The organism is Streptomyces sp. NPDC013157, from assembly GCF_042899865.1.
In the GTDB taxonomy this organism is placed as follows: Bacteria; Actinomycetota; Actinomycetes; order Streptomycetales; family Streptomycetaceae; genus Streptomyces.
Window position 1 is genome coordinate 227481 of the sequence record NZ_JBIBAK010000014.1, and the last position, 56067, is coordinate 283547.

Annotated in this window: 55 protein-coding genes (2 of these 55 running past the window's edge); 33 read left to right on the forward strand and 22 right to left on the reverse strand. The window is 72.1% G+C overall.

The window, feature by feature from the left end; translation table 11 throughout:
• Nucleotides 1-238: the 3' portion of a hypothetical protein gene (locus ACFY6U_RS35310; RefSeq protein ID WP_390044807.1), read on the forward strand. It extends 77 nt beyond the left edge of the window; the window shows 238 of its 315 coding nt (coding positions 78-315); the start codon falls outside the window, past its left edge; it ends in the stop codon at nt 236-238.
• Between the two features lie 123 nt (nt 239-361).
• On the opposite strand, the gene ACFY6U_RS35315 is transcribed toward ACFY6U_RS35310, so the two are convergent.
• The gene (locus ACFY6U_RS35315; RefSeq protein ID WP_390044808.1) at nt 362-991 is read right to left on the reverse strand and encodes a LysE family translocator; all 630 of its coding nucleotides are present in this window, start codon (nt 989-991) and stop codon (nt 362-364) included.
• A 111-nt stretch (nt 992-1102) separates the two neighbouring features.
• On the opposite strand from ACFY6U_RS35315, the gene ACFY6U_RS35320 reads away from it, so the two are divergent.
• Nucleotides 1103-2038, forward strand: coding sequence for a LysR family transcriptional regulator (locus ACFY6U_RS35320; RefSeq protein ID WP_390044809.1), 936 nt, complete (start codon nt 1103-1105; stop codon nt 2036-2038).
• Here the strand turns inward: ACFY6U_RS35320 and ACFY6U_RS35325 are convergent.
• Complete coding sequence (locus ACFY6U_RS35325; protein WP_390044811.1) at nt 2027-3220, reverse strand: hypothetical protein; 1194 nt, start codon at nt 3218-3220, stop codon at nt 2027-2029. The two genes, ACFY6U_RS35320 and ACFY6U_RS35325, sit on opposite strands and share 12 nt — an antisense overlap.
• 176 nt (nt 3221-3396) lie before the next feature.
• On the opposite strand from ACFY6U_RS35325, the gene ACFY6U_RS35330 reads away from it, so the two are divergent.
• From ACFY6U_RS35330 to ACFY6U_RS35345, 4 genes are all read left to right on the forward strand, one after another.
• On the forward strand, nt 3397-4842 hold the full coding sequence (locus ACFY6U_RS35330; RefSeq protein ID WP_390044813.1) for a glyceraldehyde-3-phosphate dehydrogenase: 1446 nt from the start codon (nt 3397-3399) through the stop codon (nt 4840-4842).
• Nucleotides 4843-5022: 180 nt separating this feature from the next.
• The gene (locus ACFY6U_RS35335) at nt 5023-6546 is read left to right on the forward strand and encodes an alpha-N-arabinofuranosidase (RefSeq protein ID WP_390044815.1); all 1524 of its coding nucleotides are present in this window, start codon (nt 5023-5025) and stop codon (nt 6544-6546) included.
• Nucleotides 6547-6563: 17 nt separating this feature from the next.
• Nucleotides 6564-7865 (forward strand): glycoside hydrolase family 27 protein, encoded by a 1302-nt coding sequence (locus ACFY6U_RS35340; protein ID WP_390044817.1) that lies wholly within the window; start codon nt 6564-6566, stop codon nt 7863-7865.
• A 2-nt stretch (nt 7866-7867) separates the two neighbouring features.
• The gene (locus tag ACFY6U_RS35345) at nt 7868-8875 is read left to right on the forward strand and encodes a LacI family DNA-binding transcriptional regulator (protein ID WP_390044819.1); all 1008 of its coding nucleotides are present in this window, start codon (nt 7868-7870) and stop codon (nt 8873-8875) included.
• A gap of 21 nt (nt 8876-8896) precedes the next feature.
• Here ACFY6U_RS35345 and ACFY6U_RS35350 read toward each other — a convergent pair whose 3' ends face one another.
• The 3 genes from ACFY6U_RS35350 to ACFY6U_RS35360 form a co-directional block, all read right to left on the reverse strand.
• Nucleotides 8897-9592: a class F sortase gene (locus ACFY6U_RS35350; RefSeq protein ID WP_390044821.1), complete on the reverse strand. Its 696-nt coding sequence runs from the start codon at nt 9590-9592 to the stop codon at nt 8897-8899.
• Between the two features lie 110 nt (nt 9593-9702).
• Nucleotides 9703-10131 carry a hypothetical protein gene (locus ACFY6U_RS35355; protein WP_390044823.1) on the reverse strand — a complete coding sequence of 143 codons (429 nt, stop codon included), beginning with the start codon at nt 10129-10131 and terminating at the stop codon, nt 9703-9705.
• A gap of 235 nt (nt 10132-10366) precedes the next feature.
• A complete protein-coding gene (locus ACFY6U_RS35360; RefSeq protein WP_390044825.1) occupies nt 10367-11755 on the reverse strand; it encodes a glycoside hydrolase family 43 protein in 1389 nt (462 codons plus the stop codon).
• A gap of 300 nt (nt 11756-12055) precedes the next feature.
• On the opposite strand from ACFY6U_RS35360, the gene ACFY6U_RS35365 reads away from it, so the two are divergent.
• From ACFY6U_RS35365 to ACFY6U_RS35385, 5 genes are all read left to right on the forward strand, one after another.
• Entirely contained in the window at nt 12056-12535 is a 480-nt protein-coding gene (locus tag ACFY6U_RS35365) for a hypothetical protein (protein WP_390044827.1), read from the forward strand.
• A gap of 27 nt (nt 12536-12562) precedes the next feature.
• On the forward strand, nt 12563-13429 hold the full coding sequence (locus tag ACFY6U_RS35370; RefSeq protein ID WP_390044829.1) for a fructosamine kinase family protein: 867 nt from the start codon (nt 12563-12565) through the stop codon (nt 13427-13429).
• Between the two features lie 165 nt (nt 13430-13594).
• A complete protein-coding gene (gene tgmA, locus ACFY6U_RS35375) occupies nt 13595-13786 on the forward strand; it encodes a putative ATP-grasp-modified RiPP (RefSeq protein WP_089102565.1) in 192 nt (63 codons plus the stop codon).
• Nucleotides 13787-13801: 15 nt separating this feature from the next.
• Nucleotides 13802-14785, forward strand: coding sequence for an ATP-grasp ribosomal peptide maturase (tgmB, locus tag ACFY6U_RS35380; protein WP_390044831.1), 984 nt, complete (start codon nt 13802-13804; stop codon nt 14783-14785).
• Nucleotides 14786-14832: 47 nt separating this feature from the next.
• On the forward strand, nt 14833-15720 hold the full coding sequence (locus tag ACFY6U_RS35385; protein ID WP_390044833.1) for a Gfo/Idh/MocA family protein: 888 nt from the start codon (nt 14833-14835) through the stop codon (nt 15718-15720).
• A gap of 12 nt (nt 15721-15732) precedes the next feature.
• On the opposite strand, the gene ACFY6U_RS35390 is transcribed toward ACFY6U_RS35385, so the two are convergent.
• Together ACFY6U_RS35390 and ACFY6U_RS35395 are read right to left on the reverse strand one after the other, a co-directional pair.
• Nucleotides 15733-16053, reverse strand: a complete 321-nt coding sequence (locus ACFY6U_RS35390; protein ID WP_390044835.1) for a hypothetical protein — start codon at nt 16051-16053, stop codon at nt 15733-15735.
• A 44-nt stretch (nt 16054-16097) separates the two neighbouring features.
• A complete protein-coding gene (locus ACFY6U_RS35395) occupies nt 16098-17006 on the reverse strand; it encodes a GNAT family N-acetyltransferase (RefSeq protein ID WP_390044837.1) in 909 nt (302 codons plus the stop codon).
• A 243-nt stretch (nt 17007-17249) separates the two neighbouring features.
• On the opposite strand from ACFY6U_RS35395, the gene ACFY6U_RS35400 reads away from it, so the two are divergent.
• Nucleotides 17250-18347, forward strand: coding sequence for a PP2C family protein-serine/threonine phosphatase (locus ACFY6U_RS35400; protein WP_390044838.1), 1098 nt, complete (start codon nt 17250-17252; stop codon nt 18345-18347).
• Between the two features lie 28 nt (nt 18348-18375).
• Here ACFY6U_RS35400 and ACFY6U_RS35405 read toward each other — a convergent pair whose 3' ends face one another.
• Nucleotides 18376-18816, reverse strand: coding sequence for an Lrp/AsnC family transcriptional regulator (locus ACFY6U_RS35405; RefSeq protein WP_293995112.1), 441 nt, complete (start codon nt 18814-18816; stop codon nt 18376-18378).
• Nucleotides 18817-18858: 42 nt separating this feature from the next.
• Complete coding sequence (locus ACFY6U_RS35410) at nt 18859-20208, reverse strand: transaminase (protein WP_390044840.1); 1350 nt, start codon at nt 20206-20208, stop codon at nt 18859-18861.
• Nucleotides 20209-20541: 333 nt separating this feature from the next.
• Between ACFY6U_RS35410 and ACFY6U_RS35415 the strand changes: the two genes are divergently transcribed.
• On the forward strand, nt 20542-21012 hold the full coding sequence (locus ACFY6U_RS35415; protein WP_351502333.1) for a hypothetical protein: 471 nt from the start codon (nt 20542-20544) through the stop codon (nt 21010-21012).
• A 2-nt stretch (nt 21013-21014) separates the two neighbouring features.
• On the opposite strand, the gene ACFY6U_RS35420 is transcribed toward ACFY6U_RS35415, so the two are convergent.
• Nucleotides 21015-21188 carry a hypothetical protein gene (locus tag ACFY6U_RS35420; RefSeq protein WP_390044842.1) on the reverse strand — a complete coding sequence of 58 codons (174 nt, stop codon included), beginning with the start codon at nt 21186-21188 and terminating at the stop codon, nt 21015-21017.
• Between the two features lie 236 nt (nt 21189-21424).
• Here ACFY6U_RS35420 and ACFY6U_RS35425 point away from each other — a divergent pair, with 236 nt between their 5' ends.
• From ACFY6U_RS35425 to ACFY6U_RS35455, 7 genes are all read left to right on the forward strand, one after another.
• Entirely contained in the window at nt 21425-22672 is a 1248-nt protein-coding gene (locus tag ACFY6U_RS35425) for a serine hydrolase domain-containing protein (RefSeq protein ID WP_390044844.1), read from the forward strand.
• 216 nt (nt 22673-22888) lie between these two features.
• Nucleotides 22889-24370, forward strand: coding sequence for an ATP-binding protein (locus ACFY6U_RS35430; protein ID WP_390044846.1), 1482 nt, complete (start codon nt 22889-22891; stop codon nt 24368-24370).
• Nucleotides 24367-24789 carry a roadblock/LC7 domain-containing protein gene (locus ACFY6U_RS35435; protein ID WP_390044848.1) on the forward strand — a complete coding sequence of 141 codons (423 nt, stop codon included), beginning with the start codon at nt 24367-24369 and terminating at the stop codon, nt 24787-24789. Before ACFY6U_RS35430 ends, ACFY6U_RS35435 begins: the two co-directional genes overlap by 4 nt.
• Complete coding sequence (locus ACFY6U_RS35440) at nt 24786-25148, forward strand: DUF742 domain-containing protein (protein ID WP_351502559.1); 363 nt, start codon at nt 24786-24788, stop codon at nt 25146-25148. The genes ACFY6U_RS35435 and ACFY6U_RS35440 overlap by 4 nt, the downstream gene beginning before the upstream one ends.
• Complete coding sequence (locus ACFY6U_RS35445; protein WP_351502561.1) at nt 25120-25743, forward strand: ATP/GTP-binding protein; 624 nt, start codon at nt 25120-25122, stop codon at nt 25741-25743. Before ACFY6U_RS35440 ends, ACFY6U_RS35445 begins: the two co-directional genes overlap by 29 nt.
• The gene (locus ACFY6U_RS35450; RefSeq protein ID WP_390044851.1) at nt 25740-26966 is read left to right on the forward strand and encodes a cytochrome P450; all 1227 of its coding nucleotides are present in this window, start codon (nt 25740-25742) and stop codon (nt 26964-26966) included. Before ACFY6U_RS35445 ends, ACFY6U_RS35450 begins: the two co-directional genes overlap by 4 nt.
• Nucleotides 26963-28195, forward strand: a complete 1233-nt coding sequence (locus ACFY6U_RS35455) for a cytochrome P450 (RefSeq protein ID WP_390044852.1) — start codon at nt 26963-26965, stop codon at nt 28193-28195. The genes ACFY6U_RS35450 and ACFY6U_RS35455 overlap by 4 nt, the downstream gene beginning before the upstream one ends.
• A 123-nt stretch (nt 28196-28318) precedes the next feature.
• Here ACFY6U_RS35455 and ACFY6U_RS35460 read toward each other — a convergent pair whose 3' ends face one another.
• On the reverse strand, nt 28319-29848 hold the full coding sequence (locus tag ACFY6U_RS35460; RefSeq protein ID WP_390044853.1) for a helix-turn-helix domain-containing protein: 1530 nt from the start codon (nt 29846-29848) through the stop codon (nt 28319-28321).
• Nucleotides 29849-30319: 471 nt separating this feature from the next.
• Here ACFY6U_RS35460 and ACFY6U_RS35465 point away from each other — a divergent pair, with 471 nt between their 5' ends.
• The 3 genes from ACFY6U_RS35465 (at nt 30320) to ACFY6U_RS35475 (ending at nt 33171) form a co-directional block, all read left to right on the forward strand.
• Nucleotides 30320-30940, forward strand: a complete 621-nt coding sequence (locus tag ACFY6U_RS35465) for an L-threonylcarbamoyladenylate synthase (RefSeq protein WP_293995093.1) — start codon at nt 30320-30322, stop codon at nt 30938-30940.
• A 115-nt stretch (nt 30941-31055) separates the two neighbouring features.
• The gene (locus ACFY6U_RS35470) at nt 31056-31811 is read left to right on the forward strand and encodes a dienelactone hydrolase family protein (protein ID WP_390044855.1); all 756 of its coding nucleotides are present in this window, start codon (nt 31056-31058) and stop codon (nt 31809-31811) included.
• Nucleotides 31812-31998: 187 nt separating this feature from the next.
• Complete coding sequence (locus ACFY6U_RS35475; RefSeq protein ID WP_390045002.1) at nt 31999-33171, forward strand: glycoside hydrolase family 64 protein; 1173 nt, start codon at nt 31999-32001, stop codon at nt 33169-33171.
• Between the two features lie 65 nt (nt 33172-33236).
• Here ACFY6U_RS35475 and ACFY6U_RS35480 read toward each other — a convergent pair whose 3' ends face one another.
• Both ACFY6U_RS35480 and ACFY6U_RS35485 read right to left on the reverse strand, forming a co-directional pair.
• Nucleotides 33237-35639: a M4 family metallopeptidase gene (locus ACFY6U_RS35480; protein WP_390044857.1), complete on the reverse strand. Its 2403-nt coding sequence runs from the start codon at nt 35637-35639 to the stop codon at nt 33237-33239.
• A 260-nt stretch (nt 35640-35899) separates the two neighbouring features.
• On the reverse strand, nt 35900-36352 hold the full coding sequence (locus ACFY6U_RS35485) for a GNAT family N-acetyltransferase (RefSeq protein ID WP_390044859.1): 453 nt from the start codon (nt 36350-36352) through the stop codon (nt 35900-35902).
• Nucleotides 36353-36536: 184 nt separating this feature from the next.
• Here ACFY6U_RS35485 and ACFY6U_RS35490 point away from each other — a divergent pair, with 184 nt between their 5' ends.
• The 4 genes from ACFY6U_RS35490 to ACFY6U_RS35505 all read left to right on the forward strand — a co-directional run bounded on the left by ACFY6U_RS35490 (nt 36537) and on the right by ACFY6U_RS35505 (nt 40996).
• Nucleotides 36537-37187 (forward strand): NADPH-dependent F420 reductase, encoded by a 651-nt coding sequence (locus ACFY6U_RS35490; RefSeq protein WP_390044861.1) that lies wholly within the window; start codon nt 36537-36539, stop codon nt 37185-37187.
• Nucleotides 37188-37346: 159 nt separating this feature from the next.
• Nucleotides 37347-38333: an MHYT domain-containing protein gene (locus tag ACFY6U_RS35495; protein ID WP_390044863.1), complete on the forward strand. Its 987-nt coding sequence runs from the start codon at nt 37347-37349 to the stop codon at nt 38331-38333.
• 59 nt (nt 38334-38392) lie between these two features.
• Nucleotides 38393-39895 (forward strand): metallophosphoesterase family protein, encoded by a 1503-nt coding sequence (locus ACFY6U_RS35500; protein ID WP_390044865.1) that lies wholly within the window; start codon nt 38393-38395, stop codon nt 39893-39895.
• Nucleotides 39896-39961: 66 nt separating this feature from the next.
• On the forward strand, nt 39962-40996 hold the full coding sequence (locus tag ACFY6U_RS35505) for an LLM class flavin-dependent oxidoreductase (protein ID WP_390044867.1): 1035 nt from the start codon (nt 39962-39964) through the stop codon (nt 40994-40996).
• A gap of 1 nt (nt 40997) precedes the next feature.
• On the opposite strand, the gene ACFY6U_RS35510 is transcribed toward ACFY6U_RS35505, so the two are convergent.
• A complete protein-coding gene (locus ACFY6U_RS35510; RefSeq protein ID WP_390044869.1) occupies nt 40998-41957 on the reverse strand; it encodes a TauD/TfdA dioxygenase family protein in 960 nt (319 codons plus the stop codon).
• A gap of 221 nt (nt 41958-42178) precedes the next feature.
• On the opposite strand from ACFY6U_RS35510, the gene ACFY6U_RS35515 reads away from it, so the two are divergent.
• Nucleotides 42179-43465 carry a hypothetical protein gene (locus ACFY6U_RS35515; protein ID WP_390044871.1) on the forward strand — a complete coding sequence of 429 codons (1287 nt, stop codon included), beginning with the start codon at nt 42179-42181 and terminating at the stop codon, nt 43463-43465.
• Here the strand turns inward: ACFY6U_RS35515 and ACFY6U_RS35520 are convergent.
• Together ACFY6U_RS35520 and ACFY6U_RS35525 are read right to left on the reverse strand one after the other, a co-directional pair.
• The gene (locus ACFY6U_RS35520) at nt 43449-45248 is read right to left on the reverse strand and encodes an asparagine synthase-related protein (protein WP_390044873.1); all 1800 of its coding nucleotides are present in this window, start codon (nt 45246-45248) and stop codon (nt 43449-43451) included. The two genes, ACFY6U_RS35515 and ACFY6U_RS35520, sit on opposite strands and share 17 nt — an antisense overlap.
• Before the next feature lies 1 nt (nt 45249).
• The gene (locus ACFY6U_RS35525; RefSeq protein WP_390044875.1) at nt 45250-45873 is read right to left on the reverse strand and encodes a lasso peptide biosynthesis B2 protein; all 624 of its coding nucleotides are present in this window, start codon (nt 45871-45873) and stop codon (nt 45250-45252) included.
• Between the two features lie 339 nt (nt 45874-46212).
• Here ACFY6U_RS35525 and ACFY6U_RS35530 point away from each other — a divergent pair, with 339 nt between their 5' ends.
• From ACFY6U_RS35530 to ACFY6U_RS35545, 4 genes are all read left to right on the forward strand, one after another.
• Entirely contained in the window at nt 46213-47193 is a 981-nt protein-coding gene (locus tag ACFY6U_RS35530) for an aminoglycoside phosphotransferase family protein (protein ID WP_390044877.1), read from the forward strand.
• Between the two features lie 78 nt (nt 47194-47271).
• The gene (locus ACFY6U_RS35535; RefSeq protein ID WP_390044879.1) at nt 47272-48102 is read left to right on the forward strand and encodes an aldo/keto reductase; all 831 of its coding nucleotides are present in this window, start codon (nt 47272-47274) and stop codon (nt 48100-48102) included.
• A 48-nt stretch (nt 48103-48150) separates the two neighbouring features.
• The gene (locus tag ACFY6U_RS35540) at nt 48151-48759 is read left to right on the forward strand and encodes a DNA polymerase ligase N-terminal domain-containing protein (RefSeq protein ID WP_390044881.1); all 609 of its coding nucleotides are present in this window, start codon (nt 48151-48153) and stop codon (nt 48757-48759) included.
• A 133-nt stretch (nt 48760-48892) separates the two neighbouring features.
• The gene (locus ACFY6U_RS35545) at nt 48893-49327 is read left to right on the forward strand and encodes a cupin domain-containing protein (protein WP_390044883.1); all 435 of its coding nucleotides are present in this window, start codon (nt 48893-48895) and stop codon (nt 49325-49327) included.
• 42 nt (nt 49328-49369) lie between these two features.
• Here ACFY6U_RS35545 and ACFY6U_RS35550 read toward each other — a convergent pair whose 3' ends face one another.
• From ACFY6U_RS35550 to ACFY6U_RS35575, 6 genes are all read right to left on the reverse strand, one after another.
• Nucleotides 49370-51700 (reverse strand): SpoIIE family protein phosphatase, encoded by a 2331-nt coding sequence (locus ACFY6U_RS35550; RefSeq protein ID WP_390044885.1) that lies wholly within the window; start codon nt 51698-51700, stop codon nt 49370-49372.
• Between the two features lie 57 nt (nt 51701-51757).
• A complete protein-coding gene (locus ACFY6U_RS35555) occupies nt 51758-52225 on the reverse strand; it encodes a peroxiredoxin (RefSeq protein ID WP_390044887.1) in 468 nt (155 codons plus the stop codon).
• Nucleotides 52226-52603, reverse strand: a complete 378-nt coding sequence (locus ACFY6U_RS35560; RefSeq protein ID WP_390044889.1) for a DoxX family protein — start codon at nt 52601-52603, stop codon at nt 52226-52228. It lies immediately after the preceding gene.
• Nucleotides 52604-52700: 97 nt separating this feature from the next.
• Nucleotides 52701-53237 (reverse strand): MarR family winged helix-turn-helix transcriptional regulator, encoded by a 537-nt coding sequence (locus ACFY6U_RS35565; protein ID WP_390044891.1) that lies wholly within the window; start codon nt 53235-53237, stop codon nt 52701-52703.
• 89 nt (nt 53238-53326) lie between these two features.
• Entirely contained in the window at nt 53327-54052 is a 726-nt protein-coding gene (locus tag ACFY6U_RS35570; protein WP_390044893.1) for a polysaccharide deacetylase family protein, read from the reverse strand.
• Nucleotides 54049-55512: a UDP-N-acetylglucosamine--N-acetylglucosamine transferase gene (locus ACFY6U_RS35575; protein ID WP_390044895.1), complete on the reverse strand. Its 1464-nt coding sequence runs from the start codon at nt 55510-55512 to the stop codon at nt 54049-54051. The genes ACFY6U_RS35570 and ACFY6U_RS35575 overlap by 4 nt, the downstream gene beginning before the upstream one ends.
• A 484-nt stretch (nt 55513-55996) precedes the next feature.
• Between ACFY6U_RS35575 and ACFY6U_RS35580 the strand changes: the two genes are divergently transcribed.
• Nucleotides 55997-56067 carry the beginning of an alpha/beta hydrolase fold domain-containing protein gene (locus tag ACFY6U_RS35580; RefSeq protein ID WP_390044897.1) on the forward strand. 868 nt of this gene lie beyond the right edge of the window, so only the first 71 of its 939 coding nucleotides appear in the window; the start codon lies at nt 55997-55999; its stop codon lies beyond the right edge, outside the window.

A 56067-nucleotide genomic window follows, 5' to 3' on the forward strand; every position in this document is an offset into this window, starting at 1 on the left:
CGCCCCAGGGACGTTCGTCTGGGTGGGGCCGCAGGGCAAGGCGTACGCCATCCAGAACCCGCCGGACCGCAAGTGCCTCGACATGGCGCAGGAGGCGCGCGGGCCGCAGAACGCCACGAAGAAGGCGCTCGTCGTCTACAGCAAGCCCAAGTGCAAGGGCACCGCGCACCGGGTCGCCCCCGGGCACTCGGCCGCCGGCACCGTGCGTTTCGCCAGCGTGGTCTTCAACCCCCGCTAGACCGCGGCCCGTTCAGCCCTCCGGTGGCGCCGACCACGTCGTGGTGATCGGCGCCACCGGTTTGTGCGCCTCTCGGCGCCCGCGTCGGGCGGTGCTCTCCGGTACGACGCCCACCGGCTCCGGTCAGACTCCCCCGGCCACCGCCACACCGAGCCCGCACAGCACCACGCCGGTGACGAGGTCCAGGGCGCGTCGCACCGCCGGCCGGGAGACCAGGGCCCGGCCCCGGCCGACGGCCCAGGTGAAGAGCAGGTACCAGCAGGCGTTGACGACGGCCCACAGGACGCCGAGCGCGACGCTGCTCAGCAGGACGGGACCGTCGGCCGTGACGAACTGGGGCAGCACCGACACGGCGAACACCCCGGCCTTGGGATTGCCCAGCGTGGTGCCCAGGCCGGCACCGTACGCGCTCCGGAGCCCGCCGGGACCGGCGCTCCCGCCGTCCGGACCGATCGCCGCGGCGCCCTCCTTCGCCGCCGCCCTGAGGGTGCCGAGCCCCAGCGCGAACAGCACCGCCCCGCCGGCGACACGTACCACCAGATACGCGTGCGGGTTGGCCAGGAGCACCGCGAAGAGGCCCACGGCGGCGGCGGTCGACCAGACGAGCAGCCCGGTGGAGTTGCCCGCGATGGTGGCCCGGGCGGGCCGAGGGCCGAACGCGAGGATCTGCCGGATCATCAGCGCCTGCCCGGCGCCCGGGAGCATGGCCAGCAGCCAGGTGGTGAGCACGAAGAGGGGCAGATGGACGGGCACGTGTCGCGGCCTTCTCACGGGTAGGGGGCGGATGGTCCGTCACCAGGCTGACGCGACGGATGCGTGAAGAGAAGTAAGCACCGTGGCGGCCGGCGTTAAGTTAATTGAGTGATGAGCTCGGATCCGGGGCAGCTGCGCCTGCTCGCCATGATCGACCGGCACGGCTCGCTCACCGGTGCCGCCCACGCCCTCGGCGTGACACCGGCCGCGGTGACCCAGCAGGTGGCCCGGGCGGAGCGGGACTGGAAGGTGCCGCTGGTGGTGCGCGGGCCGCGCGGCGCGTCGCTCACGGCGGCCGGGGCGCTGCTCGCGGAGCACGGACGGGTCGTCGACGAGCAGACGGAACAGGCCGGCGAACGGCTCGCCGCGCTCCTCGGCCACCTGTCGCTGCGACTGCGGGTGGGCGCGTTCCTGGCCGCCGCCCTGCATCTGCTCCCGCCCGCCCTGACCGCGCTGCGCCACCGGTATCCGAACGCCGACGTGTCGGTGGAGGACCTGCTCTCCGACCGCGGCGTCGAGCGGGTCGCGGCGGGCGAACTCGACGTCGCGGTGATCGCCTCCTGGGCACTGCCCCCGGAGCCGCCCCCGCACATCACCGCGCACACGCTGCTGCGGGACCCCATGGTCATCGTCCTGCCCGACGACCACCCCCTGGTCACCGGGTCACCCGACGGCACACCGCTGCGGCTGGAGCAGCTCCGCGACGAGTCCTGGGTGACCATCCTGGCCGGACACGCCGGCCGCGAACAGCTCGACCGGGCGGCGATCGGGGCCGGCTTCACGCCGAGGATCCGGTTCCAGACGGCGTCGTACGACCTGGCCCAGGCACTCGTCGGCACCGGCTACGGCGTCGCGCTCGTCTCCCGGCTGGCCCTCACCCGGGTCCCGGGCACCACGCACCGCCCGCTGGCCGACCCGCCGCTCCACCGCGACCTGCACGCCGTGACCCGGTCCGACACCACGCTGACCCCGCTGGCGGGCGTCTTCCGGACCCTGCTCCTCGACGTGGCCACCGACCTGAGGGGGGCCTGGACCTCACAGGGGTGAGCGGGCGACCGTCATCACATAGGCCCCGAACAGCAGCGAGACCGCGGTGAGGGCGCCGACGACGAGAACCGCCTGGGCGGGACGCACGCGGCGGCTGCCGGCCAGGGCGCGGGCGAGCGGGATCAGGAGAGGGAAGGCCGGGAGCAGGAAGCGGGGCTTGGAGGAGAAGGAGCCCGAGCCGCCCACGACCACCAGGACCAGGACGCCCGCGAAGACCACCAGGACCAGCGGGGCCCGGTCCAGGCAGAGGAGGCAGAAGAGCAGCAGACCCCCGGCGACGATCACCAGGTCCGCCGCGTACACGAAGCCGCCGCCGTGCAGCAGCAGGCCCTTGAGGAAGCGCAGGGAACCCGCGCCGAAGTCGAAGCGCGAGCTCCAGGCGCGCTGCACCTCGAAGTAGCCGAGCAGAAGGTTGCCGGTGCGCCACCCGACCCACAGGACGTAGCCGAGCCAGCCGAGCGGGGCGAGCAGGCAGCCGGCCCACAGGGCGAGCGGCACGCGGCCTCGCCGCCGTACCGCTTCGTACGCGCCCGCGGCCAGGACGGCGGCCGCGACCGCGAAGCCGCTGGGGCGGGACAGCCCGGCGAGTGCGGCCAGGCAGCCGGCCCACAGCCAGCGGCCCTTGAGCACGCGGTACAGGGACCAGGCCGCGAGGGCCGAGAAGAGGGACTCGGTGTACGCGATGGTGAGTTCGACCGACTGGGGCAGTACGGCCCACAGGACGACGAGCGCGGCGGCGACGGCCCGGCCGTACAGGTGGCAGCCGATCCGGTGGATGCCCCACGCGGCCACGACGGCGGCGGTCCAGGCGACGGCCAGCGCGGCCTCGCCGGGGGTGAGGGGCAGGACCGTCGTCACGGCGCGGATGAGCCCCGGGTACAGCGGGAAGAACGCCCAGTCGGTCTGCACGGCTCCCCTGCGGGTGATCTCGATGAGGTCGCCGTAGCCGTGGGTGGCGATGTGCAGGTACCAGCGGGCGTCCCACGCGTGGGCCAGGTTCCTGACCAGGGGGCGCCCCATGGCGTGGTTCGCCGCGGCGACGGCGGCGACTCCGGCGAGCCGGACGGCCGTGAACAGGACGAGGACGGGCAGCAGGCCGGACGGGGTGCTGCGGGCGGGCGCGGGGCGGGCGGGACCGGTCTGCGCGGCGGACTCGGGCCGCGGGACGGAGGACGTGCTCACGCTCCGACCTTCGGCAGCGGCCCGCGACGGCGCAACACGACACGGAGGCTTCTTACGGTCTTCCGCCCGGGTTCAGAACTTCGCGACCCGCATCACACCCGGACCCCCTTGATCGATCATTCACCGGTCGGTTTAGCATATGAGCGCCACCCAGCTCGATCGAGAGATTCAGGTCTGTGACTGTCAACGAGGACTCGTTCACCAACTGGAAGAACCGCGAGGAGATCGCGGAGTCGATGATCCCGCTCATCGGGAAGCTGCACCGGGAGCGGGACGTGACGGTCCTCCTCCACAGCCGCTCCCTGGTGAACAAGTCGGTGGTCAGCATCCTCAAGACCCACCGCTTCGCCCGCCAGATCGACGGTGCCGAGCTGTCGGTCACCGAGACGATGCCGTTCCTGCGGGCGCTCACCGCCCTCGACCTCGGCCCCTCCCAGATCGACATCGGCATGCTCGCCGCGACCCACAAGGCCGACGACCGGGGTCTGAGCGTCGAGGCGTTCACCGCGGAGGCGGTCGCCGGGGCCACCGGGGCCAACAAGATCGAGCAGCGTGAGCCGCGGGACGTCGTCCTGTACGGCTTCGGCCGCATCGGCCGCCTGGTCGCCCGGCTGCTCATCGAGAAGGCCGGCTCGGGCAACGGCCTGCGCCTGCGGGCCGTCGTGGTGCGCGGCGCGGGCGGCGAGGACATCGTGAAGCGCGCCTCGCTGTTGCGCCGCGACTCCATCCACGGCCAGTTCCAGGGCACGATCACCGTGGACGAGGAGAGCAGCACGATCCTCGCCAACGGCAACGAGATCAAGGTGATCTACGCCGACGACCCGAGCGCCGTGGACTACACCGAGTACGGCATCCGGGACGCGATCCTCATCGACAACACGGGCAAGTGGCGGGACCGCGAGGGTCTGTCGAAGCACCTGCGCCCCGGTATCGGGAAGGTCGTCCTGACCGCGCCGGGCAAGGGCGACGTCCCGAACATCGTGCACGGCGTCAACCACGACACCATCAAGCCGGACGAGCAGATCCTGTCCTGCGCCTCCTGCACCACCAACGCGATCGTGCCGCCGCTGAAGGCCATGGCCGACGAGTACGGGGTGCTGCGCGGCCACGTGGAGACGGTCCACTCGTTCACCAACGACCAGAACCTGCTGGACAACTACCACAAGTCCGAGCGCCGCGGCCGGTCCGCGCCGCTCAACATGGTGATCACCGAGACCGGCGCCGCCTCCGCCGTGGCGAAGGCGCTGCCCGACCTCAAGGCACGGATCACCGGCAGCTCGATCCGGGTCCCGGTCCCGGACGTGTCGATCGCGATCCTCAACCTCCAGCTGGCCCGCGAGGCCTCCCGCGAGGAGGTCCTCGACTACCTCCGCGAGGTGTCGCTGACCTCACCGCTGAAGCGCCAGATCGACTTCATCACCGCCCCGGACGCGGTCTCCAGCGACTTCATCGGCTCGCGCCACGCGTCGATCGTCGACGCCGGCGCCCTGAAGGTGGAGGGCGACAACGCGATCCTCTACCTCTGGTACGACAACGAGTTCGGCTACTCCTGCCAGGTGGTCCGGGTCGTCCAGCACGTCTCGGGCGTGGAGTACCCGACGTTCCCGTCCCCGGCGGTCTGACACCCCTCGCCTCCGGCAGCCCGGTTCCCTGTGCCCACAGGGAACCGGGCTGTCCGCCCTCTTGACGCGATCACGGCCCGATGGCAGCTTTTTATCGATACAAAAGGCGTTCGCACGATCGACTCGACGAACGATGTTCCATATATCGAACAATTGGCTTCACGGACAGGAGTGCCCCGCGTGCCCACCGCCACCGCGATCATCAACCTCGACATCGAGGGCCCGACGATCAGCCGCCATCTCTACGGCCACTTCGCCGAACACCTCGGCCGCTGCGTCTACGGCGGCTTCTGGGTCGGCGAGGACTCCCCCGTCCCCAACGAGGGCGGCATCCGCCTCGACGTCGTGGCGGCCCTGCGCGCCCTGGACATCCCCAACCTGCGCTGGCCGGGCGGCTGCTTCGCCGACGAGTACCACTGGCGGGACGGCGTCGGACCGCGCCCGCAGCGGCCCCGGATGGTCAACACGCACTGGGGCAACGTCGAGGAGAACAACCACTTCGGCACCCACGAGTTCATGGCCCTGTGCGAACTCCTCGGCGCCGAGCCCTACATCAGCGGCAACGTCGGCTCCGGCACGGTCCGCGAGATGAGCGAGTGGGTGGAGTACCTGACCCGGGACGGCGACAGCCCGATGGTGCGGCTGCGCAAGGAGAACGGCCGCGAGGAACCCTGGCGGGTGAAGTACTGGGGCATCGGCAACGAGACCTGGGGCTGCGGCGGCAACATGCGCGCCGAGTACTCCGCCGACCTGGCCCGCCAGTACGCCACCTACTGCCGCGACCACGGCGACAACAAGCTGTACCGGATCGCCTCGGGCGCCTCCGACGCGGACTACAAGTGGACCGAGACCCTGATGCAGCAGATCAGCTGCTTCGGCTGCGAGGCCACCCCGAAGAACTTTTTCCAGGGCCTGTCCGTCCACTACTACACCCTCGCGGGCCCCTGGGAGGCCAAGGGCAGCGCCACGGAGTTCGACGCCGAGGACTACTACCGCACGATGCTGTCGGCCCACCGCATCGACCGCATCCTCACCGGCCACTCGACGGTCATGGACGTCTACGACCCGGGGCGTACCGTCGGCCTCGTCCTGGACGAGTGGGGCACCTGGTGGGACGTGGAACCCGGCACCAACCCCGGCTTCCTCTTCCAGCAGAACACCCTGCGCGACGCGCTGGTGGCGAGCACCCACTTCGACATCTTCCACAGGCACGCGGCCCGCCTGCACATGGCCAACATCGCCCAGACCGTCAACGTGCTCCAGGCCATGATCCTCACCGACGGCGACGCCCTGGTCCTGACCCCGACCTACCACGTCTTCGAGATGAACAAGGGCCACCAGGACGCCACCTCGCTCCCCGTGCACCTGCGCGGCGAGGGCACCCGGCGCACGGTCGGGGACGCGGAACTGGAGACGGTGTCCGCCTCGGCCAGCGTCAAGGACGGCACCGTCCTGATCTCGCTGAGCAACCTGGACGCCGCGGAACCGGCCGAGGTCACCCTCGACCTGCGCGGCGGCAGCCTCGGCGAGCCGGCCGCCCGGATCCTCACGGCCGACAAGCTCCAGGCCCACAACACCCCGGAGGCCTCGACGGCCGTCTCCCCCACCGCGTTCGACGGCGTGTCCGTGACCGCCGGCGGACTGCGGCTCACCCTCCCGCCCCACTCGTTCGTCACCGTCCAGGCTCCCCTGGACCGGCGCTGACCCGCAGGAGCGCGCACATGACCCGATCCGCACGCCCGCTGCCCGCCCGCCACCTGCGGCCGCCCATGGGCTGGAACAGCTGGGACTGCTACGGCACCACCGTCACCGAGGAGGAGGTCCTCGCCAACGCCGGGTTCATGCGCGAGCACCTGCTCCCGCACGGCTGGGACACCGTCGTCGTCGACATCCAGTGGTACGAGCCCACCGCCCGCGCCCACGGCTACAACCCGGACGCCCCGCTCGTCCTCGACGGCCACGGCCGCCAGCTGCCCGCCCCCAACAGGTTCCCCTCCGCCACGGACGGGGCGGGGTTCGGTCCGCTGGCCGCGCGGGTGCACGGCATGGGCCTGCGGTTCGGGCTGCACATCATGCGGGGCATCCCACGGCGCGCGGTGGAGGCCGCACTGCCCGTGCTCGGCACGGAGTTCACGGCCGCGGACGTGGCCGACACCGATTCCGTGTGTCCCTGGAACTCGGACAACTACGGCCTGAACCACGACCACCCCGGCGCCCAGGCCTACTACGACGCCCAGGTCGCCCAGTTCGCCGCCTGGGGCGTGGACTTCGTCAAGGCCGACGACATGCTCTTCCCGTACCACGAGCGGGAGATCGCCGCCTACGCACGAGCGATCGAGCGCAGCGGACGGCCGATCGAACTGAGCCTCTCCCCCGGTACCGACATGTCCCTCGCCCGCCTGGACCACCTGCGGGAGCACGCCACCATGTGGCGGGTCTGCGACGACCTCTGGGACCGCTGGGAGGACGTCGAGGCGCAGTTCGCGCGGATGGCCCGCTGGGCCCCCTGGCAGGGCGAGCGGGGCTGGGCGGACGCCGACATGCTGCCGCTCGGCCACATCGGGATCCGTGCCGAGCGCGGCGCGGACCGCCAGTGCGCCCTCACCCATCCCGAGCAGGTCAGCCTGCTCACCCTGTGGCTGATCTCGCGGTCGCCGCTGATGATGGGCGGCGACCTGCCCACCTCCCCGCCCGGCACCATCGCGCTGCTCACCAACGACGAGGCACTGGACGTGCTGTGGCACAGCACCGGCAACCAGGAGGTGCTGCGGGAGCGGGACCTGGTGCTGTGGACCGCCCGGGACACCGACGGGCACACCCGGTACGCGGCCGTGTTCTCGCTCGCGGACGAGGAGCGGCGCTTCGAGGTGCCGCTGGGCGCGGTCGGCGCCACCTCCCGCGACCGCGTCCGCGAGGTGTGGACCGGCACCGACACCGCCCACGACGGCCGGCAACTGGTCGCCGTGCTGCCCGCCCACGGCGCCGCCCTCTATCGTCTTGCCGAGGACAGCCGGCGGGAGTGAGTGTGGCGACGATCCAGGACGTGGCGAAGGCGGCCGGGGTGTCGGCGATGACCGTCTCCAACGTGATGAACGGGCACCCCAACGTCCGCCCGGCCACCCGGGAGCGGGTCCTGGAGGCGATGGACCGGCTCGGCTACCGGGTCAACGTGGCCGCCCGCAACCTGCGCAAGGGCCGCACCGGGACCATCGGCCTGGCCGTCCCCGAGATCAACCGTCCCTACTACGGCCGGCTGGCCGCCTCGATCATCGCGGCGGCGGCCGGGCACGGCCTGCGGGTGAGCATCGAGCAGACCGGCGCCCGCCGGGAGAGCGAGCTGGCGGCGCTCTCCCTGTCCCGCAACCGGCTCTACGACGGGCTCATCCTGAGCACGGTCGGCATGGGCCCGGCCGATGTCGGGGCGCTCGACGTCGACCATCCGGTGGTGATCCTCGGCGAGCGGATCTTCGGCGGGCCCGTCGACCATGTCGCCATGCCGAACGAGGCCGCCTCCGAGGCCGCGACACGCCATCTCGTCGAGCGGGGCTGCCGGCGGATCGCCATCGTGTGCGGGCGGCTGGGCGGTGAGGTCGACGTGTCGAGTCTGCGGCACGCCGGGTATCTGCGGGCGCTGGCGGCAGCGGGGCTGCCGGCCGACCCGGAGCTGGTGGTGACCGCCGGGTCGCTCACCATGCAGGAGGCCGCCCGCCGCGTCCGGGAGCGGATGGCACGCGGCCTCGGCTTCGACGGGGTGTTCTGCGTGACGGACACGGTGGCCATGGGCGTGCTGCGCGCTCTCGCCGACGCCGGGATCGGGGTGCCGGAACGGGTCAAGGTCGTCGGCTTCGACAACGTCGACGAGAGCGCGTACCTCGTCCCCTCCCTGTCCACCGTCGACCCGGACCACGACCTGATGGCCGAGCGCGCGGTCGCCCTGCTGGCGGCCCGCATCGACCGGGGCGGGCCGGGACCGGAGCGGGAGGAGTTCGCCGGTCCGTTCCGTCTGGTGGTGCGGGAGTCCACGGGCGGCTGACCCGGCGGCACCCGTGCGGTGTCAGACCAGGTGGGCGAAGACCACCAGGTTCGCCGTGTAGTCCCTGACATCGTGGTCGTAGTCGCCGGCGCAGGTGATCAGGCGCACCTCGGGGCGGCGGGTGTCCGCGTAGACCCGGTCGCTGGGGAAGTCGTCCTTGGCGAAGGTCTCGGCGTCGTCGACCACGAAGTTCGCGTCCGTGCCGTCGGCCCGGCTCACCGAGAAGCGGTCGCCGCGCTCCAGTTCGTCCAGCCTGGCGAAGACGGCCGCGGAGGTCACGGTGTCGACGTGGCCCGCGATGATCGCGGTGCCCGCCTCGCCGGGTGCCGCGCCCCTGGAGTACCAGCCGACGAGGTTGGTGTTGGCGGCCGGCGGGGGCTGGAGCTGGCCCGTGGAACCGATGGTGAGGGCGGTGAAGGGAGCGTCGACGGCGATCTTCGGGATGAGCAGGCGGGTCGGCGTGGACCGGGGCAGCGCCTCGCCGGTCCGGCGGGGATCGGCCGAGGGGACGGCGTCCGTGCTCTCGGCCCTGGTGGTGCCGGTCGTGTCGGAACCGCCGGTGTGTCCGCCGATCAGCGCCACGGCGAGGAGCAGGACGGCGATGCCCCACACGGGCAGTCGTCCGCCCGAGGGGGGACTGCCGGAGCCGTCCCGGTCGTCGGGGACGGCGGGTGCATCGGGGTCGGGCTTGGTGGGGGTGGTGGGGCCAGCTGCCATCGGAGGTCACCTTTCTGGGGCACGGCAGCGGGAGGGCGGGACACAGGGGGCGCGGTGCCGTCGGAGTGTGGAGCGCCGACGGCACCGCGGCCCCCGCATGCGTGGGCCCATCAGGACGCGGACCCGGGGACTCTCCTGCGCCGCAGCGCGTAGGCACCGGTGGCCGCTACGCCGAGCACGGCCAGCCCGCCCGCGGTGACACCGGGCGTGGCGAGGGCGCCGCCGCCGGTGTGCATACCGCCGTGCGGCCGGTCGCTCTCCCCGTCGTCGCCCCACGAGGAGCCGCCCTCGTCCTTCCCCTTGCCGCCCTGGTCCTGCTTGCCCCCCTGGCTCTCCTTGCCTCCCTGGTCCCCCTTCTCCTCGTCGTCCTGGCCCTTGTAGGAATCGGGGTCGAACCTGCTGTCGTTGCTGCTGTAGGAAGAGTCGTCGCGGCCTCCGTCGTCCCGGTCGCCCGAGCCCGCGGCGTGGGCTGCTGGGGCGGAGAACGCGAGGGCCGCGGTGGCGGCCGTGGTCGCGAGGATCATGCGGGCAGAACGCATCTCGGTGTCCTTCCGCCGCGGCCGGGCGCCGATACTCCATCAGCTGTAACGACCCGGCCCCGACATGAACCACCGTCAGTCAGCCCCGCGGCGCGCACCATCCAGGCCGCCCATCCGTGGTCACGACACGCCCAACTCCGCCCGGCTGGGTCAATCCCCCGGTCGGGCACACCGCCATTCGGGCGGTCCTGGGCCCGTCGTCGGCGTGTCGCCGCGGGACGGGCCCGGCGTGGTGTCAGTAGCCGACGTAGAAGGTGGCGTCGGCCTGGTCCGTGCTCGTGGAGACGGGATCGATGCGCAGCACGAAGTCGGAGTGGCGGATGTAGCGCGTCGGGTAGTTGTACGACCGGAACGAGGACCAGGAGGAGTCGGCGAGACCGGCGGTCCGGTAGAACGTGGCGTCCTGGGCGAAGGTCGTGGTGCTGTCGTTCTCGTCGAGCCGCAGCTGGTAGTCGTAGTGGCGCAGGTAGCGGGTCGGGTAGTTCACCGACTGGAAGGACACGCCGCTGCTGTCGGCGAGGCCGGGGACCAGCTTCCACATGCCGTCGGTGTACGGGTCGAAGGCGTACTCGTCGATCCGGCCGACGAAGTTGCTGTGCCGGACGTATCTGGCCGGGTAGTTGTAGGACTTCAGCCGGTTCCAGGTGGGGGTGGACCACTTGGCGACGAGGTTGTTGTACTCCGTCGCGGTGATGGGCTGGACGCCGCAGTGCTTGGAGTTGAGCGGCTGGGTGTAGGTCTTCTGGTCGAGGGCGGTCCAGGTGCCGGCCGACAGGGCACCGGTCTGCCAGGCGTAGAAGACGCCGTTCGGGTCCCAGGTGTCTCCCCAGAGGTACCAGGTGGAGCTGGACGTGAGGGACTTGACCAGGGTCGGGGCCTCGGTGCCGTTGTGCGAGACGGCCGTGGAGAACTCGGTGAAGCTGCCCGGGTCCAGCGAGGTGGAGCGGGCGCCGACGAGCGTCGAGTTCTTCTTGAAGTACAGGTAGTTGACGCCGCCCACGCCGACGGCGAGGTCGCCGTCGATGACGTCGTAGCCGGGGTCGAAGAAGACCTGCGGGTCGCCGGCGGTCACGAAGTCGCCGATGTAGTTGATCATGATGACGTTGTGGCCGCTGGCGTTGACGGCGGAGTAGATGACGCCGTACGTGCCGCGCCCCGCGTCCCAGAAGGCCTCGGGCGCCCAGGCGTGGGTGTCCATGTCGTGCAGCTTCATCCGCCGGTAGCCGGTGAAGCTGCGCAGGTCGGTGGAGTCCCAGACGTGGATGTACTGGCTGACGTAGGACCAGTCGGTGCCGTACAGGTCGGTGGCGAGCACCACGAAGGTGCCGTCCTGCTTGCGCAGGATGAACGGGTCGCGCAGGCCGAGGGAGCCCGCAGTGGGGGTGGCGACGGGGTCGTTCTGGTTGAGCGGGGTCCACTGGAGGCCGTCGGTGCTGACGGCCAGGTGCAGGCCGTAGTTGGCGGCCAGCATGTCCGGGGACTCGGTGAAGTAGCACATCACGTAGGCCGAGTTGGCCGCGGCCTGAGCGGATCCGGCGCCGAGGGCGAGGGCGCCGGTGGCGGCGAGCGGGACGGTCGCGGCCGCACCGAGGAAGTGGCGGCGCGACAGGGGGGTGCCGTTCATGTGCGCTCCAGACGAGGGGGGATGTCCGGGATTTCGGACACGGTTCGGGAAACCGATCAGAAACTAGAGGGGCGCATGGGGCACGTCAATGCTTGCGCAACAAGGGAGTTACTGGGAATTCACTGTGTGCGGCGCTGCCTCCGCGACGGCGTTGCGGACATCGGCGCGCACCCCGTGCACGCTCTTCACCGGCTTGCGGCGGGTCTCCTCGAAATTCGCCTGCTTCCGGGCGAGAGGGATGGGATTCTTCTCTACGGTCCGATGAGTACCGCAGGGGGAGGTATCACCGCAGTGAACCGTATGAACACGTCTTTCCGCGTGCTGGCCGTCGCCGGCCTCGTCACCGCCGCCCAGGTCGCGCTCGCCACCGGCGCGTCGGCGCGGGCGGAGACCGGAGCGGAGACGGCGAAGAGCACCGGTTGCCCGGTCGACATCGTCTATCCGAGCCGCTTCTCCGTGAACGCGAGCGGCTGGGTCACCGACGGCGGCCTGTACTTCGGGGTCAAGAACAAGAGCGCGGCCACGAGCTTCAAGAAGGTCACGTTCACCGTGACGGACGTCAAGAACATCCGCTTCGGCAGTGCCACGGCCAAGGGCGGCAAGGTCAGCCACAAGACCTCGAAGACGGTCTCGGTGTACACGACGACGCTGAAGAAGAAGGGCGCTCTCGGGGTGAAGGTGCAGACGCATCTGCTGAACACCCACACCTACAAGGTGCGGTTCACGCTGCACGGCTCGGGGTGGAAGTGCGCCGTCGACCAGGGGACCTGGGGCTCCTGATCCCGCCCGGCCCATACCCTGGTGGCCGTGGTCGACGGCGGCGAGGGTCCGGGCGCGGTGGCCGCCCGGCTCACCGGGCGGCCGGTCTCGGGTGAGCGGGCACGCTCGGGCGGCCTGGCGGAGGTGACACTCACGGGCGGTCCCGCGGTCATGGTCAAGCGCGGTGACGGTCCCGGGGCGGTACGGGCCGAGGTGGCCGGGCTGCGCTGGCTGGCCGCCGCCCGGGCGGTGCCGGTACCCGAGGTGCTCGGGCACGACGAGCGGTGGATGGTGACCGAACTGATCCGCACCGGGCGCCCGGACGCCGGAGCGGCGACGCGTTTCGGCCAGGAGCTGGCCGTCCTGCACGCGGCAGGCGCTCCGGCGTTCGGGTCCGCTCCGCCGGGCGGTCCGCGGGACGCCTGGATCGGTCTCGCCCCGATGCGCGACGAGCCCGGCACCGACTGGCCGCACTGGTACGCCGAGCACCGGGTGCTGCCGTACCTGCGCGAGGCGGTCGACCGGGGGACCCTGCGGCCGGGCGAGGCCGCCGTGATCGAGCGGGTCTGCGAACGGCTGCCGGAACTCGCAGGGCCGCCCGAGCCGCCCGCCCGGCTGCACGGCGACCTGTGGAGCGGCAATGTCCTGTGGGGCGCCGACGGCCGGGTCCGGCTGATCGACCCGGCCGCGCACGGCGGGCACCGCGAGACCGACCTCGCGATGCTCCGTCTCTTCGGCTGCCCGTACCTGGACCGCATCGTGGCGGGTTATCAGGAGCGGGCGCCGCTGGCCGACGGCTGGGCGGAGCGGATCGGCCTGCACCAGTTGTTCCCGCTGCTGGTGCACACGGTGCTCTTCGGACGGAGCTATGCCGAACAGGCTTTGGTGACATCCCGGAATTTCGCGGACATGTGACCCCGTCATGTGCCCGACGGGAATGTGAAATCGGCCACGTGCGGGAGCGATTCGCCGGTTCTCCCTTAACAAGCTCTTAATTCGGCCTGAGATTACACAGAGTAAGGAAACCAACCACGCGTTCGAATCGTATAAGTGCATGGAAGAACGAAACAGGGAGAGACCATGCAACCGTTCGCGCTCAACTACGCACGCCCCGCAGTGCAGTTGGACGTCACCACTCCGTACGCGTATGACTCCGGACTGCAGTTGAACGTTCTCCACGATGGCCGGATCGCAGCCACCGATCACGCAACGCTCAGAGCCCTGGGGACCACGACCTCCACCGCGGGCTCCAAGACGCACTTCGACGACTGATCGCGGATCCTCACGATGACCGTGCTCATCCTGACCAGTGACGAGGACGTGACGGCGGACATGGTGGTCCTCCGGCTGCACGAGGCCGGAGTGCCCGTCGTCCGCCTCGATCCTGCCGATCTGACCAGTGGTGTGGCCCTGTCGGGCGAGTATGTGCAGGGCGTCAGCCGCGGACACCTGTCCGTGAACGGGCGCCTGGTGAGCATGAACGGCCTGCGCTCCATCTGGGTGCGCAGGCCGGGGGCGGCGGCCGCCCGGGCGGCGCAGCCGTCGCCCTGGCTGACCGAGGAGTCCGCGCAGGCGCTGTACGGCATGCTGCGCGGGACCGAGGCGCGCTGGATGAACGATCCGGACGCGGCCCGCCGGGCCCGCCACAAGCCGTGGCAGCTGCGGCTGGCGCAGCACAGCGGGCTCGCGGTGCCCGCGACGCTGATCACCACGTTTCCGCAGGCGGCCCGGGAGTTCGCGGAGCGGTTCCCGGATCTCGTGGTGAAGCCGGTTTCGGGCGCGCATCCGCAGGAGCCGCCGCGGGCGGTGCCGACCAGCCGGGTGGCACCGGACACCGACTTCGCGGCGGTGGCGTTCGGCCCGACGCTGCTGCAGCGGCGGGTGGCCAAGCGCGCCGACATCCGGCTGACGGTGGTCGGCGAGCGGCTGCTGGCCGCCCGCAAGCCGGTGAGCCCGGACGCCCACCCCGACGACGTGGACGTCCGGTTCGCGCCGTCCGACTTCCCCTGGCAGGAGGCGGAGGTGCCGCCGCGAGTCGCCGAGGCCGTCCACACGTACATGAAGGACGCCGAGCTGGCCTACGGTGCCTTCGACTTCGCGGAGGACGCCGACGGCATCTGGTGGTTCCTGGAGTGCAACCAGTCGGGTCAGTTCGGGTTCGTGGAGATGGACACCGGTCAGCCGATCGCCGAGACCATCGCCGGATGGCTGGCGCACGGCGGCGACCGGTGCCGGTCGTACGCCGAGCGGGGGCGGAGCACGACGCCTTGACCGGCTGGGCGACGATGTGGGACCGGGTACGGAGAAAGGAACGCGAGATGCGCATCGGACTGCTGGGCACCGGGCCCTGGGCACGGGCGGCGTACGCCCCCGCGCTGGCGGGGCACGGTTCGCTGGACTTCACCGGGGTGTGGGGCCGCCGCCCCGAGGCCGCCGCGGAACTGGCCGGGGAGTACGGCGTCCGGGCGTACGACGACGTGGACGCGCTGCTCGGCGACGTGGACGCGGTGGCCGTGGCGCTGCCGCCGCTCGTCCAGGCGGAGCTGGCCGTGCGGGCCGCGACGGCCGGCCGGCACCTGCTGCTGGACAAGCCGCTCGCGATCGGCGTCGCCGAGGGGCGGGCGGTGGTGGAGGCCACCGAGCGGGCCCGGGTCGCCTCGGTGGTGTTCTTCACCACCCGGTTCCAGCAGGAGCCGGAGGCATGGATCGGTGAACAGGCCGCCGCGACGGGGTGGTTCACGGCCCAGGCGCACTGGCTGGGTTCCCTGTTCGCCGGTGCGGGCCCGGCCACCGACTCGCCGTGGCGACGGGAGAAGGGCGCGCTCTGGGACGTGGGTCCGCACGCCCTGTCCGTGCTGCTGCCGGTGCTGGGCGACGTACGGCGGGTGGCGGCCGCCGTGCACGGTCCCGTGGACACCGTTCATCTCGTCCTCGAACACGCGGGCGGGGCGTCGAGCACGGTGGCGCTGAGCCTGACCGCGCCGCCTGCGGCCGCCGGGGCCGAGGTGGAGCTGCGGGGCGAGGCGGGGGTCACGCTCCTTCCGAGGAGTGCGGAGGGAGCGGTTCCCGCTCTGACGCGGGCCGCCGACGCCCTGGTCGAGGCCGCGCGCACGGGGCGGGCGCACCCGTGCGACGCGGCCTTCGGCCTGCGGGTCACCGAGATCCTCGCGGAGGCGGAGACCGTGCTGGGCAAGGACGTGCGCTAGACGCTCACGCGGCTAGTTCTCGTCGAACGGCTCGTCGCTCCATCTGAACCACGCCCGGTCCCCCTCGATGTGCAGCAGGAACTCGGGGACCGGGCCGTCCGGCGAGATCAGGGACACCTGGCGGCGGATCTCGCCGTGGACCTCTTCCCAGGCCTCCCAGTCCTCGTCCGCCGCCAGGACCAGCTCCCGGGCAAACAGGTCCCGGACGCCCGCAAAGCCGGGGCCGGGGGTGAAGGTGCCGTGCAGCCAGGGGAAGTCGGCCTCGTCGACGACGATCTCGCCGACTGCTTCCCGCCCGCCGCGCACCCGCCAGACGTCACCCTCGAACCCCATGCCGGCTCCTCCCGTCAGCTGTCGATCACCGCGCTGTCAGCATGTCACCCGGCACTGACAGCGCTCGCCGCCCAGAAGTTCACCCGCTCCCGGACGACGGGGTATCCGGCCCTGGCGAAGTGTGCGGCCATGGGGGTGTTGCCCTGGTCGGTGGCGGCGGCGATGACATCGGCGCCCTGTTCGACGAGGAAGTGCGTGCACTCCACGAGCAGGTCGTAGGCGTAGCCGTGCCCGCGCTGCTCGGGCAGGACGCCGATGAACCCGACGCAGGGCCCTCCCGGGTTGCGCCCGGGGATGTGGATGCCGACCGGCTCGCCGTCGGGCGTGCGGCCGATCTGCCACCACTCCCGGGGCGAGGGCATCCAGTGGAAGAAGTCCATCTCCTCCTGGGCCGCCTGGTCCACTCCGCCCTGCTCGATGGCGCGGCGGGCGTGGGCGTCCAGGGTGACGGAGTGGATGCGGCGCAGGGCGTCGAAGAACACCCCGTCATCGGGTTCGGGGGTGAAGAGGAGGCGGCCGGGCCGCTCGGGCAGACCGCACTCGGGGGTCCAGCGATAGTTGTAACGCTCCACCAGGAGCTCGAAGCCCGCCTTGCGGGCGGCGGCGAAGCGGGTCTCGGCGGCGGTGCGCAGCTCTGGCACGTCGTGCCAGCCCGGGGGCAGGTCGAGCTCCAGTTCCTCGACCTGCCAGGGTGCGCCGAGCAGCAGCTCGGCGCCGGCCTCCTCCTCGCCCTCGGCCACGTCGAACCAGTTGATCAGGAGCGGCTCGGTGGCCCCGGGAGCGCCCCACCAGGCGGCCCGGGCGACCACACGGCCGTCGCGCAGGGCGACGCGCTGCCAGTCGGGGCGGAATTGGGTGCGCTGGTGCTTCTCCCGCATGCGCAGCGGGTCGGGCAGGTCGTCGAAGAGACGGGCGGTGCTGTCGTCGAGCGTACGGATGACCGGATCGGTCACGGATTCCTCCGGGATGCGTGCTACGGGGAGCGCTCCCGGGTCAGCTCAGACCTGTCACGCCCGGGAAACGGGGAGGGAGCGCGGGATGGGTGTGTGGGACATCGCACTCGCCTCCTTCCGTCCGGTCCTGGGCGTGCGGTCACACGTTAGAGGCCGGGCACCGACGCGTCCACGGATTTTCCCGGCGCGGCATTTCAAGATCGGGACGGGTGCGGCGACCGGTCACGGGCGTAGCTTAGGGATGTGACTTCGGTGCGCGGCTGGTCGTCGCGTGGCTACCGGGACGGTCGTGGCTGGTTGCAGGGTGCGCCGCCGCCACGCTGGGTCAGGGTGCTGCCCGTCGCCCTGCTCGGCCTCGTGACGGCGGCGACGCTGATCAGCCCCGACGGACACGACTTCGGATTCCTGCTCGGCGCCATCCCGCCGCTGGCCGTCCTCTCCTACGGCCCGCTGGCGACCGCCGTACTCAGCTGCCTGGTGGTGCTGCTGCTCAACCTGCCCGCCACCCACCTGAACCAGCCCGGCGACACCGACCTCCTCACCGTCACCTTCGTGGCGCTACTGAGCGTGTTCGTGTCCTACGTGCGCAGTCACCGCGACGCCCAGCTGCTCACCGAACGGGCGGTGGGCGAGGCGGTGCAGCGGGCCGTGCTGCCGCCGTTGCCGGAGCGGGTCGGGGCGGTGGGGTGCGTGGGGCTGTCCCGGGCCGCGCAGCACGGGACGCTGGTCGGCGGGGACTTCTTCGACGTGCGCGACGGCCCGTACGGGGTCCGGGCGGTGATGGGGGACGTACGGGGGCACGGGCTGGCCGCCGTCGCCACGGTGGTGTCGCTGCTCGGCGCGTTCCGGGAGGCGGTGCTCGACCTGGAGGACCTGGAGTCGGTGGCGGCGCGGATGGACCGCAGACTGACGGTGGACTCCGCCGACGTCCCGCACGCGGAGCTGTTCGCCACGGCCCTGCTGCTGGAGTTCTCCGCCGACCTGCGGTCCGTACGGATCGTGGCCTGCGGCCACCCGGCGCCCGTGCTGCTGCGGGACGGACTGGCCCAGGAAGTGACCGTCGCACCCGGGGCGCCGCTGGGGCTGGGGCTGGTGGGAGTGGAGCAGGCGAAGGAGGTCACCGTGGAGCTGGGGTCCCGCGACCGGCTGTTCCTCGCCTCGGACGGCGTCTGGGAGGCACGCGACGGGGCCGGCGGCTTCTATCCGCTTCCGGAGCGGCTCGCCGGGTTCGCGGGCGTGGACGCGGCCGCGCTCACCGAACTGGTGTGGACGGACCTGACCCGCCATTGCGAGGTGCGTGACGACGCCACCATGCTGGTCCTGACACCGGCCATCGGCTGAGGTCCGGGCACCGCCGTCGGCCGCGCGCTCAGCCCACCTCCCACAGGAACCGGTGGGTGTGGATGCCGAAGTACGGGAAGGGCCTCACCTCGCGGACGCCCTCGATCGGTCTGACCACGTCGTTGACGAAGTCGAGCAGGTCCTTCGGTCCGGGCGTGACCACCTCGGCGAACAGGTCGAAGCCGCCCGAGGTGAAGACGGAGTACACCACCGCAGGGTGTCCGGCGAGCGCGTCGGCCACCGCTCGGGGGTCGCCGTCCACGCCGATGCCGAGCAGGGCCATCGCCTGGCCGCCCATGGCCATCGGGTCGGTGACGCCGACGACCTGCACGGCCCGGGAGTCCAGCAGCCGCTGCAGCCGCTGCCGGGCAGCGGAGGCGGAGAGGCCGACCCTGGGTCCGAGGTCGGCATAGGCGATACGGCCGTCGGCCTGGAGCTCGCGCAGGATGGCCCGGTCGATGTCGTCCATGTGCACCATGCCCCTCCCCTTCCTCGTCTCTTCTCGTCTTCCTCAGCCGGCCAGTTCGAGCAGTGCGGCGCCGAACACGGCGGTGTGGGTGTCCACGTCCTGCTCCGTGGTGTCGGGGCACATCAGGGCCATGTTGTGGAAGGGGGTGAGGAGGATGCCCCGGTTGGCGAGGTACAGGTGCAGGAAGTCCTCCAGCTCGGGGTCGGCGGCGGCCTCGGACGCGGTGCCGGTGCGCGGGGCCGGGGAGGCGAAGCGGTACTCGGTGCGGGCGCCGAGGCGGCTGACCGACCAGGGCAGGCCGTGCGCCTCGACGGCGGAGCGGACGCCGGACTCGAAGCGCGCGGAGAGCCGTGCCATGTGCTCGAACGCCTCGTCGGTGAGCACCTGCTCCAGGGTGGCCCGGGTCGCCGCCACGGAGAGCGCGTTTCCGGCGAGAGTGCCGCCGACCCCGCCCATGTCCACCAGGTCCAGGTCGGCGCGGGCGAGGAGGCGCTCGGCGAGGCCGGCGGAGAGGCCGTAGGCGCCGGCCGGGATGCCGCCGCCGATGGCCTTGCCGATGGTGAGCAGGTCGGGCTCCAGGTCCCAGGCGGCGGTGCAGCCGCCGGGTCCCGCCGAGAAGGTGTGCGTCTCGTCGTTGATCAGCAGCGTGCCGTACTGCCGGGTGAGGGCGCGCACGCCCTCCAGGTAGCCGGGCTCGGGCAGGACGATGCCGATGTTGGTGAGGGCGGGTTCCATGAGGACGGCCGCCACGTCGCCGTGGGCGAGTTCGCGCTCCAGCTGGTCCAGGTCGTTGAACTCGGCGACCCGGCTGGTCAGGGTGACGTCGCAGGGCGCGCCGACGTTCCCGGGGCGCGGCGCTCCCTTGCCGTCGGGGCCCACCACGATGAGGGACTCGTCGACACTGCCGTGGTAGCTGTAGCTGTTCACCAGGATCTTCGGGCGCCCGGTGACGGCGCGGGCGAGCCGGATCGCCCACCGGTTGGCGTCCGTCGCGGTCAGCGAGAAGCTCCAGCGGGCGAGCCCGAAGCGCCGGGTCAGTTCGGCGCCGACCCACTCCGCGTCCTCCGTCGGCAGCATCGCGGTGGCCCCGCCCAGCTCGGCGAACCGGCGGTGCACCGCCTCGGTCACGGCGGCCGGCGAGTGACCGGCCATCGCGCCGGTGTCGCCGAGGCAGAAGTCGATGTACGTGTGCCCGTCGACGTCGGTGACCCGGGCACCGCGAGCGGTCGCCAGGTACCGGGGGAAGGCGCCGGCGGTCTTGTTCATCCACGTCATCGGGACCCGGCCGAAGAGATGGCCGGCGTCGGCATATGCCGCTCGGGAGCGGGGGTTCCGCCGCTCCGCCTCCGCGCTCTCGCGGGCCAGGAGGGCGTGCAGTCGGGTGCGGTCCATGGAGTACCTCTGGTCGAGCGGAGACGACGGAATGACGGGAGAGTACGACCGATACCGCCCACAGATCAAGATGTAACGCTCGAATCGATTGTCACGACACCCGAATCGAGCGCGCCCGCCCATTGGGGAAATTCCGCCTTTGTGAGCAGCATTCGCACCACTGTGCGGCGCTCGAACATTCGCCCTCAAACGCCACGGTTCGCCACCCCTTCCGCCAGTTAGAAATATCTACCAGCATGCATATGCCGGGTTGGCGTGCGGACGCGCCGAGCGCCCGGCGTCGGTCGCTCCCCTGCGCGTGAAACAGGTGAGCGAGATATCCCGGAGCGGTGCATGACGAACAGGATGTGGATGCAGGGCGTGGAATGGCTTGCGGCGGCCTCGGCGGACCCCCGGGCGTGCAAGTGGGAGTGGGACCACGGTGAGGGCGTCTCGCTGCTGGAGGCGGGCCGCTTCTGGGATGTGCTGAGCGTGCCGGACCGGCTCGGCCTGCTCACGCTGGACCTGCTGTGGCGGCCGTCCCTGCCGGTGCCCGGGCCGACCCTGGTGGACAGCGCGGCGCGCCGGGTCGGGTTCTTCCTGCCGCCCGACCCGTCCGGCGGCTGGATCGGGGGCGGGCTGCGGTACGCGACCAAGGGGGCGTGGGTCGCCGTACCGCCGCCGTACCGGCCCACGCGATTCCTGGAGTGGCTGGTGCCGCCCGACGGCAGTGGCGCGCTGCACAGACCGGCCACGCTGGAGTCGGCGCTGCGCGAGGCCAACGGCACCCTGGCGGTGCTGCGGCCGGTGTGCGAGGAGCAGTGAGGTCAGCGACGGGGCAGCAGGATGAGGACGGTGGCCCACCGGGCCTCCGCTTCGGCTGGCAGAGTACGGCCCTGCTCCCGCCACTCCCGGACGAGTTGGGCGTAGATCGGCTCACGGGAGAGGAGGGCGCGCGGCTCCTGGACCGTGCGCCAGGGAGCGTGAGGGGTTCCGTCCATGCCGGGGCAACGCAGGGAACGCACGGGTGGTACGCGCCGCCCGACGCGCTCACCGGGGCGGGTGAGCGCACCCCCCGATCGGCCCCCTCCGCCCGTCCTACAACCATTCCGGCTGCAGGCATTCCGGCGGCTCGCGGTCGGCAGGCGGCCTCGCGGCCGTGCTCGTATCCTGTGAATTCAGGGTTCTGACGTCCGACCCCACCGCACGTTCCCTCTCACGTGCTTGGAGTCAGCCCATGCCGTACCCGTCCGCCGTGCTGCGCCGAGGGGCAGCGGTCGCCGTCGTGCTGGGGACACTCACCGTGCCGCCCGTCGTCGCACCGCCCGCCCCCGCACCGGCCGCGTTCGCCGCGCCGTCGCCCGTCCCCTCGCCGTCCGGCAGCCAGGACGTCCGTGCGATGACCCCGGCGGTGGCCCGCCAACTCGACGCGGCCGTACAGCACGTCATGCGTGAGGCGGACGTGCCCGGCGTGACCGTGGGCGTCTGGACACCCGGGCAGCGCGACTACGTTCGCTCCTTCGGGGTCGCGAACAAGGCGACCGGGCGGACGATGTCGCCCGACCTGTACATGCGGATCGGCAGCGAGACCAAGACGTTCACCGTGACCGCCGTTCTGCAACTGGTCGACCAGGGCAAGGTCGGCCTGGACGACCCCATCGGCACGTACCTCGACGGCGTGCCGGGCGGCGACCGGATCACCCTGCGGGAGCTGGCCGGGATGCGCAGCGGACTGTTCGACTACTCCGAGGACGCGGACTTCTTCAAGGCGCTGACCTCGGATCCGCAGCGCTCCTTCACTCCGCGGCAGCTGCTCGGGTACGCCTTCCGGCACCCGGCGATGTTCCCGCCCGGGGAGAAGTTCTCCTACTCCAACACCAATCTGATCCTGCTCGGCCTGCTCGTCGAGAAGGAGAGCGGGCAGCGGCTCGGCGACTACCTCGAACAGCACGTCCTGGAGCCTGCGGGCATGAGCCGCACCCTGTTCCCGACCGGGAACGAGTTCCCCACGCCGCACGCCCAGGGCTACACGAACCAGACGGCCACCGGGAAGGTCGAGGAGACCGCCGGCTGGAACCCGTCCTGGGGCTGGGCCGCCGGCGCGATGATCTCGGACCTGGACGATCTGCACACCTGGGCACGCACCGTGGCCACCGGGGTCTTCCCCGACGGCAGGACCATGGTCGGGCCGGCCGCCCAGAAGCAGCGGCTGACCACCCCGTCGACCGGCATCCAGGGGGCCGGGTACGGCCTCGGCATCTTCGACGTCCAGGGGTGGATCGGGCACAACGGCTCGCTGCCGGGTTACGAGTCGCTGACCGTCCATCTGCCGTCGGCCCGGACGTCCGTGGTCGTGCTGCTCAACACCGACATCGGCTACAAGGGCGACATCGAGCCCAGCACCCTGTTCGGCGAGGCGGTCACCCGGATCATCTCCCCGGCCCACGTCTTCGACCTCCCCGCGCCTGCCTCAGTCACGCGGTGACGGCACGCGGTGACTGAACCTCAACTCACTTGGCCTGCACGGCATTTCCGACACTTGACACAGAAGCGAACAGTCACCGAACGGATTCGCAGGGATGTAACGATTCACCGTGCGGGGCCGGTCAATGACGGTGTGTACTGTGCAGCGAGCGCCACATGGGAGGGCCCCGGGCTCCCCCCTGCCCACTGCTGCCCTACTCCCCTGGAAACCGATTCCATGATCGAATTACCGGAACTGGTGGCCGGTGGTCTCGCCGCCGGAACGCTCTCCGCGCTCGCCCTCGGTGGCAGCCTGCTGAGGTCCCGGCGCCAGAAGGCCGCGCTGCGGGCCGAGGTGACGGAGTTGCGCGCCCGGCTGGAGGGCGCCGAGGGCGCATTCGTCACCGAGGTCGAGCATCTCGCCGCCCGCCGGATGCCGGCGGCCGCGGCCCAGCTCGCCCACCCGCACCTGAAGGTGCCCGGCCCGGCCGGGCAGCACACGCCCGGGACCCCCACCGGGATCGCGCTGGAGTACGTGCTCACCGCGCTGCGCGAGGAGCTGACCGCGCAGCGCACCCGGATCGACGCGGCCGCGCAGGCCGGTATGCGCGGCGCCACCCGGGAGATCCAGGCCGCCCTGTACCGCCTGCAGGACGCCCTGCGGGGGCTCCAGCAGCGCTACGACGAACCGGAGTTGGCGCAGACGCTGTTCGCGCTGGACCACGAGAACGAGCAGTCGCTGCGGCGGGCACAGGTCGCGGCTGTGGTGTGCGGGGCCTGGGTGGGGCTGGCCCGTGAGGAGTCCCACGTGGTGGACGCCGTCACCGGCGGCCAGGCCCGGCTCTCCGGCTACCACCGGGTCCGGGTCCACAACCACCTGGAGCCGGGCACCGCCCTGGTGTCGCACGCGGTCGAGCCGGCCGCCATCATCGTCGCCGAACTCCTCGACAACGCGCTGCGCCACTCGGCGCCGGACACCGACGTCGTGGTCAATCTGGAACACGTCCACTACGGGGTGTGCGTGACCGTGGACGACGCGGGCCTCGGCATGACGCAGGACGAACGGGCCCGCGCCCAGCGGCTGGTGGCGGGCAGCGACCCGATCCTGCTCACCGACCTCGGCGACCCGCCGCGCATGGGCCTGGCCGCGATCGGCCAGCTCACCCGCCAGTTCGACCTGAACGTGGACGTCTCCTCCCCCTCGCCCTACGGCGGGGTGCGCGCGGTGCTGCGGGTGGACAGCCATCTGCTCGGACGGATCGACCCGGGCGAACGGCCCCCCTCGGCGAGCGCGCCGCGGTCGACCCGGGAGCGCGTGGTGCGCAGGGAACCGGAGCGTGAGGTCACCGTGCGCGCGACGCCCGTGCCCCAGGCCCCCGGGTCCGAGACGCCCGTGCCCGAGATCGTTCCGGCCGGGTCCCCAGCGGTCGCCGAGCCGACGCCGGCCGGGTCCGGGCCGGGGCCCGAGCACGAACGCACCCCCGCCCCCGCACCCGGCCGCGAGACCCCGGGCGACCTGGGCGGTCTGCCGCGGCGGCGCCGACGTACCCCGGCCGCCGCACCCGGCGTGCCGCAGCCGCAGCCGGCCGCGCGCCGGCCCGAGGAGGCGGCCGCCGCGCTCGCGGCCCTGCAGTACGGCACCGCGGCGGCGCGGGCCCCCAAGCGGGCGAGCGCGCCCGAACCCCAGCGGACCGACGACGAAGGAGGAGCGGCCAGATGACCAGCCGCGATGTGGGCGAGACGGCATGGGTGCTGGACCCCGTCCTGCAGGTTCCGCATGTACTGGCCGCCGTCCTGCTCACCCGGGACGGCCTCGCGACCGGCTACACCGACGGCCTGTCCCGGGCGAGTGCCGAGCGGGTCGCCGCGATCACCAGTACCGTGCAGGGCGCCTGCCGGGCCGCGGCGGCCGCGTTCGCGAACCGGGAACGGGCCGACGTCCGGCAGGTGGTCATCGAGTCGGACCACGGATACGTGCTGATCGTGCCGACCGAGCACGGCACCTGTGTCGCCGCTTACGGCGACCCCGAGGTGCGCCTGGACCTGCTGGCGCACCGGGTGCACTCGCAGGTGGCCCGGCTGGGCGAGAAGGCGATGGCGGCCGCGCCCAGAGGCTCCGACGGCGGCGCGCCGGCATGACCGGCCGCCGTGGCGGCCGTCCCCTGGTCCCCGCGTACCTGTCGACCGGCGGGGTGGCCCGGCCCAGCCGTCCGTACCTGGAACGGCTGACGGTGCTCAGCCGTGACGGGACTCCTCTGCCCGCCGGCCTCCCGGCGGCCGAACAGGCCCTGCTGGAGCTGTTGTCCGGCGGTGCGCTGACGGTGGTGGAGGCGGCGGCGCTGCTGCGGCTGCCGTTCTCCGCCGTGCGGGTGCTGGCCGCCGACCTCGTCGACCGGGACCTGGTCCTGGCCCGCGCGCCGATCCCGCCCGCCGAACGGTTCGACCCCGACCTGCTGAAGAGAGTGGCCGATGGCCTCCGCGCCCTCAAGCACCGGTGAGCTGCCCCGCGCGGGCGGCACCCATCTCCCCGACGGCGCCCGCGACCTGGTGAAGATCCTGGTCACCGGGCCGTTCGGGGTGGGCAAGACGACCCTGATCGACTCGGTGTCGGAGATCCACCCGCTGCACACCGAGGAGCACCTCACCGAGGCCTCCGTCCCCGTCGACGATCTCGACGGAGTACGGGAGAAGGAGACGACGACCGTCGCCATCGACTTCGGGCGGATCAGCCTGTCCGGCGGGATCGTGCTGTACCTGTTCGGGACACCGGGACAGGACCGGTTCCGGACGCTGTGGGACGACATCTCCTACGGCGCCCTCGGAGCCCTGGTCCTGGTCGACAGCCGCCGCATCGACGCCTCCTTCGACGTGCTCGGTCTGGTGGAGGAGGCGGGGCTGCCGTACGCGGTCGCCTTCAACGCGTTTCCCGACGCGCCGAGTCACTACACGGGCGACCAGCTGCGCGCCGCCCTGGACCTGGCGCCGGGCACCCCGATGGTGACCTGCGACGCCCGGGACGCGCACTCCTCGGTCGACGCGCTGCTCGCCCTCGTCCAGCATCTGATAGACGACCGGCCGGCGGAGGCCCGATGACCGCACAGCAGTCCTTCACCGTCTCGGGTCCGGTACGGCTGTGGGAGGACGGGTTCGCCCGCAACCCGCACGGCTACTACGCGGCCCTGCGCGCCCAGGGTCCGGTCGGCTGGGCGGAGCTCGCGCCGGGCGCCCCGGCGTACGTGGTCACCGAGCGGCGTGCCGCCCTCGACGTGCTGCGGGACGTGGAGACCTTCTCGCACGACCCGCGGGACTGGGAGGCGACCGTCCCCGAGGACTCCCCGCTGCTCGGCATGATGCGCTGGCGGCCCAACGCCCTGTTCTCCGACGCCGACGCGCACATCCGCTACCGCACCACCCTCATCGACGTGTTCGACCTGATCGAGCCGCACGACCTGCGCCAGCTGGTGCACCGGGCGGTGCGACTGCTGGTCGACCGGTTTGGGCCCAAGGGCGAGGCGGATCTCGTCGTCGACTTCACCCGGCCGCTGATGGCGCTGGTCTTCAACAACCTGTTCGGGCTGCCGGACAGCCAGGGCGACCGGCTCAACGAGGGCGTCCTGAAGATGATGGAGGGCGGCCCGCAGGCCGCCGAGGGCGAGGCCGAGTACGCCGACTACGTGCTGCGGCTGGTCGCCGCCAAGGTCGAGGAGCGCGGCGAGGACCTGCCGAGCATGCTCCTGGACCACCCCGCCCAGCTGACCCCGGAGGAGGTCACCTGGCAGGTGTTCCTCACTCTGGGCGCCGGCTACGAGCCGAGTACGAACCTCGTCTCCAACGCGCTCTCCCGGATCCTCGGCAACCCGCTCTACTACTCCACGCTGACCAGCGGCGCCCGTCCGGTCATGGACGCGGTGGTCGAGGTGCTGCACCACGAGACCCCGCTGGCCAACTACGGCATCTACTACGCCCGTCGGCCGGTCTCCTTCCACGGGGCGTGGGTCAGGCCGGCGATCCCGGTGGTGGTCTCCTTCGGTGCGGTCGGGCTGTTCGCCGAACGGGAGGTCACCAGCGGCCGGCGCGCCTCGGACGCCTCGCACCTGTCATGGGGTGCCGGACCGCACGCCTGCCCGGTCCGGCACCACGCGCTGCTCATCGCGACCGAGGCGATCGAACGGCTCACCCTGTGGCTGCCCGACCTCGAACCGGTCCTGCCCCGCGAGAAGCTCAGCTGGCGGCCCGGCCCGTTCCACCGCTCGCTGACCTCGCTGCCCGTCCGGTTCAGTCCCCGCTCCCCCGACCAGCCTGGAGAGTCGTCGTGACCGTCACCGACCGCATCGCTCTCGACCCGTTCGGCTCCGACATCCCGGCCGAGAGCGCACGGTTGCGCGCCCTCGGCCCCGTGGTGCCCGTCGAACTGCCCGGCGGCATACCCGCCTGGGCGCCCACCGGCTACGACGTCCTCAAGGAACTCATCCTCGACCCCCGGGTCAGCAAGGACCCGCGCAAGCACTGGCGGCTCTGGACGGAGATCGGCGAACACCCCTCCTGGGGCTGGGTGCTGGGCTGGATCGGCGTGGTCAACATGCTCTCCGCGTACGGCCCCGACCACACGCGGCTGCGCAAGCTGGTGGCGCCGAGCTTCACGCACCGCCGTACCGAGGCGATGCGGCCGCGTGTCGCGGCGATCGCCGCGGAACTGCTCGACGGCGTGGCGGCCGCCGGGTCCGACGGCGCGGTGGTGGATCTGCGGGCCGGTCTCGCGCAGCCGCTGCCCATGCGGATGATCTGCGAACTGTTCGGGGTGCCCGACGAGTTGCGGGACGACACCGGTGCGCTGATCGCGGCCATCATGGACACCTCCGACCCGACCCCCGAGCACGCCGCGTTCGTGCAGGAGCGGATCGGCACGGTCCTCGGCGGGCTGATCGCGTACAAGGTGGAGCACCCGGGCGACGACATGACCACGGAGCTGATCCGGGTCCGCGACGAGGACGGCGACCGGCTCAGCGACGAGGAGCTGCTGTACACGCTGCTGCTGGTGATCGGGGCCGGCTTCGAGACCACGGTCAACCTGATCGGCAACGCGGTCGTGGCGCTGCTGACGGATCCGGTGCAGCTGGCCGCCGTGCGCGCCGGAGCGGTCGGCTGGGACGCGGTGATCGACGAGACGCTGCGGGTGCATCCGTCCATCGCCTCGCTGCCGCTGCGGTTCGCGGTGAGCGACCTGAAGGCCGGGGACGTCACGATCCCGGCCGGGGACGCGATCATCACGACGTTCGCGGCAGCCGGCCTGGATCCGGCGCACTACGGGCCGGACGCGGCCGCGTTCGACGCCGCTCGGGGTGGCGACGACCACCTGGCGTTCGGTGTCGGCGTGCACCGCTGCATCGGCGCGCCGCTGGCCCGGGCGGAGGCGCTGGCCGCGCTGCCCGCGCTGTTCGAGCGGTTCCCGGGGCTGCGGCTCGCGGCCGGGGCGGGCGAGTTGCGGCAGGTGCCGTCGTTCATCGCGTGCGGCTGGCAGGAGATCCCGGTACGTCTGGAAGGGTGAACCCGGAGGTCGCGGGGGCCTCGACCGGTCCCCCGTTCCGGTCGTGCCCCCGCGCATCGTGAACATACGTCCGGATCCGGCCGTTGGGTATCGCGCCGATGCCCGTTCGTACCCGCCGAGGACTCACCCGTGCACAGGTGAGTCCGGTTGGCCCGGATTCGCCCGCAGCAGGACGGGTGCGGCGAGGTCCCCGAGGGCGAGATGGGCCAGCACCACCTCGTACAGGTCGGTGCCGGCGGCCAGCAGCTGGCGTTCCAGGACGGGTTCGGCGCCCCGCACGTGTTCGCGGACGGTCTGGGCGTGCACGCCCAGGTCCTGGGCGGCGCGTTCGGCGTTGCCGCCGGCGGCGATCCAGGCGCGCAGGGTGCCGCGCAGGTCGCGGCCGTCCCGGACCAGGCGGTCCAGGAGGTCGTGCGCCCAGGAACGCAGCGCCGGACCGGCCAGCAGGTCGCCCAGCCGGACGCCGGACGGCCGGGGCACCGCGGCGGCGAGATCCTCCGTCAGGGCCGCCTGGGTGTTGAGGGCCAGATGGGCGGTGGCACGCACGGTGAGGTCGGAGAAGTCCGCGCCCAGCAGCGCCTCGACCCGGTCCATGCGGGCACGCACCGTGTTGCGGCTGACGCCGAGGACCTTGGCCGCGCTGACGGCGGTGAACTCCAGGCCGAGGCGGGTGGTGGCGAGGAGTTCCGCGCGGGTGTGGTGGGGCAGGGTGTCGAGCGGTCGCAGCACGGCGGCGGACCAGGCGTGCAGCGCGCCCGGGTCCATCAGCCGTTCCGGGTGGGTGCGTTCGGCGTAGACGGCGGCCTGGTCGGGGCGGAAGCGGGCGACGGCGAGGGCGCTGACGGCCTGGCCGTAGGCGGTGGACGTCTGGGCCAGGTTCTGCCGGACGCTGCCGCCGAGGAAGGTGCCGGGGCGGCCGTCGACGAGGGAGCGCAGCCGCTCGGCCGTCGCGGGCGCGGGGCTGAGGACGATGACGTGGCCGTCCATCGCGGGGCAGCGCACGACGAGGGCCTGGCCGCGGGTCACGACAAGGCAGTCCTCGGCGAGGCCGTCGCGTTCCGCCGGCTGCCCCTCGACGATGTACACGCAGGCGCTGTCGGTGTCGAGCAGTCCGGGCCACAGGCCGGCGGCGACACGGCGGGCGGAGACGGTGTCCTCCACCATCAGGAGTTGCAGGATGGCGAGCCGCAGGTCGGCGGTGGCCCGCCGGAGCCGGTGCCCGGCGGCCGTCAGTTCCCGTTCCCGCAGCAGGAGTTCGACGACTCCGGCGGTGTGGGTGACGATCTCCGCGGCGCGCTGGTCGAAGGGGGTGGTGCGGGCCACGGCGAGCAGTCCGGCGGCCGCCGGACGGGGGTCGGGGGCGCGGACCGCGACCAGCCGCAGGTGGCGGTCGCCGTCCTGGACGGCGGCGGCGGAGATACGCCCGGCGGTCACGTCGGCCGCGAGACCTGCGTCGAGGGGGACCGGGGTTCCGGCGAGCAGGGTGCCGTCGGCGTCCTGGAGGCAGACGGTCCCCTGCACGGCGCCGGCGAGCCAGGCGACCACCCGGCGCGGGTCGCGTGCGCCGGGACGCAGATGGTCGAGCAGCCGCTCGGCCCAGCCGTCGTCGTGGAGTACCGGGTGCTGCGGGCCCTCGCCTGCTCGGCCTGCCATCTCGCCCTGCCCCTCGTCCCTCGCGTCGGCCTCGGTCCACGGACGTTACCCGATGGACGAAGCCCGGTCCCGACCGGCGGGCACGGCTCCGCCGGCGGCCCTCGGGGGAAGGGCCGCCGACGGAGAAAGCCTCACCCGGGGCCGGGGGGTGGGCCCCGGGGTGGCTGATTCTTCGGGTGCCCAGGAATCCACGGGGTATGCGCACCGATTTTCCGAAGCCGCCGGCCCCGTGACCGACGGCGGCCAGGCAGGGCCGCACGCCTCCCGGTACCAACTGGATCCCGCGAAGTCCGCAGCTGGGCAGCGCCCCCGAAGGGGCGCTGGGGGTACCCCCGGCCGAAGGCTGGGGAGGAACTGCGCGACCAGCCACGACGGCGCGGCAGTCGACAGACGGCACACGCGGCACATCGCGGCACCACCCGCGGAGCGCCCCGCTCGGCCGGAAGTCGCCGTACGGCATAAGCTCGGCGGATGGCGAAGTACTTCGACGTGCACCCCGACAACCCGCAGCCGCGCAGCATCTCGCAGATCGCCGACGCGGTCCGCTCGGGGTCGCTCATCGCATATCCGACCGACTCCTGCTACGCGCTGGGCTGCCAGCTCGGCAGCCGGGACGGCATCGACCGGATCCGCACCATCCGGCATCTGGACGACCGGCACCACTTCACGCTGATGTGCCGGGACTTCGCGCAGCTCGGCCAGTTCGTGCGCGTGGACAACGACGTGTTCCGGGCCGTGAAGGCGTCGACGCCCGGCAGCTACACCTTCATCCTCCCGGCGACCCGCGAGGTGCCGCGCAAGCTGCTGCACCCGAAGAAGAAGACCGTCGGCGTCCGCATCCCCGACCACGTGGTCACCCAGGCACTGCTGGCGGAGATGGGCGAGCCGCTGCTGTCCAGCACCCTGCTGCTGCCGGACGAGGAGGAGCCGCTGACCCAGGGCTGGGAGATCAAGGACCGGCTGGACCACCAGGTGGACGCGGTGGTCGACTCTGGGGAGTGCGGCACCGAGCCGACCACGGTCATCGACTTCTCCGGCGGCGAGGCGGAGATCGTCCGCCGTGGCGCGGGCGACACCTCGCGCTTCGAGTGACCAGTTCCCGCTCCCCCGGAGCGGGCCTCTCACCTTCGCGTGCCACGATGATCAGGACATGCCGCGCCGGGTGTCCCCCACCCCGACGCCGACTCCACAGAGAGGCACTTGCGCCATGACCGCCGTACAGGGATCCGACGTGGACATCACCACCGAGGACGGTGTCGCCGACGCCTACCTGGCCCACCCCGCCGACGGACTCCCCCACCCGGGCGTGCTGCTGTACCAGGACGCCTTCGGGATCCGCCCGCACCTGAAGTCGATGGCGGACCGGCTCGCCGGGGCGGGCTACACGGTCCTGCTCCCCAACGTCTTCTACCGCAGCGGCCGCACGCCGGTCATCGACCTCCCCGAGTTCATCGACCCCTCGGTGGACCCGACGATCTGGCAGCGGATCATGCCGATCATGATGTCGCTGACGCCCGAGCTCAGCGAGCGGGACTCGGCCGCCTACCTTGACTGGCTGGCCGGAAGCCCGCTGGTGGCCGACGGGCCGGTGGCGATCACCGGTTACTGCATGGGCGCCCGGCTGGCCGTGCGCACTGCCGCCGCGTTCCCGGACCGGGTCGCGGCCGCGGGCGGCTTCCACGGCGGCCGGATGGTCACCGACGACGCGGACAGCCCGCACCTGCTGGCCGACCGGATCACCGCGGAGCTGTACTTCGGCTTCGCCGACCAGGACCAGTCGATGACCGAGGAGCAGATCCGCACCTTCGAAGCGGCCCTCGACGCCGCCGGGGTCCGCAACACCTGCGAGATCTACCGGGGCGCCGACCACGGTTACACGCAGGCCGACACTCCGGCCTACTCCGCCGAGGCCGACGAGCGGCACTGGTCCGCGCTGCTCGACCTCCTGAAGCGCACCTTCTGATCCACCCGGTCCATCCGGTTTCCGGGGCCCGTCGACCGGCGGGCCCCGATTTCGTCCGCACCATTGACATGCACCCGCCCCGCAGCCAATCTGAGAGCGCTCTCAGAATTGGTCCGGACCAATTTCCCGGACCAACCCCGACCCCACACGGAGGTGGAGAGTGCGCACAGGACTCGTACGCGGGGCGCTGCCGCTCACGGCTGCGGCGGCGCTGATCGGCGGGGTGCTCACGCTGGGCACGCCGGCACCGGCCGGCGCGGCCGTGCCGGACACGATCCCGCTGAAGATCACCAACAATTCCGGCCGCGGCGATCAGGTGTACGTCTACGACCTCGGCACCCAGCTCTCCTCGGGACAGCAGGGCTGGGCCGACGCGAACGGCACCTTCCACGCCTGGCCGGCCGGCGGCAACCCGCCGACCCCGGCACCGGACGCCTCGATCACGGGCCCGGCGGCGGGCCAGTCGAAGACGATCCGGATCCCGAAGTTCTCCGGCCGGATCTACTTCTCCTACGGCCAGAAGCTCGACTTCAGACTGACCACCGGCGGTCTGGTGCAGCCCGCCGTCCAGAATCCGAGCGACCCGAACCGGAACATCCTCTTCAACTGGTCCGAGTACACGCTGAACGACTCGGGTCTGTGGATCAACAGCACCCAGGTGGACATGTTCTCGGTGCCGTACGCGGTCGGGGTGCAGCGCGCCGACGGCAGCACGGCCGGCACCGGGCACCTCAAGTCGGGCGGTTACAACGGGTTCTTCAGCGCCCTGCGCGGACAGGCGGGCGGCTGGGCCAACCTGGTCCAGACGCGGTCCGACGGCACCGTGCTCCGCGCGCTCTCCCCGCTCTACGGCGTGGAGACCGGGGCGCTCGCCTCGACCGTCATGGACGACTACGTCAACCGGGTCTGGTCGAAGTACGCGACGTCGGCCCTGACCGTCACGCCGTTCGCCGACCAGCCGAACACCAAGTACTACGGCCGCGTCTCGGGGAACGTCATGAACTTCACCAACGCGGCCGGAGCGGTGGTGACGAGCTTCCAGAAGCCCGACGCGAACAGCATCTTCGGCTGCCACAACCTGCTCGACGCGCCCAACGACCAGGTCCGCGGCCCGATCTCACGCACCCTGTGCGCGGGCTTCAACCGGTCGACGCTGCTGACCAGTTCCAGCCAGCCGGACACCAATCCGGCCGACTTCTACCTGGACCCGGTCACCAACCAGTACGCCCGCAGGATCCATGCCCAGATGGCCGACGGCAAGGCGTACGCCTTCGCCTTCGACGACGTCGGCAACCAGGAGTCGCTGGTCAACGACGGCAGTCCGCAGCAGGCGTACCTCACGCTCGACCCGCTGAGCTGACTCGCGCGGGCGTCCCGCACCCGGCTCGCGGGTGCGGGACGCTCGACTGCCGGATGTCAGCTATGTCAGCCGGTCGTGACGGCGGTGTCGTCGACGACGAAGCTGGTCTGGAGCGAGGAGTCCTCGACACCGCTGAACTTCAGGGTGACGGTCGAGCCCGCGTAGGACCCGAGGCTGAAGGACTTCTGCACGTACCCGGAGGCCGCGTTGAGGTTGGAGTACGTGGCCAGCGTGGTCGAACCGGCGGTGACCGTCAGCTTGTCGTACTGGGTGCTGGTGGTGGTCTCGGCCGTGTCGATGTGCAGGTAGAAGGTGAACGTGGTGGCGGTGCAGCCGGACGGGATCGTCACCGACTGGGACAGCGTGTCGGTGTGCGAGGAGCCGTAGCCGTCGAGCCACGCCTTGTAGGAACCGGTACGGGCCGCCTCACCGCTGTCGGTGGTGATGACACCGCTGGACGCCGTCCAGGTGGTGTTGCCCGACTCGAAGCCCGGGTTGCCCAGCAGTTGGGTCGAGGTGCAGGTGCCCCCGCCGCCGCTGGAACTGACGGTCCACGTGAAGGACGCCGTGCCGGTGGCACCCGTCGAGTCGGTCACCGTGACGGTGGTGCTGTAGGTGCCCGCCGTCGTGGGTGTTCCGGTGATGGCGCCGGTCGAGCTGTTGATGGACAGGCCGGTCGGCAGGCCGGTCGCCGCGTAGGTCAGCGAGCCGCTGTTGGTGCTGCTCGCCGATATCTGCAGGCTCACGGCGGTGCCGACGGTCGAGGACTGGCTGCCCGGGTTGGTGACCGTGACGCCCGAGGTGGGCACGGTGATGTGGCTGCCGACGTTGATGCCGGCGAACGCGTTGCCGACACCCGCGTACTGGGTGGAGCTCGTGCCGTAGAGCGCCGCGGCCGCGTTCAGGGCGGCGGTGCGGGCGGCGGAGTAGTTGGTGCTCGACGTCATGTACGTCGTCAGCGCCTTGTACCAGATCTGCAGGGCCGCGGCCCGGCCGATCCCGGCGACGGCGACACCGTCGGAGGTGGTGCTGTTGTACGTGACACCGTTGATGGTCTTGCTGCCGCTGCCCTCGGACAGCAGGTAGAACATGTGGTTCGCCGGGCCCGAGGAGTAGTGCACGTCGAGGTTGCCGACCCCGGAGTACCAGCTGTCGGCCGACGAGCCGTCCTTGCTCGGCTTGTCCATGTAGCGCAGCGGGGTGCCGTCGCCGTTGATGTCGATCTTCTCGCCGATGAGGTAGTCACCGACGTCGGAGGAGTTGTTGGCGTAGAACTCCACGCCGGTGCCGAAGATATCGGAGGTCGCCTCGTTCAGACCGCCCGACTCACCTGTGTAGTTGAGCCCGGCGGTGTTCGACGTGACGCCGTGGCTCATCTCGTGGCCGGCCACGTCCAGGGAGGTCAGCGCGTGGGTGCCGCCGGAGCCGTCGCCGTAGGTCATGCAGAAGCAGTCGTCGTCCCAGAAGGCGTTGACGTAGCTGCTGCTGTAGTGGACGCGGGAGTAGGCCGCGACGCCGTCGTTCTTGATGCCGCTGCGCCCGAAGGTGTTCTTGTAGAAGTCCCAGGTCATCTGGGCGCCGTAGGCCGCGTCGGCGCCGGCGGTCTGGGTGTTGGAGCCGGATCCGGTGCCCCAGACGTCGTCGGAGTCGGTCATCAGGGTGCCGGTGCCCGACGTGCCGTTGTTGAGGTTGTACGTCTTGTGGCCGCCGCGCGTGGTGTCGTACAGCTGGTACGTCGAACCGGACAGCGTGGTGTTCAGCGTCACCGTGCCGCTGTACTGGGTGTTGCCCGTACCGGTCTGGACGGCCTGGTAGCGGTAGAGCTCCTTGCCCGTGGTGGCGTCCGTCACGACGTGCAGCTTGCTGGGCGTGCCGTCGTCCTGGAAGCCGCCGATCACGGTCTCCCAGGCGAGCTTCGGGGTGCCGTTGCCGGCCCAGATCACCTTGCGGGCGCCGTCGGCGACGGGCTTCTGGGCGTCGAGGGCCTTGGCCGTTTTGAGCGCCTTGGTCTGGGCGGCCGACTTGCTGTAGGACGCGCTGACCGTCGGGACCGTGATGGTGTGCTTGTTGTTGAAGGTCGTACTCACGGTTCCGGCCGCGAGGGTGGCGGGCGGGGTGTGCACGATCAGGTCGCCGCCGAGGACCGGCAGGCCGGCGTAGGTGCGCTCGTAACGGGTGTGCACGGTGCCGTCGTTGTCCTTGACGACGTCCTTGACGACCAGCTTCTCCTTGGCGCCGAGGCCTATCGTGCGGGCGGTCGCGGCGGTCTTCTGCCGGGCGCTCTTGAGCAGTGCGCTGTGCTGGGCGGGGGTGAGCTTGGCCTCCAGGCCTCCGGTGCGCACAGGGCTGGGGTGGGGGGTGGCGGGCTTGGCGTTCGCCGGGACCGACTGGATGCCGACGGCGAGGAAGGCCGCGGTGGAGACCAGGGCGGCTCCTACCGTGGCCCGTCTGTGGGGAAGACGTCTCACTCGTACTCCTCCTGCTGCGGCCGCCGGGTCGCGGCCGGTGACAGACCGGGCAGACGGGGATGTGCTGTCCGGGACGAGCTGAGCTGTGCGGGAACCGGGATCCGGGGACCGGGGGTGCGTGGTCCGTGATCCGTGCACACGCGAGGGAGAGAGAGCGTGTGCTGAGCGAGGATTCCAGATTTGACCCGCACATGTCAGCCATGTAGAGGTCGTTCGAGGGTTTTCCCTATGCACGGTGAGGAGTCGAGCGGGAACGTCGCTCACGGGGACGGCGGGCGCACCATGAACACGTCCACCGGCTCCTCTGTCTCGACCAGGAACCCGTGCCGTTCGTACAGCCGCCGGGCCGCGCTGCCCCGCAGCACGTTCAGCCGGACGGTGACGCCGTCGCGGTCGCACCGCCCCAGCAGCTCGCGCAGCACGGCCGAGCCGATGCCACCGCCCTGCGCATGCGGGGCCAGATAGAAGTGTTCCAGCCAGTGGGCGTCCCCGGTCGGCCGCAGTGCCACGCAGCCGGCGAAGGCGCAGCCCGCCTCGATCACCCAGGTGTGGTCCGCGTCGTACCCGTCCCGCAGCCGCTGCCGGACCCGCCGTTCGTCGTACCGCCCGAGCCGCTCCAGATCGTCCCGGAGCACGACGGCCCGCAGTTCGGCCACCGCCTCGACGTCCGCGTCCGACGCCGGCCGCATCCTCCAGTCCGCCGCACTCGCCATGATCGCCACGCTATCCACCGCGGCCGGCCACCCGGAGAGCGGGGCCGGGTACCCGGTGCGGGCATCGCGTTCCAGCCCGAGCCGTGCCAGGCTGACCGTTTTATCCTTATTCAGGGGATATGCGACAACCGCGCGCCCCCGGACCGACCGTCGGCAGCTCCCACCCCACGGAAGGGGCTCACGCATGCGTGTCTTCATCGTCGGCACTGGCAACATGGCGGGCGGTATCGCCACCCGGGCCCTGGCGGGCGGGCACACGGTCCGGCTGGTCGGCACGGATCCGGCCAAGGCCGCGACGCTCGCCGACGCACTGGTCGAGCGGACGCCGGGGGCGGACGTGGCGCCCGCCGTGCCGGACGCGGTGGGGTCGGCGGACGTGGTGGTGCTGGCCGTGCCGTTCGACGCCGCCAAGGAGGTCGTGACCGAGTACGGGGACCGGCTCACCGGGAAGACCGTCGTCGACATCTCCAACCCGGTGGACTTCTCGACCTTCGACGCGCTCACGGTGCCCCCGGACAGCTCCGGCGCCCAGCAGCTGGCGGAGGCCGCCGCCCCGGGCACGCATCTGGTGAAGGCCTTCAACACCACGTTCGCGGGCGCGCTGGTCGCGGGCGAGGTCGGCGGGCTGCCGCTGGACGTGTTCATCGCCGGAGACGACGCGGCGGCCCGCGACCAGGTGGCGGAACTGGTCTCCTCCGGCGGGCTCAACCCGGTGGTCGTCGGCGGACTGCGGCACGCCCGGGAGCTGGAGGGCATCCAGCTGCTGCACATGGCCCTGCAGACGCGGCCCGACGGGCACGGCTGGATGAGCGCGATCAAGATCGTCGCACCCTGAGGCCTCCCCCGCTGTGCCCTGCCTGGAGACCGCCCTTGCGGCAGCTGTGTCGATCCCTGGTTCCCGAGAGGCGGCCGAAGTCCCGGTGAACGCCCCTCCGTACGCCCCGGCGCGTAGTACCTTCCCGCACAACAGCCGTGGCTCTGGGGGGAGTTGCACATGCACGGGACGACGGACGGTTTCCACTACGGCGCGGTGACTCCGGTCGCGGCCTACCTGATGGCCTGTCTGGGCGGGGCGCTGGGGCTTCGCTGCATCGTCAGGTCGCTGTACCACCACGGGGAGTCGTGGCGGCCCGGCTGGCTCGCCCTCGGGGCGGCCTCGATCGGCTGCGGCATCTGGACGATGCACTTCATCGCGATGATCGGCTTCCATGTCCGGGAGACCACGATCCGCTACGACGTGGGCCTGACCCTGCTCAGTCTGGCGGTGGCGATCCTGGTCGTCGGTATCGGCGTCTTCGCGGTCGGCTACCGGGGCGCGACCTCGGGGACCCTCTGGACGGCAGGCGTCATCACCGGTCTCGGCGTGGCCGCCATGCACTACCTGGGCATGGCCGCACTCCGCCTTGACGGAACGATTCACTACGACCGGGTGACGGTCGGCCTCTCCGTGCTGATCGCGATCGCGGCGGCGACGGCCGCGCTGTGGGCGGCCGTGTCGGTGCGGGGCTTCACCGCGAGTCTCGGCGCCAGCCTGGTGATGGGCCTCGCGGTGTCCGGCATGCACTACACCGCCATGGCGGCGGTGAGCGTCGACGTGCACCCGGCATCCGCCACCTCCTGGTCGAGCGCGTCACCGACCTCGCTGCTGCTGCCCATGCTGCTCGGCCCGATCGTGTTCCTGCTGCTGGCCGGGGTGGTGGTGATGTTCGACCCGCTGCTCGTTCTCGGCGAAGGGGACTGGAACCGGCAGGCGGCTCCCGAGAACGATCCGCCGAAAGCACCGGCGGGAGCGGCACGCGCACGCCCAACGGGCCGGCACGGCGCGCCCCCGCCCCTGAACCACGGTGGCCGCTCACCGCGCCCGGCACGGGCCGGCGCGGGCCGGCACGGCACGGCGACGCACACCGCTCCGTCCGGCAAGGACCGGTACGGCACCCCGGGGCGCCCGAACGGCACCCCCTCGAACCCCTGTGAATGGTGACCGGGTCCCGCCCGAACCCCCGTCCCGAAGCCACCCGTTGATCGTTGTACCGTTCCCGGGTGTCTGACTCCTCACGCAAGACCGCAGAAGGCGCCGGCTGGGGCGAGGCCGAGCGCGGCAGCTACCGCCAACTGATGCCGGACCATGTCGAGAAGCTGTTCTGGTTCAACCCGAGGACCATGTGGGCCGCCCGCAACGGGGTACTGGCGTCCTGGTTCGGCGACCCGACGGGCCGTACCCGCAGTCGTTGGGTGGCGCAGCAGACGGCTGCCGGGGCGCCCGTCGACAAGGTGATCCGGCGTCATGAGGCGGACCGCTTCTCGTTCATGGTGATCGGCGACACCGGCGAGGGCGACGACTCCCAGTACGCCGTCGTGCCGGGGTTCCTGAAGGCGAGTCAGGACACCGACTTCGCGGTGATCGCGAGCGACGTGATCTATCCGGTCGGCACCACCGACGACTACGGCACCAAGTTCTTCCGTCCCTACCGGGACTATCCGGCGCCGATCTACGCGATACCCGGCAACCACGACTGGTACGAGGACCTCGGCGCGTTCATGCGCGTCTTCTGCGACGACGCCCCGGCGCTCCCGGCCGAACCGAGGCCGCGCCCGCTCACCCGCGCCTGGTGGCGCGCCCTGCTGTGGCACCGCCCGCGTCCGGCGGACGAGCAACTCCTCACGGGAGCCCGGAAGTTGCGGCCGAGGCCGGAGCAGGCGGCCGTGCAGCCGGGGCCGTACTGGGCCATCGACGCCGGGCCGGTCCGGATCGTCGGCATCGACACCGGCCTGCTCGGCACCATCGACGCCGAACAGGGCGCCTGGCTGCGGGAGGTGTCCCGGGGACCGCGTCCGAAGATCCTCGTCACCGGTTCCCCGCTGTACGTGGACGGCGAGCACCACCCCTGCGCCATCGAGGGCGGCGGCACGGTCGACGACATCGTCCGCGACCCGGCCCACCACTATGTGGCGGCGATCGGCGGTGACATCCACAACTACCAGCGCTACCCCGTGGACGTGGACGGCCGCACCATCCAGTACGTGGTCGCCGGCGGCGGCGGCGCCTTCATGCACGCCACCCACACCATCCCCCCGGTGTCGATCGCGAACGTCACCGAGGACGACTTCCGCTGCTACCCGCTGCGCGGCGACTCCCTCGCCTTCTACAGCCGGCTGTACGGCCGGCGGCTGCGGCTCCGCCGCCTGTTCACCCTCACCGAGGCGGAGGCGACGGCCGTGATCGCCGAGCGCCTCGGCATCAGACCCGGCCGCACGCCCGCCCCGGACACCCGGGTCACCCGGCGCACGCGCCTGGTCGCGACCCTGCTGGGCGCCGGCAGCCGCCCGGACCGCGGCCCGCGCTTCCGGCTGCCCGTGAAGAAGATCTACACCCAGCTGTTCTCCCCCGGCTCGGCCACCTACACCCCGCCCTTCTTCAAGTGCTTCCTGCGCCTCGACGTCGGCCCCGAGGCGGTGCGGCTGCGCTGCTTCGCCGCCACCGGGAACCGCCCGCAGGAGCTGGACCCGCCGGTCGAGGACGAGATCACCATCCCGCTGCGCTGATCACACTCCCGCAATGTTCGGGTGCCACAATCGGGGCAGAACTGACGTACGACCGCTGGAGGACCCGTGCCGTCCACCCCCCGCCCCCTGCGCAGACTGGGCTTCCTCACCATCGGCCTGTTCGACGGCGCGGATCCGGGGCGGGGGCACGAGTCCACGCTGGAGATCATCGAGCTGGGCGAGCGGCTGGGCTTCGACAGCGCGTGGGTGCGCCACCGGCACCTCCAGTACGGCATATCGTCGCCGGTCGCGGTGCTCGCGGCGGCCTCGCAGCGCACCAGGCGGATCGAGCTCGGCACCGCGGTGATCCCGCTGGGCTGGGAGAACCCGCTGCGGCTGGCCGAGGACCTGGCGACCGTCGACCTCCTGTCCGGCGGCCGCCTCAACCCCGGTGTGAGCGTGGGCCCGCCCATGCACTACGAGCAGGTCAAGGAGGCCCTCTACCCGGACACCGCCGACGTCGAGGACTTCAGCTACGAGCGGGTGCGGCGACTCCTGGACTTCGTCCGGGGCAAGCCGGCCACCGACTTCAGCGGGGTGGAGGGCTTCGAGGTGTTCTCCGACGTCGTCCAGCCGCACTCCCCCGGCCTCGGACGGCGGCTCTGGTACGGCGGCGGCAGCCTCGGCTCGGCACGCTGGGCGGGCGAGCACGGCATGAACTTCCTGACCAGCAGCGTCGTACGGGCCGGGGACCCGGCGGACGCGTACGACTTCGCCGAGATCCAGCTCTCGCACATCCGCGAGTTCCGCGCCCATCACCCGGACGGCGAGGCCGCCCGGGTCTCCCAGGGCCTGGTCGTCATCCCCACCGACTCCGCCACGCCGGAGCAGCGCGCCAAGTACGAGGCGTACGCGGCCAAGCGACTGCCGCGCACCACGGCCCCGCAGGGTCCTGGGCGGCTGCTCTTCGCGCCGGACGTCGTCGGCACCTCGGCGGAGATCGTCGAGCGGTTGCACGCGCACGCCGCCTTCCGCGAGGTCGACGAGGTGGCCTTCGCCCTGCCGTTCACCTTCGAGCACGAGGACTACGTCCAGATCCTCACCGACATGGCGACCCACCTGGGCCCGGCGCTCGGCTGGCGCCCGACGGCCACCGCCTGAGTCACCAGCGGCGCACCTCCGTGCCGGTCACCGGCTCCGACGGCTTGCCGTCCACGCCGACCGGCACCTCGCCGTGCAGCATCACCCGGTGCATGACGCGGGGGAAGCCAAGGTGAGAGTTGTCGCTCGGCGCGAGGTGGATGGTGGCCCTGTTGTCCCAGAAGGCGACGCTGCCGGGCTCCCAGCGGAAGCGGACCGTGTACTCGGGCCGTACGGCCTGTTCGAGCAGCATCTCCAGGAGTGCGGCGCTCTCCGGGCGGGAGACGTCGGCGATCTGCTCGACGTAGTAGCCGTTGACGTACAGCACCCGCTCGCCGGTCTCCGGATGGACGCGCACCAGCGGATGCACCGAGGCCACCTGGTGGTCAAGGAGGTGGCGCAGGTAGGAGTCGTCGCCGGGGCGGGGCTGGTAGCCGACGCCGAGGCGATGCTCGGCGCGCAGGCCGTCGACGAAGGCGCGCACGGGCGCGGAGAGCCCGGCGTAGGCGGCGGCCAGGTTGGCCCAGGTGGTGTCGCCGCCGTAGGGCGGGACGGTCTCGGCGCGCAGGATGGTCGCGGCGGGCGGGTCGATACGTGCCCCGTGGTCGCAGTGCCAGCCGCGCAGCAGGGTGTGCCGGCGCCGCTGGAGCCACTCCTCGTGCTCCATCCCGAAGCGTCCGCCCAGCTCCAGCCGGTCGGCGGTGGTCTCCACCTCGGGGTGGCCGGCCGGTGAGGCGCTGCCGCGCCGCCCGAGCACGACCGGTTCGCCGAAGCGGCGGGCGAAGGCGACGTGCCCGGCGTGGTCGAGCCGCTGGTCCCGGAAGAAGACGACCTTCCAGCGCAGCACGGCCTCCCGGATCGCCGCGACCACGGCGTCGTCGAGGTCCTGGGCGAGGTCGACCCCGGTGATCTCGGCGCCGATGTGCCCGGCGACGGGGTTCACCCCGACCGCCTGGATTCGCGTGCTGTTCTCCGTCGTCATGCGTGCTCCGATGGTCGTCGGTACCGGCCACTGGAGAAGTACCCCGGCGCGGGACGCGGTGATGCACCGGGTACTCCTGCATCCGGAGGCACGCGGATGGCGAGCGGGCGGATCGTCACGGACGATGATCACGAACTTCCTGGTGGCAGGCGTCTCGGTCTGCTGTGGTCCGCGAAGGAGGCATCCGTGAAACCCGTTGCCACAGGTCGGCAGGTGGCCGCGTGAACCTTCGCAAGAACGCGCGGGACTCCTCGCGTGAGCGGGCGCAGCGGGCTCTGGCCCACAACGGACGCTCACGCGTGTGCCTCGTGCCGGTCCTGCTGGTCCTCCTGCTGACGGCCGCTGCGCTGGGCTATTTCGGTGTCGGGGACCTGACCAGTGCCTTCACCTTTCCCGGTCGCCTCACCGGCGCGGTGCTCATCGCGGTCGCCTTCGCCTCGTTCCTGGGCGCCGCGGCGCTCGTGGACCACTGGCTGTTCCGGACCTTCGCCAACTCCGGCATGGTGGCCCTGGTCGGCGCGTTCGCCGCCGTCGTGGCCAATGTGACGCTCTTCCTCGAACTGCTGTGCAACGCCGATTCGGTCCTCTGGAAGGCGTTCTTCGGCGCCCTCGCGTCGGGTTCGGCGTGGGCCGTCTTCGCCGTGTGGCGGACATTGGCCGTGATTCCCGCTCCGAAGCGGGTGGCCACGGCGTTGATCGTCACCACGGCCATCGCGGCAGGAAATTTCGGCTACCAGAGTCTCTACCTGCCGTCCCAGCACGAGATCAGGCCGGTCATCAGGCTGACCACGGGGGCTCCGGTACTGAGTCCCGATCGAAAGGCATTTTCCGTGCCGGTCGACATCACCCTCGAAAACCACAGCGACCTGGGTTTCGACGTGCTCGGCACCGAATTCCACGCCATGGGGCAAGAGGTGCCGCTGGCCCGGCAGGACCGGCTTCGCGAACAATGGCGAGCCACTGCCGAACAGTGGAGGAAATTCGAGGAGACGAATCCGCTGTCGCGCACAGAGATCTACCAGCCCGGCGACCTCGTGGACGCCCAGCCGTGGATGCCCTACGGAGGCTCTATCGACGCGAACGACACCGTCAACGCCAAAGTCGTCGTACAGCTGCCCATGGACACGAAGTACGACCAGATGGCTTTCTACGCCAGCGCACACCTCACGCGCAAGGACCGGGTGGCCCTCGACCACCTCAATCCCGCAGCGGGCTTCACAAGTTGGGGCGGCGGCCATGTACCCGGATGGGTCAAGAAGAGTACTGATTCCCTCATCTATGAAAGCCCGCTCCACGAGAACAACGCGATCGACGCGAGAACGAGGGACACCCGTCACATCACCGTCTACTGGAATTTCGGCATGCACGGCGTCAACATCACGGAATCCATCAGTTCAAGAAATGGCAAGGACGAGCCCGAGCCCGTGACACATAACCGGTATGGCATCCGCATCGCCGAAACAGGACCGGTGGAACTCACCCTGTGGGGCATCAAGAGCAAACGGTGACCGGCACATCCGTCCCAGGTTCCGCAGAGCGCCCTTCCCCCAGCCTCTCCAGCCACATCACGAGCGCGAGCGAGCAGTTCACGCGGTCCCAGGCGTACGAGTCGCCCATCCCCCACTGCGCCTCCCGCACGGCCCGGCACAGCGTGTCGACGTCGAACATCTCCCCGACGAGGGGATGCCGTGCGGAGCGGCAGAGGTCGACGAGTTCGTCGCCGTGGGCCCGCAGGCCGCGGACGTAGAGGTCGTTGAAGGGGATCTTGGCCGTTCGGCCGTGTATCCGGGGCGGGAGCAGGTCCGCCATGGCCTCGCGGAGAACCGCCTTCGAACGGCCCGCTCGGGTCGTGGCTTCGGCGGGGAGGCGCCGCATCGTCGCGATCACCTCAGGGTCGAGGAAGGGGTGTGAGAGGAAGAACCCGTTCTGCTGTGCGTGGCGCCAGGACAACGGGTCCGGCGCGGCGAGGTAGTTGGCCGCGTCGTAGAGCGATTGCTCCGGCCGGCTCCCGAACACGAAGCGGCTCTCGGCGATGCTGGCCGCCCGGTAGCCGTGAGCCCGCGCGAATCCGGGTCGCAGCCAGGGCGGGCGGGTGAAGGGGCCGAGTCCCCCGAGTACGGTTCCGCGATGAACGAGCCTCGCGCACCGTTCGGCCGCGAGCGGAAGGGCCGGCCGCACCACGTGGGTGCCGACGATCTCACGGACACCCCGTTCATTGACCGCGGCCAGGGCTCGTGCCTGCCGGGTCAGCTCCCGGAGTCTGCCGGAGCGGGCAAGCCGGTGCAGGTGCAGCAGGTTGGTGTCGACGACCGGATCGGCTCCGCAACCGGTCAGCAGGATGTCACAGCCCAGTTCCGCCGCTGTGCCGTGCAGCCGTTTCCAGAACGGGGCGCGGAAGGCGTGCGCGTGGGGTTCGTCCGAGTCGCCCGCGTGGTGCTCGAAGTCGTCGAAGTCGGCCACGTCGTCGGCCTCGACGATCACCGGACGGGCCGCTGGTGCAAGCCGGCGGACCGCGTCCACGGCTTCCGTGAGATACGGCCGCTCCCCGGCCAGTTCTCCCCCGTCGAAGCGCCCGGCGAGCAGGACCAGGTCGGCGTCGGGGTCCTGGCCCTCGGCGAGCAGGCGCGCCGCGAGCAAGGCGACGCTGGTGGAGTCGGTGCCGCCGGAGACGTGGCATGCGGTCGTCCTGCCGAGGCGGCGCCCGACAGCCTGCTCCAGGGCTCGGCGCAGATCCTGCCCGGCCCCACCGGGACGGAGCACGGGGGGCGGTGCCGCCGGACAGCCGGCCCGACGGCCGCGCAGCCGCCCGGTGGCCGAGAGCTCGACCACCTCGCCGCCGAGGACACGGTGCACCCCGGCGAACGGGGTCAGCCGCGTATGCGGTTGGGCCATGTTCCCGGTCAGGTGGCGGCAGAAGTAACGGGGTTCCAAGTCCGTGGTGCGGCCCAGGCCGCGCGCCGCGGTGCTCACGGCGTTCACGCGGCCCCCGGTCTCTCTGAAGAACAGCGGGATGCGGGCCTGCGCGTCCCGCATCAGCAACACGCGGTCCCGGTACACGAGGACAGCCGCGAAGTCACCGGTCGGCAGCGGCGGTTCGGCTCCGGGACGGTCGAAGGCGTCGAGGAGCGCGCGAGCACCTGCCAGGCGGTCCTGGACCGAGCCGACCCAGCCGACGACCGCCGCGGTGCCGGCCGGTGCGGTGACCGTCGTCACCAGTCCCTGTCGCACCATGGCGTCGGCGGTCCGGAGGGTCGCCGCATCCCCGTGCCAGTCGAGTCGGAGCGCTTCCATCTCACTGGCTTCCGCAGCCGATCGAGAGGACCGGCGTGAAGGCATGCCCCCGCGGATCGGCATCCGGGATGCACAGTCCGGCCGCGGCTGTCCAGGCGTGCAGGGCGAACGGGTGCTCACGGACGCCGACCTGCAGTGTGGCCTCGAAGCCGCGCCGTCGCAGCAGGACGAACGCCGTCACGGCCTCGGCCTTGCAGTCGTCGTCGACGAACCAGCTGCCACGGCTGTGCGACTGGACCGCTCGTTTCAGCCTGGCCACGTCCTGTGCGGGAGGGACGTCCGAACGGGCGTATCCGGGCGCGGCCAAGGGCAGCAGCCGAAGGACCCGTCCGAAGCCCAGCGTGCGGATCAGCAGGTACACGCCGCGCAGCCAGATCCCGATCTCGCCGTCGGTATAGGCCTTCCGGCGCGCCGGCGCGCATCCGGCGCGGACGAGGCCGGTGACGAGTTCGGCGCGTTTCTCGGCGTTGCCGTCGGCGAACGTCTGCACGTCGGCCGTCGTCATGCCGAGAAAGCGCGTCCGTCTCCAGTCGGCGATCAGGGCCCCGCCGGACAGCCTGGTGACACGGCAGTGCGGTGAAAGGATGCGCGTCATGGCCACGAGGGCATCGGTGTCCTGTTCCACCGCGCCTCCTCCCGTGTCACAGGTGCGGGTGCGGGTGCGTCAGGACTGGTATCCGTGACCGTCGTAGTCGCCGCCGCTGAACCCCCGGATCAGACGGCCGTTCCCGAGAAGGACAAGCCCGTGCGGCATACGGCGCCGCAGGAATCGGATCAACATCGCCTACCTCCAGAGCCAGGTGGCAACGATCATGTCCAGGCTACTCCGCCCCCGGCGCCTCGCAACCGTGGAGCCCGCCGACGCCCGAGTCGTGCGCGTGACGGCGCCGCGCGGGACAAAAGGCGTTGCGGAAGCAGTCGGCAACGCCATGATCGAAGTACACCCATACCGAAGGAGCCGCCCATGCACGACAGCGCCGACTTCATCGCCGAGGCCTATGAACTCGGCCCGGGGCCCTGGACGTTGACTCCCGTGGCCCGTGGCGCGCTCGGGCAGATCTGGAGGCTCACCGGCCCGGACGGCCCCGCCTGGGCGGCGAAGCAACTCCTGTTCGACTGCGACGAGGAGGACGCGGCACGGGAGGCCGCCTTACGGCTCGCCGGCGAGCGCCTGGGCATCTCCGCGCCCCGCCTGTTCGCCAACCGCCACGGCGCCCGTCTCACGCGGGTCCCGACCGCCGAGGGGGTGACCCGTGTGAAGCTGTACGACTGGATCGAGGGCACCCGGGCGGACGTCGCCGACCCGGCGCTCCTGGACTGGTTCGGCCGGACCATGGGCCTGCTCCACCGAGCGGGCGCGGGCGCGACGGAGGCACCGAACGAGTGGTACGAGCGGTGTCCCCGGGACTGCGACTGGAAGGACCTGCACGGGAAGGTGACCGAGGCCGGTCTGCCCTGGGAGGACGCGCTCGGCCGGTTCATCAGTACCTCGGCGGTGGAGCTGGCCCGCTGGGTGAGCCCGTCCGACGCGGCCGACCGGGTGATCTCCCATCTGGATCTGCAACCCCAGAACGTCCTGGTCGGCCCGGCCGGCCCGGTCCTGCTCGACTGGGACAACGCCGGACCCACGTCCGCGGAACGGGAGCTGGCACAGGCCCTGTTCGTCTGGTCGGGCGGCAACCACGGGGACCCGGTGGCCGCCCGGCGCCTGGTCCACGCCTACCGGCAGGCGGGTGGCCCCGCCACCGTCCGGGGCCCGGAGTCGTTCTCCATGCTCTTCGCGACCGCGCTGAACTACATCCGGGTCCAGGCCGAGGCCGCCGTCGATGCCGAACTGACGGCCGCGCAGCGCGCGTTCGCGAACGGCGAGGTCGTGGCCCGGCTGGCCGACGTGCCGGACCTCGCGGCCGTGTTCCGACTGGTCGCGGCCGTCACGGACGAGTAGCCGTGCCCGGTCCGCTTGATCACCGCGCACCCCATCGGTGAGGGTGGGCGAAGGACACAGTCGGCGGAAGGTCCCATCGTGACAAGCATTCCGGCGTACACGCTCAACGACGGTACGACGATCCCCGCCGTCGGCCTCGGCACCTGGCCGATGGACGACACGCAGGCCGAGCAGGCCGTTCGCCACGGCCTGGAGCTGGGTTACCGGCTTGTGGACACGGCGGTGAACTACCGCAACGAGTCCGGGGTCGGCCGGGGTGTCGCGAGCAGCGGCGTGCCCCGTGAGGAGGTGGTGGTGACGACGAAGCTGCCGGGCCGCCACCACGGCTACGAGGAGACCCTCGCCTCCTTCGAGGAGTCCCGGCAGCGGCTGGGCCTGGAGTACGTGGACCTGTATCTGATCCACTGGCCCAACCCGCGGGTCGGCAAGTACGTCGACTCGTGGCGGGCGATGATCAAGCTGCGCAAGGAGGGGCTCGTGCGCTCGATCGGCGCCTCCAACTTCACCGAGGAGCACCTCACCCGGCTGGAGAAGGAGACCGGGGTGCTGCCCTCGGTGAACCAGGTGGAGCTGCACCCGCTGTTCCCGCAGGACGGGCTGCGGGCCTTCCACGCGGAGAAGGGCATCGTCACCGAGAGCTGGAGCCCGCTCGGCCGGGACGTCCGGCTCCTCGACGACCCGGCGGTCGTCGCCGTCGCGGAGGCGCACGGGGTGACGCCCGCCCAGGCGGTGCTGCGCTGGCACGTCCAGCTCGGTGCCCTGCCCATCCCGAAGTCGGCGGACCCCGGGCGGCAGCGGGCCAACCTGGACCTGTTCGGTTTCGAACTGGACGCCGCCCAGATGGCGGCGGTCTCCGAGCGGTCCCGCCGGCGGCTCGGCGGCGACCCGGACAGCCACGAGGAGTTCTGAGCCGCCCGCCTGGGTACTCGGGACGCGCGTCCGAGGGAAGGAGCCGTGGTGGGTGGCGACGACGACCGGTTGCGTACGTACCGTGACAAGCGTGACTTCGAGCGGACCAGGGAGCCGTCGGGAGAGGCGACGGGGGCCGGTGACCGGCTCCGGTTCGTGGTGCAGATCCATGACGCGCGCCGGATGCACTTCGACTTCCGGCTGCAGGTCGGCGACGTCCTGAGGTCCTGGTCGGTCCCGAAGGGCCCGTCCGCCGACCCCGGTGACAAGCGGCTGGCCGTGCCCACCGAGGACCATCCGCTGGAGTACGAGGACTTCGAGGGCGTGATCCCGAAGGGCGAGTACGGCGGTGGCACCGTGATCGTCTGGGACCACGGCTGGTACGAGCCGCTCGGTCACGACCGCAGGGGGCGCCCGGTCGGCTTCGGGGAGTCGCTGGAGCGCGGGCACGCCACCTTCCGGCTGCACGGCTCCAAGCTGCACGGCGAGTACGTCCTGACCCGGTTCCGGGGCCGGGACGGCGAGGACGCCTGGCTGCTGGTGAAGAAGGGGGCCGGTCGCTCGGACGGCCACGGCACGCCCGACCCCCGGCGGGCCCGTTCGGTGCGCTCCGGGCGCACCCTCGCCCAGGTCGCGGCGGACGCCGGCGAGGCGTGACGGGCGCTGTCCGGCCGCGTGAGCGGCAACCCCTCCTGCGCGTACGCGGATTGAGCCGTTCCTGCCCCGGCCGGCCGGGCGGGGGCCTATGTTCACGAAGGTACTCCACCTTCGGTCCAGGAGGCCCCCACACATGCGTACCGCGCTCCGTACCGCCATGGCCGGGGCGGTCGCCGCCGGCACTCTGCTGACCTGCGGCACCGCCCATGCCACCCCCGCCGGACCCGGCGTGACCGGCAGGGTGATCAGCCAGACCACCGTCGGCGACACCGACTACGTGCTGCGGGAGATCACCGTCCCGCCCGGCCAGACCACCGGCTGGCACTACCACGACGGCCCGGTCTACGGGTACGTCCAGAAGGGCACGCTGAGCCACTTCCACTCCGACTGCAAGGAGGACGGCGTCTACCGGCGGGGCGGCGCGGTGTACGAGTCGGGCGGGCCGGACGACGTGCACCTGGGCGCCAACCTCGGCGACACCGACCTGGTCCTGGACGTGCTGTACATTCTGCCGCACGGTTCGCCGTACTCGGAGTCGGTGCCGAACCCGGGCTGCGACTTCGAGTAGCGCCGAGCATCGTGTCGCTGCCGGGGGGAGCCGCAACGGGCCTCAGGGCAGCGGCTGTTCGGCCCAGATCGTCTTGCCGCTGCCCGTCTGCCGGCTTCCCCAGCGCTGGGTGAGCTGGGCGACCAGGAGCAGGCCGCGGCCGCCCTCGTCGAAGGCGTGCGCCCGGCGCAGGTGCGGTGAGGTCGAACTGCCGTCGGAGACCTCGCAGATGAGCGCGCGGTCGCGGATCAGCCGCAGCTGGATGGGCGGTTCGCCGTAGCGGATGGCGTTGGTGACGAGTTCGCTGACGACGAGTTCGGTGACGAACGCGGCCTCGTCCAGGCCCCAGTGGGTGAGCTGCTCGGTGGCCGCCTGCCGGAAGTGCGCCACCGCGGCGGGGTCGGGCGGCACGTCCCAGGTGGCGACCCGGTCGGCGCCAAGGGCGCGGGTCCGGGCCAGCAGCAGGGCGACGTCGTCGGACGGCTCTTCCGGCATGACGGCCTTGAGGACGTTGTCGGTGAGGTCCTCCAGGGAGTCGGCGGGTGCGCTCAGGGCGCGGCACATCTCCTCGGTGGCGCGGTCCACGTCCCGGTCGCGGTCCTCGAGCAGACCGTCCGTGTAGAGGGCGACGACGGCTCCCTCGGGCAGTTCGAGCTCCGTCGCCTCGAAGGGCAGACCGCCGACGCCGAGCGGCGGGCCCGCGGTCATCGGGATCAGCTCGGCCTGGCCGCCCGGCAGGACGACCGCGGGCGCCAGGTGCCCGGCGGCGGCGAGGCTGAGCCGCCGCGAGACGGGGTCGTAGACGGCGTACAGGCAGGTGGCGCCGAGTTCGGCGACCTCCTCGCCGGACCCGTCCGCGGCCAGGTGGGTGACCAGGTCGTCCAGGTGGGTGAGGAGTTCGTCGGGGGGCAGGTCCACGTCCGCGAGGGTGCGTACGGCGGTGCGCAGGCGGCCCATCGTGGCGGAGGAGCGGATGCCGTGGCCGACGACGTCACCGACGACCAGGCCGACGCGACTGCCGGAGAGCGGGATCACGTCGAACCAGTCGCCGCCGATGCCGGCCAGCGATCCGCAGGGCAGGTAGCGGTGGGCGACCTCGACGGCGGCCTGGGGCAGGCCGCGGGGCAACAGGCTGTGCTGGAGGGCGAGGGCGGTGGCGCGCTCACGCGCGAAGCGGCGGGCGTTGTCGATGCAGACGGCGGCGCGGCTGGCCAGTTCCTCGGCGAAGAGGGTGTCGTCGACGACGTAGGCGTCGGGGTGGCGCATGCGCACGCCCACGACGGCTCCGAGCAGGACGCCCCGGGCCTGCAGGGGTACGGCGATCATGGAGTGGACGCCCGCGCGGTAGGGGCGGCCCTCGGGCGCGCGGGCGTTGCGCTCGTCGACCCAGCGGCGGAACTCGGACTCGCCCGCCTGGCTGACCACGGCCCGCCGCTCCCGCAGCGCCCGCGCCGGCGGTGAGGCCGCCGGGTGCACCTCGGCGTCGCCCAGCCGTACGGCGGCCTCGGGGGTGCCCTCGGTCACGGAGCCGTGGGCGACGCGGCGCAGCGAGATGTCGCCCTCCGGCACGGTGGGCGGTTCCTCGGCGCCGAGGACCCAGTCGAGGAGGTCGACGCTGGCGAAGTCGGCGTACCGGGGGACGAGGAGTTCGACGAGTTCCTCGGCGGTGCGCACCACGTCCAGGGTGGTGCCGATGGAGGTGGCCGCCTCGTTGAGGAGTGCGAGCCGGAGCCGGGCCAGGTACTGCTCGGTGCTGTCGAAGGCGGCGAGGGCGACGGCGATGAGCTCGCCGGCGGGGTCGCGCAGCGGCCACATCTCGATGCTCCAGGCGTGTTCCCGGTTCAGGGAGGGGGCGCCGGTGAAGCTCTCGTAGCGGACGGGCCGGCCGGTCTCGACGACCTGCCGCAGATGGCGCACGAAGCCCTCGCCGTGCGGGGCCTCCTCGACGGTGTCCAGGAAGAAGCGGCCGAGCAGGGCCGCCTCGGGGACGCCCATGACGTGGCAGGCGACGTCGTTGGAGCGGAGGTGGCGCTGGCGTACGTCGAAGACCGACATGGACATCGAGGCCTGCTGGAAGGCCTGGTCGGCGAGGGTGGGGGCGGCCGGAAAGGGCGGGTCGGCGGTGAGCACGTAGCCGGTGGTCGCGCCGTCGGAGCCGAGGACGGGGCAGGCGGTCAGGGCGAGCTCCGTGCGGCGTCCGTCGGCGCGGCGCAGGGCGACGGTCCCGGAGCGGGCGGCCAGCGCCTCGGCGGGCACCTGCTCGGCGAGGAGGGCGGTGGCGGGCCTGCCCACGACCTCCTCCGCCCGGTGACCGGTGAGCGCCCGCGCGCCCTCGCTCCACCCCGTCACCCGGCCGAGGGCATCGATGATCGCCGTGGCAGCGACACGCTCCATACGCCCCAGGATGAGACCTGTGCCCCGGGGCATCAAGCGCGGTCCCGGGCCGTCCGCTCAGGCCTGGTGGGCACGCAGGGCGGCCAGCGCCCGGTCGGCGTGGGCGTTCATGCGCAGCTCGCTGCGGACGACCTCCAGGACGGTACGGTCCTGGGCGATCACGAAGGTGGCCCGCTTGGTCGGGGCGAGTGAGAAGCCCCGCTTCACGCCGAACAGCTCCCGGACGGTGCCGTCCACGTCGGAGAGCAGCGGCATGCCGAGCGTGTGCTTCCCGGAGAACTCCTGCTGGCGCTCCACGCTGTCCCCGCTGATCCCGACGGGCCGGGCGCCGGCGGCCGCGAACTCGGCGGCGAGGTCCCGGAAGTGGCAGGCCTCGGCGGTGCAGCCGGCCGACAGGGCGGCGGGATAGAAGAAGAGCACGACCGGCCCGTCGGCCAGCAGTTCCGTGAGGGTCCGCGTCGTACCGGTCTCGTCCGGCAGCGCGAAGTCCTCGGCCTTGCTTCCCACCTCGACAGGTGCCGCCATCTATCGGCCCTCCTCGTTGCGTGCGACCCCGCGCGCCCACAGCACCAGGGGGATCTGGAGCGGCAGGCGAACGAGGGCCGCGGTCCTGTGCGGCTCGGGCCGCTTCTGCCAGTCGACGGCCATCTGCACGTTGGCCGGGAACACACCCACGAAGAAGGCGGCGGCCGCCCGGGCCGCCGCCTTGCGGGTCCGCGGCAGGGCGATCCCCGCCGCCAGCGCCAGCTCCACGGCCCCGCTGCCGTACGTCCAGGCGCGCGGGGACCCCGGCAGCGCCTTCGGGATCGTCGCGTCGAACTGCTTCGGCACCGCGAAGTGGGCGACCCCGGCGCTGGCGAGCAGTCCCGCGAGCAGCAGGGGTGAACGTTCGGACCGGGCCACGAAGCCTCCTCTGACGACCTGCAGCCGGATATTACCGGGCGGTACCGGCCCACTCCGCGCCGGGTGGGCCGTCCGCTCGTCCGCGCCTGCCGCCGCCTCACACGGCCCGGGACGCCGGCGGCGCCGTCTCGGCGCTCTCCTGGCCGGGCTCGTCCTCGACCGCGTAGGCCAGGAAGTCGTCGACCATGCGGTGGAAGAGCACGGCCAGTTGCCGCAGTTCCTCCGGCTCCCAGTCGCCGAGGGCCAGCTGCATGCCCCGTGCCCCGGCGTCCCGGACCCGGTCGACGGCGGCCCGGCCGGCGTCGGTGAGCTCGATCCGCTGGGCGCGGCGGTCGTCGGGGTCGGGGACGCGGGTGACGTGGCCCGACCGCTGGAGCTGCTGCACCGTCCGCGTCACGTGGGACGCCTCGACCCCGAGCCGTTGCGCCAGCTCCCCCGGGCGCAGCGGTTCGGAGTCGGCGACCTGGCGCAGCAGGGCCACCGCGGCGCGGTCCAGCGGCACCCCGGCCAGGGCCATCAGCCGCTCGTGCTGGCGGGCCCGGGTGCTCAGGTAGGTGATGCGCGTCAGGGCGCGCTCGATCTCCACGACCTCCGGGGTGGCGGCGGGGACGTCTGGCAGCGGTTCTGTGGGCATACCGGCCAGTTTACCATATCGTTGCGTAACTCAAGTAAGTTACTGCGTGGGTTTACCCCCAGTACTGCCGGGCGCGTACACCCCGGGGGTCAGATTCCGTGCTCTCGCAACGGCCCGACGGTGAGTCCCCGCCGGTCGCAGCTGTCCAGGAGGCGGGGCAGCGCGCCCAGGGCCGAGCGCCAGGCGCCCGGCGCCGAGGTGCAGTCGGAGTCGTGCAGCAGGATCGTGCCGCCGCCGTCCAGGTCCCGGACGACCGTGCGATGGACGGAGTCCGGGGTGGCGCGGGCGGTCCAGTCCTCGCCCCAGCAGGTCCACAACACGGGGGTGAGACCGAGCCTGCGGGCGGCCAGGTGGGCCGCCGTGGACATCACTCCGTACGGCGGCCGGAACAGCCGCGGCGCCTGTCCGGTGAGCTCGCCGACGGTGTCCCGGGCCCGCGCGAAGTCGTCGTGGGTGGCCCGGGGGCCGCGCAGCAGGAGCGGTCGGTGCAGCCAGCCGTGGATCCCCACCTCGTGTCCGGCCGCGGCGATCTCCCGGACCAGGCCGGGTGAGCGGCGGGCCTGGCAGCCGAGCAGGAAGAAGGTGGCCCGGACCCGCCGCTCGTCCAGGGCACGCAGGAAGAACGGGGTCGACAGCGGGTCCGGGCCGTCGTCGAAGGTGAGGGCGACGTGGTCCGCCCGGCCCCGGCCGGCCAGGCGGGGCATGGCGCGGTTGCGCAGTGGTCCGAAGGTGGAGATCACGGGGGCCGCGTGCAGGGCGAGCGCCGGGAGGGTGGCGAGGGCGGCCGTGCGCAGGAGCCGTACGGGGGCGGTCACGAGTGGTGGTCCTCCTGGTGCGGGCCGCCGGGGTGGGTGTCGCCGTCGAGGTCGAGGGTGTGGTCGATGGCGTGGATGACGCCCGGTGCGCTGCCGGTCGTGGCGACCGCGGTGCCGACCGCGCCGGCCCAGAGGGCACAGGCCACGGCCGCGCTGGCGGCGAGACGCCGGAGCGCCGGGCGCGGCCCACGCCGGGCGGGCACGACGCGCGGAGCGCGGACGACCGGGCCCGCCGCGGGCGTCGACGGCAGGCCGGGGCCGGGCGGGGCGGGCAGCGGGCCGCCGGTACGGCAGGCGCGGGCAATCTCGTCCGCCGGGCCCGCCCCGGCGGCGGCGAACAGGGCGCGGCCCGCCTCGCGTTGCAGCAGGCCGCGCGGGCCGTCGATCAACTCGTACAGGACGTCCTTGAGTTCGCCCGGGTCGCGGATCCAGGCGGCGACCCCGGCCTCGTCGAGCGCCGCGGCGTTGGTGAGGCCGTGCCCCGGTATGCAGCGGTAGCTCGCGACGGGCAGGCCGGCGGCGAAGGCCTCCAGCGAGGTCAGACCGCCCGCGTTCTGCACCAGCACGTCGGCCGCGTGCATCAGGCCCGGCATGTCGTCGACCCAGCCGTAGGCGTGCTCGATGCCGTCGGCGCGCAACTGCGCCACGAGGACCTCGTTGCGGCCGCAGACGACGACCGGTACGGCCGCGCCGCAGTCGCGCAGTTCCAGGGCCACCTGCCGGACCGGGCCGACCCCCCAGGAACCCGCGACCAGCAAGGCCAGCGGGTCGTCCGCGGGGAGCCCGAAGCGGACCCGGGCCGCCCGGCGCCGCTCGGGGTCGGCGGGGCGGAAGCGCGGGTCCGCCACCGGGCCGCTCACCCGGACGTCCCGGGCACCCAGGGCGCGGGCCTGCGCGGCGGGTACGGCGTGGGCGGCGAGGTGGACGTCGACACCCTCGGCCACCCACAGCGGGTGCACCGAGAAGTCGGTGAGATAGGTGAACACCGGCACGTCGAGGCGGCCGGTCAGCCGCAGCATGCCCAGGACGCGGCTGGCGCCGGGGTAGGTGGAGACGACGGCGCCGGTGTCGGCGGGCAGGGCGGCGCGCATGCGGTTCTCGGCGGTGCGCAGCAGGGCCCGGGCCAACGGGCCGCCGCCTGCGGCGCGTTCGGTGCTGGTGTAGACGCGCTGGTAGGCCCAGGGCGCCCGGACGAGCATCCGGTGGTAGCCGTCGCGGACGGCCCGGCCGAGCCGGGCGGGCAGCAGGTCGAGCAGGTCGTACCGGTCGACCGCGACACCGGCCGCCGTCAGCCGGCGTTCCAGTTCGCGCGCGGCGCCGTCGTGACCCGCGCCGATGCTCGCGGAGACGATCACGACGCGCTCGGCCGACGGCACGGGCCGGGGAGCGCGGGCGGGCCGGGGACGCAGGGCGGCGGCCGCCAGGGCACGCAGATGCACCGTACTTCCGAGGTGGGGCATGGGTGGGTTCCTCCGCAGAGACTCCGCAGGTGGAGTGGAGCGGCGAAACTCTACAACATGTAGTAGGTAAACTCGTACAACTCGTAGTAGACAGTTTCGTGCAGCTCGGCAGCGCCCGCCCCCCCCCGTTCCTGCATGCCGTAGTAGCAATCCGGGTGGGCTGCGGCCTCGAACGCAGGTTGAAGGATGGTGAACGGTGCACGACCGGACGATCGACGAGACCGGCGAGGCGTCCGGTTCGCCGCGTGCGTGACCGCGCCGAAGGAACGGACCGGCCGGCACAGCCGCCCGCGCACAGCCCCTGCGGGCACCGGCCCCGCGACCACGACGGGCCGTTCCGGGACCCGCGCCGATCGCCGCAGGGCTTGACACCACGATCCGAACGAGGGTTATCGTCACCCGACGATCGTCAGGTTTCCTGATGGTCGTTCCGTCGCCCGCCGGGTGCCGCCCCGTGGCCCAGGCCCCTTCCGATCGGAGCCCCATGTCCCTCCTGGCCCGTCCCTGGGTCGCCGCGCTCGCCGCGAAGACCATGCAGCGGCTGACCCTGCTCGC

Excerpts from the sequence above, each read along its gene's own strand:
- ACFY6U_RS35485 (WP_390044859.1), bottom strand. The coding sequence starts at position 36,352 with ATGGCGAGTGCGGCGGACTGGAGGATGCGGCCGGCGTCGGACGCGGAC.
- ACFY6U_RS35545 (WP_390044883.1), top strand. The coding sequence starts at position 48,893 with ATGCGTACCGCGCTCCGTACCGCCATGGCCGGGGCGGTCGCCGCCGGC.
- tgmA (WP_089102565.1), top strand. The coding sequence starts at position 13,595 with ATGCAACCGTTCGCGCTCAACTACGCACGCCCCGCAGTGCAGTTGGAC.
- ACFY6U_RS35415 (WP_351502333.1), top strand. The coding sequence starts at position 20,542 with ATGACGAACAGGATGTGGATGCAGGGCGTGGAATGGCTTGCGGCGGCC.
- ACFY6U_RS35360 (WP_390044825.1), bottom strand. The coding sequence starts at position 11,755 with ATGAACGGCACCCCCCTGTCGCGCCGCCACTTCCTCGGTGCGGCCGCG.
- ACFY6U_RS35435 (WP_390044848.1), top strand. The coding sequence starts at position 24,367 with ATGACCAGCCGCGATGTGGGCGAGACGGCATGGGTGCTGGACCCCGTC.
- ACFY6U_RS35510 (WP_390044869.1), bottom strand. The coding sequence starts at position 41,957 with ATGACGACGGAGAACAGCACGCGAATCCAGGCGGTCGGGGTGAACCCC.
- ACFY6U_RS35530 (WP_390044877.1), top strand. The coding sequence starts at position 46,213 with ATGCACGACAGCGCCGACTTCATCGCCGAGGCCTATGAACTCGGCCCG.
- ACFY6U_RS35385 (WP_390044833.1), top strand. The coding sequence starts at position 14,833 with ATGCGCATCGGACTGCTGGGCACCGGGCCCTGGGCACGGGCGGCGTAC.
- ACFY6U_RS35355 (WP_390044823.1), bottom strand. The coding sequence starts at position 10,131 with ATGCGTTCTGCCCGCATGATCCTCGCGACCACGGCCGCCACCGCGGCC.
- ACFY6U_RS35405 (WP_293995112.1), bottom strand. The coding sequence starts at position 18,816 with ATGGACGACATCGACCGGGCCATCCTGCGCGAGCTCCAGGCCGACGGC.
- ACFY6U_RS35465 (WP_293995093.1), top strand. The coding sequence starts at position 30,320 with ATGGCGAAGTACTTCGACGTGCACCCCGACAACCCGCAGCCGCGCAGC.
- ACFY6U_RS35445 (WP_351502561.1), top strand. The coding sequence starts at position 25,120 with ATGGCCTCCGCGCCCTCAAGCACCGGTGAGCTGCCCCGCGCGGGCGGC.
- ACFY6U_RS35555 (WP_390044887.1), bottom strand. The coding sequence starts at position 52,225 with ATGGCGGCACCTGTCGAGGTGGGAAGCAAGGCCGAGGACTTCGCGCTG.
- ACFY6U_RS35420 (WP_390044842.1), bottom strand. The coding sequence starts at position 21,188 with ATGGACGGAACCCCTCACGCTCCCTGGCGCACGGTCCAGGAGCCGCGC.
- ACFY6U_RS35320 (WP_390044809.1), top strand. The coding sequence starts at position 1,103 with ATGAGCTCGGATCCGGGGCAGCTGCGCCTGCTCGCCATGATCGACCGG.
- ACFY6U_RS35340 (WP_390044817.1), top strand. The coding sequence starts at position 6,564 with ATGACCCGATCCGCACGCCCGCTGCCCGCCCGCCACCTGCGGCCGCCC.
- ACFY6U_RS35390 (WP_390044835.1), bottom strand. The coding sequence starts at position 16,053 with ATGGGGTTCGAGGGTGACGTCTGGCGGGTGCGCGGCGGGCGGGAAGCA.
- tgmB (WP_390044831.1), top strand. The coding sequence starts at position 13,802 with ATGACCGTGCTCATCCTGACCAGTGACGAGGACGTGACGGCGGACATG.
- ACFY6U_RS35460 (WP_390044853.1), bottom strand. The coding sequence starts at position 29,848 with ATGGCAGGCCGAGCAGGCGAGGGCCCGCAGCACCCGGTACTCCACGAC.
- ACFY6U_RS35350 (WP_390044821.1), bottom strand. The coding sequence starts at position 9,592 with ATGGCAGCTGGCCCCACCACCCCCACCAAGCCCGACCCCGATGCACCC.
- ACFY6U_RS35430 (WP_390044846.1), top strand. The coding sequence starts at position 22,889 with ATGATCGAATTACCGGAACTGGTGGCCGGTGGTCTCGCCGCCGGAACG.
- ACFY6U_RS35490 (WP_390044861.1), top strand. The coding sequence starts at position 36,537 with ATGCGTGTCTTCATCGTCGGCACTGGCAACATGGCGGGCGGTATCGCC.
- ACFY6U_RS35365 (WP_390044827.1), top strand. The coding sequence starts at position 12,056 with ATGAACACGTCTTTCCGCGTGCTGGCCGTCGCCGGCCTCGTCACCGCC.
- ACFY6U_RS35440 (WP_351502559.1), top strand. The coding sequence starts at position 24,786 with ATGACCGGCCGCCGTGGCGGCCGTCCCCTGGTCCCCGCGTACCTGTCG.
- ACFY6U_RS35425 (WP_390044844.1), top strand. The coding sequence starts at position 21,425 with ATGCCGTACCCGTCCGCCGTGCTGCGCCGAGGGGCAGCGGTCGCCGTC.
- ACFY6U_RS35520 (WP_390044873.1), bottom strand. The coding sequence starts at position 45,248 with ATGGAAGCGCTCCGACTCGACTGGCACGGGGATGCGGCGACCCTCCGG.
- ACFY6U_RS35575 (WP_390044895.1), bottom strand. The coding sequence starts at position 55,512 with ATGCCCCACCTCGGAAGTACGGTGCATCTGCGTGCCCTGGCGGCCGCC.
- ACFY6U_RS35550 (WP_390044885.1), bottom strand. The coding sequence starts at position 51,700 with ATGGAGCGTGTCGCTGCCACGGCGATCATCGATGCCCTCGGCCGGGTG.
- ACFY6U_RS35565 (WP_390044891.1), bottom strand. The coding sequence starts at position 53,237 with ATGCCCACAGAACCGCTGCCAGACGTCCCCGCCGCCACCCCGGAGGTC.
- ACFY6U_RS35495 (WP_390044863.1), top strand. The coding sequence starts at position 37,347 with ATGCACGGGACGACGGACGGTTTCCACTACGGCGCGGTGACTCCGGTC.
- ACFY6U_RS35470 (WP_390044855.1), top strand. The coding sequence starts at position 31,056 with ATGACCGCCGTACAGGGATCCGACGTGGACATCACCACCGAGGACGGT.
- ACFY6U_RS35410 (WP_390044840.1), bottom strand. The coding sequence starts at position 20,208 with ATGGACCGCACCCGACTGCACGCCCTCCTGGCCCGCGAGAGCGCGGAG.
- ACFY6U_RS35450 (WP_390044851.1), top strand. The coding sequence starts at position 25,740 with ATGACCGCACAGCAGTCCTTCACCGTCTCGGGTCCGGTACGGCTGTGG.